Origin of the sequence: Marinobacter sp. R17 (assembly GCF_003789045.1) — a bacterium.
Taxonomy (GTDB): domain Bacteria; phylum Pseudomonadota; class Gammaproteobacteria; order Pseudomonadales; family Oleiphilaceae; genus Marinobacter_A; species Marinobacter_A mangrovi.
The window spans coordinates 57672-113993 of the sequence record NZ_RHGZ01000011.1 but is presented as its reverse complement, the minus strand read 5'-3'; the positions used below and the strand labels follow the sequence as shown (position 1 = coordinate 113993).

Annotated in this window: 55 protein-coding genes and 1 riboswitch (2 of these 56 running past the window's edge); of the genes, 24 read left to right on the top strand and 31 right to left on the bottom strand. The window is 63.2% G+C overall.

Features of this window, described 5'->3' with window-relative positions:
- The 4 genes from EB809_RS10135 to EB809_RS10120 all read left to right on the top strand — a co-directional run.
- Positions 1–399, top strand: the end of a protein-coding gene (locus EB809_RS10135; RefSeq protein ID WP_123634695.1) for a mechanosensitive ion channel family protein. It extends 441 nt beyond the left edge of the window; 399 of the gene's 840 nt are visible here — the last part of the coding sequence; the start codon falls outside the window, past its left edge; it ends in the stop codon at positions 397–399.
- A gap of 188 nt (positions 400–587) precedes the next feature.
- Entirely contained in the window at positions 588–1094 is a 507-nt protein-coding gene (locus EB809_RS10130; RefSeq protein ID WP_123634694.1) for an aminoacyl-tRNA deacylase, read from the top strand.
- 75 nt (positions 1095–1169) lie between these two features.
- Complete coding sequence (locus tag EB809_RS10125) at positions 1170–2456, top strand: FAD-dependent monooxygenase (RefSeq protein ID WP_123634693.1); 1287 nt, start codon at positions 1170–1172, stop codon at positions 2454–2456.
- A 28-nt stretch (positions 2457–2484) separates the two neighbouring features.
- A complete protein-coding gene (locus EB809_RS10120; RefSeq protein WP_123634692.1) occupies positions 2485–2850 on the top strand; it encodes a histidine triad nucleotide-binding protein in 366 nt (121 codons plus the stop codon).
- Between the two features lie 43 nt (positions 2851–2893).
- Here the strand turns inward: EB809_RS10120 and EB809_RS10115 are convergent, their stop codons facing one another.
- Together EB809_RS10115 and EB809_RS10110 are read right to left on the bottom strand one after the other, a co-directional pair.
- On the bottom strand, positions 2894–3313 hold the full coding sequence (locus EB809_RS10115) for a GFA family protein (RefSeq protein ID WP_223807907.1): 420 nt from the start codon (positions 3311–3313) through the stop codon (positions 2894–2896).
- A gap of 39 nt (positions 3314–3352) precedes the next feature.
- A complete protein-coding gene (locus tag EB809_RS10110; protein WP_123634691.1) occupies positions 3353–4288 on the bottom strand; it encodes a 5'-nucleotidase in 936 nt (311 codons plus the stop codon).
- A gap of 361 nt (positions 4289–4649) precedes the next feature.
- On the opposite strand from EB809_RS10110, the gene EB809_RS10105 reads away from it, so the two are divergent.
- On the top strand, positions 4650–5930 hold the full coding sequence (locus EB809_RS10105; RefSeq protein ID WP_123634690.1) for a maltoporin: 1281 nt from the start codon (positions 4650–4652) through the stop codon (positions 5928–5930).
- 137 nt (positions 5931–6067) lie between these two features.
- Here EB809_RS10105 and EB809_RS10100 read toward each other — a convergent pair whose 3' ends face one another.
- The 11 genes from EB809_RS10100 to ada form a co-directional block, all read right to left on the bottom strand.
- Positions 6068–6322, bottom strand: a complete 255-nt coding sequence (locus tag EB809_RS10100; protein WP_123634689.1) for a DUF2164 domain-containing protein — start codon at positions 6320–6322, stop codon at positions 6068–6070.
- Between the two features lie 18 nt (positions 6323–6340).
- Positions 6341–6967 carry a LysE family translocator gene (locus tag EB809_RS10095; RefSeq protein WP_123634688.1) on the bottom strand — a complete coding sequence of 209 codons (627 nt, stop codon included), beginning with the start codon at positions 6965–6967 and terminating at the stop codon, positions 6341–6343.
- A 102-nt stretch (positions 6968–7069) separates the two neighbouring features.
- A complete protein-coding gene (locus EB809_RS10090; RefSeq protein WP_123634687.1) occupies positions 7070–7294 on the bottom strand; it encodes a hypothetical protein in 225 nt (74 codons plus the stop codon).
- Between the two features lie 116 nt (positions 7295–7410).
- A complete protein-coding gene (locus EB809_RS10085; RefSeq protein ID WP_123634686.1) occupies positions 7411–8088 on the bottom strand; it encodes an SAM-dependent methyltransferase in 678 nt (225 codons plus the stop codon).
- Positions 8089–8176: 88 nt separating this feature from the next.
- On the bottom strand, positions 8177–8851 hold the full coding sequence (locus tag EB809_RS10080) for a hypothetical protein (RefSeq protein WP_123634685.1): 675 nt from the start codon (positions 8849–8851) through the stop codon (positions 8177–8179).
- Positions 8852–8860: 9 nt separating this feature from the next.
- On the bottom strand, positions 8861–9859 hold the full coding sequence (locus tag EB809_RS10075; RefSeq protein WP_123634684.1) for a 5'/3'-nucleotidase SurE: 999 nt from the start codon (positions 9857–9859) through the stop codon (positions 8861–8863).
- 76 nt (positions 9860–9935) lie between these two features.
- Positions 9936–11150, bottom strand: coding sequence for a hypothetical protein (locus tag EB809_RS10070; protein WP_123634683.1), 1215 nt, complete (start codon positions 11148–11150; stop codon positions 9936–9938).
- Positions 11147–11995 (bottom strand): hypothetical protein, encoded by an 849-nt coding sequence (locus EB809_RS10065; protein WP_123634682.1) that lies wholly within the window; start codon positions 11993–11995, stop codon positions 11147–11149. The genes EB809_RS10070 and EB809_RS10065 overlap by 4 nt, the downstream gene beginning before the upstream one ends.
- 84 nt (positions 11996–12079) lie before the next feature.
- A complete protein-coding gene (locus EB809_RS10060; protein WP_123634681.1) occupies positions 12080–12433 on the bottom strand; it encodes a DUF1428 domain-containing protein in 354 nt (117 codons plus the stop codon).
- A gap of 109 nt (positions 12434–12542) precedes the next feature.
- On the bottom strand, positions 12543–13451 hold the full coding sequence (locus EB809_RS10055) for a DNA-3-methyladenine glycosylase family protein (RefSeq protein ID WP_123634680.1): 909 nt from the start codon (positions 13449–13451) through the stop codon (positions 12543–12545).
- Positions 13448–14533, bottom strand: coding sequence for a bifunctional DNA-binding transcriptional regulator/O6-methylguanine-DNA methyltransferase Ada (ada, locus tag EB809_RS10050; RefSeq protein ID WP_123634679.1), 1086 nt, complete (start codon positions 14531–14533; stop codon positions 13448–13450). Before ada ends, EB809_RS10055 begins: the two co-directional genes overlap by 4 nt.
- A 330-nt stretch (positions 14534–14863) precedes the next feature.
- Between ada and EB809_RS10045 the strand changes: the two genes are divergently transcribed.
- Together EB809_RS10045 and EB809_RS10040 are read left to right on the top strand one after the other, a co-directional pair.
- A complete protein-coding gene (locus tag EB809_RS10045; protein ID WP_123634678.1) occupies positions 14864–15265 on the top strand; it encodes a PA2779 family protein in 402 nt (133 codons plus the stop codon).
- A 4-nt stretch (positions 15266–15269) separates the two neighbouring features.
- Entirely contained in the window at positions 15270–16253 is a 984-nt protein-coding gene (locus tag EB809_RS10040) for a PA2778 family cysteine peptidase (protein ID WP_223807906.1), read from the top strand.
- Between the two features lie 20 nt (positions 16254–16273).
- Here the strand turns inward: EB809_RS10040 and EB809_RS10035 are convergent, their stop codons facing one another.
- The 6 genes from EB809_RS10035 to EB809_RS10010 all read right to left on the bottom strand — a co-directional run bounded on the left by EB809_RS10035 (position 16274) and on the right by EB809_RS10010 (position 22830).
- The gene (locus EB809_RS10035) at positions 16274–17125 is read right to left on the bottom strand and encodes a DUF2059 domain-containing protein (RefSeq protein ID WP_123634677.1); all 852 of its coding nucleotides are present in this window, start codon (positions 17123–17125) and stop codon (positions 16274–16276) included.
- Positions 17126–17275: 150 nt separating this feature from the next.
- On the bottom strand, positions 17276–17995 hold the full coding sequence (gene phoU, locus EB809_RS10030) for a phosphate signaling complex protein PhoU (protein ID WP_123634712.1): 720 nt from the start codon (positions 17993–17995) through the stop codon (positions 17276–17278).
- Between the two features lie 26 nt (positions 17996–18021).
- The gene (gene pstB / locus EB809_RS10025) at positions 18022–18903 is read right to left on the bottom strand and encodes a phosphate ABC transporter ATP-binding protein PstB (protein WP_123634676.1); all 882 of its coding nucleotides are present in this window, start codon (positions 18901–18903) and stop codon (positions 18022–18024) included.
- 14 nt (positions 18904–18917) lie between these two features.
- Positions 18918–20189 (bottom strand): phosphate ABC transporter permease PstA, encoded by a 1272-nt coding sequence (gene pstA / locus EB809_RS10020; protein WP_123634675.1) that lies wholly within the window; start codon positions 20187–20189, stop codon positions 18918–18920.
- A complete protein-coding gene (gene pstC / locus EB809_RS10015; RefSeq protein WP_123634674.1) occupies positions 20182–21570 on the bottom strand; it encodes a phosphate ABC transporter permease subunit PstC in 1389 nt (462 codons plus the stop codon). The genes pstA and pstC overlap by 8 nt, the downstream gene beginning before the upstream one ends.
- A 207-nt stretch (positions 21571–21777) precedes the next feature.
- A complete protein-coding gene (locus tag EB809_RS10010) occupies positions 21778–22830 on the bottom strand; it encodes a substrate-binding domain-containing protein (protein WP_190294867.1) in 1053 nt (350 codons plus the stop codon).
- Positions 22831–23238: 408 nt separating this feature from the next.
- Here EB809_RS10010 and EB809_RS10005 point away from each other — a divergent pair, with 408 nt between their 5' ends.
- The 8 genes from EB809_RS10005 to EB809_RS09975 all read left to right on the top strand — a co-directional run bounded on the left by EB809_RS10005 (position 23239) and on the right by EB809_RS09975 (position 30924).
- Positions 23239–23793: a TRAP transporter small permease subunit gene (locus EB809_RS10005; RefSeq protein ID WP_123634673.1), complete on the top strand. Its 555-nt coding sequence runs from the start codon at positions 23239–23241 to the stop codon at positions 23791–23793.
- Between the two features lie 29 nt (positions 23794–23822).
- Complete coding sequence (locus EB809_RS10000; RefSeq protein WP_123634710.1) at positions 23823–25175, top strand: TRAP transporter large permease subunit; 1353 nt, start codon at positions 23823–23825, stop codon at positions 25173–25175.
- 67 nt (positions 25176–25242) lie between these two features.
- On the top strand, positions 25243–25644 hold the full coding sequence (locus tag EB809_RS09995; protein WP_123634672.1) for an acyl-CoA thioesterase: 402 nt from the start codon (positions 25243–25245) through the stop codon (positions 25642–25644).
- Positions 25645–25755: 111 nt separating this feature from the next.
- Complete coding sequence (locus tag EB809_RS09990) at positions 25756–26784, top strand: AraC family transcriptional regulator (protein WP_190294866.1); 1029 nt, start codon at positions 25756–25758, stop codon at positions 26782–26784.
- Positions 26785–26986: 202 nt separating this feature from the next.
- Positions 26987–27163, top strand: coding sequence for a hypothetical protein (locus EB809_RS20940; RefSeq protein ID WP_190294865.1), 177 nt, complete (start codon positions 26987–26989; stop codon positions 27161–27163).
- Between the two features lie 27 nt (positions 27164–27190).
- The gene (locus EB809_RS09985) at positions 27191–28588 is read left to right on the top strand and encodes an aldehyde dehydrogenase (protein WP_123634670.1); all 1398 of its coding nucleotides are present in this window, start codon (positions 27191–27193) and stop codon (positions 28586–28588) included.
- Positions 28589–28613: 25 nt separating this feature from the next.
- Positions 28614–29453 carry a p-hydroxycinnamoyl CoA hydratase/lyase gene (locus EB809_RS09980; RefSeq protein ID WP_123634669.1) on the top strand — a complete coding sequence of 280 codons (840 nt, stop codon included), beginning with the start codon at positions 28614–28616 and terminating at the stop codon, positions 29451–29453.
- A 13-nt stretch (positions 29454–29466) separates the two neighbouring features.
- A complete protein-coding gene (locus tag EB809_RS09975; protein WP_123634668.1) occupies positions 29467–30924 on the top strand; it encodes an AMP-binding protein in 1458 nt (485 codons plus the stop codon).
- Between the two features lie 100 nt (positions 30925–31024).
- Here EB809_RS09975 and EB809_RS09970 read toward each other — a convergent pair whose 3' ends face one another.
- The 3 genes from EB809_RS09970 to EB809_RS09960 form a co-directional block, all read right to left on the bottom strand.
- The gene (locus tag EB809_RS09970) at positions 31025–32161 is read right to left on the bottom strand and encodes a TRAP transporter substrate-binding protein (protein ID WP_123634667.1); all 1137 of its coding nucleotides are present in this window, start codon (positions 32159–32161) and stop codon (positions 31025–31027) included.
- Positions 32162–32368: 207 nt separating this feature from the next.
- On the bottom strand, positions 32369–34534 hold the full coding sequence (uvrD, locus tag EB809_RS09965) for a DNA helicase II (protein ID WP_123634666.1): 2166 nt from the start codon (positions 34532–34534) through the stop codon (positions 32369–32371).
- A gap of 148 nt (positions 34535–34682) precedes the next feature.
- Positions 34683–36137 (bottom strand): NAD-dependent succinate-semialdehyde dehydrogenase, encoded by a 1455-nt coding sequence (locus EB809_RS09960; protein WP_123634665.1) that lies wholly within the window; start codon positions 36135–36137, stop codon positions 34683–34685.
- A 359-nt stretch (positions 36138–36496) separates the two neighbouring features.
- Here EB809_RS09960 and EB809_RS09955 point away from each other — a divergent pair, with 359 nt between their 5' ends.
- Positions 36497–37522 (top strand): histone deacetylase family protein, encoded by a 1026-nt coding sequence (locus EB809_RS09955; RefSeq protein WP_123634664.1) that lies wholly within the window; start codon positions 36497–36499, stop codon positions 37520–37522.
- Positions 37523–37843: 321 nt separating this feature from the next.
- Positions 37844–38065 (top strand): PA3496 family putative envelope integrity protein, encoded by a 222-nt coding sequence (locus tag EB809_RS09950; protein ID WP_123634663.1) that lies wholly within the window; start codon positions 37844–37846, stop codon positions 38063–38065.
- A gap of 39 nt (positions 38066–38104) precedes the next feature.
- Here EB809_RS09950 and thiI read toward each other — a convergent pair whose 3' ends face one another.
- Positions 38105–39553, bottom strand: coding sequence for a tRNA uracil 4-sulfurtransferase ThiI (thiI, locus tag EB809_RS09945; protein WP_123634662.1), 1449 nt, complete (start codon positions 39551–39553; stop codon positions 38105–38107).
- A gap of 188 nt (positions 39554–39741) precedes the next feature.
- Between thiI and ppnN the strand changes: the two genes are divergently transcribed.
- On the top strand, positions 39742–41112 hold the full coding sequence (gene ppnN, locus EB809_RS09940) for a nucleotide 5'-monophosphate nucleosidase PpnN (RefSeq protein WP_123634661.1): 1371 nt from the start codon (positions 39742–39744) through the stop codon (positions 41110–41112).
- 55 nt (positions 41113–41167) lie between these two features.
- Here ppnN and EB809_RS09935 read toward each other — a convergent pair whose 3' ends face one another.
- Positions 41168–41452, bottom strand: a complete 285-nt coding sequence (locus tag EB809_RS09935) for a c-type cytochrome (RefSeq protein ID WP_407944062.1) — start codon at positions 41450–41452, stop codon at positions 41168–41170.
- Positions 41453–41755: 303 nt separating this feature from the next.
- Between EB809_RS09935 and EB809_RS09930 the strand changes: the two genes are divergently transcribed.
- Complete coding sequence (locus tag EB809_RS09930) at positions 41756–42865, top strand: enoyl-CoA hydratase/isomerase family protein (RefSeq protein ID WP_123634659.1); 1110 nt, start codon at positions 41756–41758, stop codon at positions 42863–42865.
- A 6-nt stretch (positions 42866–42871) separates the two neighbouring features.
- On the opposite strand, the gene EB809_RS09925 is transcribed toward EB809_RS09930, so the two are convergent.
- The 3 genes from EB809_RS09925 to EB809_RS09915 form a co-directional block, all read right to left on the bottom strand.
- On the bottom strand, positions 42872–43549 hold the full coding sequence (locus EB809_RS09925) for an ankyrin repeat domain-containing protein (protein ID WP_123634658.1): 678 nt from the start codon (positions 43547–43549) through the stop codon (positions 42872–42874).
- Positions 43550–43644: 95 nt separating this feature from the next.
- Positions 43645–45786, bottom strand: coding sequence for a tRNA(Met) cytidine acetyltransferase TmcA (locus tag EB809_RS09920; protein WP_223807905.1), 2142 nt, complete (start codon positions 45784–45786; stop codon positions 43645–43647).
- Positions 45787–45802: 16 nt separating this feature from the next.
- Positions 45803–46186 carry a DUF2237 family protein gene (locus EB809_RS09915; protein WP_123634657.1) on the bottom strand — a complete coding sequence of 128 codons (384 nt, stop codon included), beginning with the start codon at positions 46184–46186 and terminating at the stop codon, positions 45803–45805.
- A gap of 64 nt (positions 46187–46250) precedes the next feature.
- Between EB809_RS09915 and EB809_RS09910 the strand changes: the two genes are divergently transcribed.
- The 3 genes from EB809_RS09910 to EB809_RS09900 all read left to right on the top strand — a co-directional run bounded on the left by EB809_RS09910 (position 46251) and on the right by EB809_RS09900 (position 50507).
- Positions 46251–48545, top strand: coding sequence for an ATP-dependent helicase (locus EB809_RS09910; protein ID WP_411711065.1), 2295 nt, complete (start codon positions 46251–46253; stop codon positions 48543–48545).
- Between the two features lie 217 nt (positions 48546–48762).
- Complete coding sequence (locus tag EB809_RS09905; protein WP_123634655.1) at positions 48763–49938, top strand: OmpA family protein; 1176 nt, start codon at positions 48763–48765, stop codon at positions 49936–49938.
- Positions 49939–50021: 83 nt separating this feature from the next.
- On the top strand, positions 50022–50507 hold the full coding sequence (locus EB809_RS09900) for a DUF4124 domain-containing protein (protein WP_123634654.1): 486 nt from the start codon (positions 50022–50024) through the stop codon (positions 50505–50507).
- On the opposite strand, the gene EB809_RS09895 is transcribed toward EB809_RS09900, so the two are convergent.
- Genes EB809_RS09895 through EB809_RS09880 form a run of 4 tightly spaced genes read right to left on the bottom strand, consistent with a single transcriptional unit; the run spans position 50492 to position 54530 of the window.
- Entirely contained in the window at positions 50492–51733 is a 1242-nt protein-coding gene (locus EB809_RS09895; RefSeq protein ID WP_123634653.1) for a methyltransferase, read from the bottom strand. The two genes, EB809_RS09900 and EB809_RS09895, sit on opposite strands and share 16 nt — an antisense overlap.
- Before the next feature lie 6 nt (positions 51734–51739).
- Complete coding sequence (locus EB809_RS09890; protein ID WP_123634652.1) at positions 51740–52027, bottom strand: SelT/SelW/SelH family protein; 288 nt, start codon at positions 52025–52027, stop codon at positions 51740–51742.
- Between the two features lie 36 nt (positions 52028–52063).
- On the bottom strand, positions 52064–53974 hold the full coding sequence (locus EB809_RS09885) for a putative bifunctional diguanylate cyclase/phosphodiesterase (protein ID WP_123634651.1): 1911 nt from the start codon (positions 53972–53974) through the stop codon (positions 52064–52066).
- Positions 53967–54530: a heme NO-binding domain-containing protein gene (locus tag EB809_RS09880; RefSeq protein WP_123634650.1), complete on the bottom strand. Its 564-nt coding sequence runs from the start codon at positions 54528–54530 to the stop codon at positions 53967–53969. The genes EB809_RS09885 and EB809_RS09880 overlap by 8 nt, the downstream gene beginning before the upstream one ends.
- A 165-nt stretch (positions 54531–54695) precedes the next feature.
- Positions 54696–54889: riboswitch (cobalamin riboswitch) on the top strand.
- 162 nt (positions 54890–55051) lie between these two features.
- Here EB809_RS09880 and EB809_RS09875 point away from each other — a divergent pair.
- Positions 55052–56113 carry an ABC transporter substrate-binding protein gene (locus EB809_RS09875; protein ID WP_123634649.1) on the top strand — a complete coding sequence of 354 codons (1062 nt, stop codon included), beginning with the start codon at positions 55052–55054 and terminating at the stop codon, positions 56111–56113.
- Positions 56110–56322, top strand: partial view of a FecCD family ABC transporter permease gene (locus EB809_RS09870; RefSeq protein WP_123634648.1) — the 5' end (the start) only. It continues 837 nt past the right edge of the window; the window shows 213 of its 1050 coding nt (coding positions 1–213); the start codon lies at positions 56110–56112; its stop codon lies off the right edge, out of view. Before EB809_RS09875 ends, EB809_RS09870 begins: the two co-directional genes overlap by 4 nt.

The following is a 56322-nucleotide window of genomic DNA, read 5'->3' as shown; positions in this document are numbered from 1 at the left end:
TACACCATCATCAACACCTTCGACAATCGCCGCATCGTCATTCCCAATGGCCAGCTGTCCAACGCCAGCCTGACCAACGTCAACGCCTACGAGAAGCGGCGGGCCGACATGGTCTTTGGCATTGGCTACGGCGACGACATCGACAAGGCCAAGGCCATCCTCAAACGCCTGGTCGAGGAAGACGAGCGCTCCCACGCCGATCCCGCCCCAAACATCTTTGTGGGCTCTTTGGGTGAAAGCTCTGTCGATATCAATGTTCGCGTCTGGACCGACACTCCGAACGTCTGGCCGTTGATCTGGGACATGCAGGAAAAGGTCAAGAAAGCCTTCGACGCCGAAGGGGTCACCATCCCTTTCCCGCAGCGCGACGTTCATTTGTATGACACCAAGGGGGAATAACCCCTGCCCCGGAGCCCGGCGCCCGCCGGGCTCCATCCATCCCGCCAGATCAGCCGTCCGTCACATTCCCCACACCCGCGCCTCGCGTTCTCCGACCGCTGAACTATGCTTGCCAGTGAAACAGGTGGCCTTTGTCCGCATGGCGGCGCAGGGGTTCGTGCTGTCATTGCTGGTTGGAGGTTGTCTCGATGCCGGTTCAGCAATTGAAAGAATTTCTCGACGCCAAGGCAGTGCCCTACGACTGCCTCTCCCACCCTCCGGCTTTCACCGCCCAGGAGTTGGCGCATCATGCGCACGTGTGCGGTGATGAGGTCGTCAAGACGGTCATCGTCGAACTCGACGGCAAGATGGCCATGCTCGTCATGCCGGCCACCTGGCGCGTCCGCTGGGATCGGCTCTCCTACGTACTCGATACGGACTTCGTCCAACTCGCCGACGAGGACGAGTTCAAGGACCGGTTCGCCCACTGCGAGGTGGGCGCCATGCCGCCGTTCGGCAATCTCTACGGCATGTCGGTCTACTGCAGCGAGGCGCTGACCAGCCAGGCTCATCTGGTGTTCGCCGCCGGCAGTCATACCGAGTCGATTCGCATGGCGACCAGCGACTTCCTGCGACTGTCCAATCCCATGGTGATCAACCAGGGATTCCGGCGTCCGGATTCGCCACGGCCGGCCTGGCTGCGCAAAGTGTCCTAGCACAGGCGGTCCGTCGGGGTTTGCGGTGGTTTCGAACGGGCTCTAATATGAGGCCATTCGAATCAGGAAGCGGACATGACGCAAACTTTCGACGTGATTATCGTCGGCGCCGGCATGGTCGGCGCCGCACTCGCCAATGGACTGGGCCGGGCCGGGCTCACGGTTGCCCTGCTCGACCGCCAGGAACCCGCCGCCTTTGATCCGGCCCGCGAGCCGGACCTGCGGGTTTCAGCCATCAGTGCCGGCAGCGAAGCCTATCTGGAGCGGCTCGGCGTCTGGTCTCGCATCCGCAGCATGCGGGCGGTGCCCTACCGGCGTCTGTCGGTGTGGGATGCGGCGTCTCATCCCCTGAGTCGCCTGCTGCCCAGTGGTATCGCGCGGACCACGTTTGAAGCGGCTCCCTTGGGCCGTGACCACCTCGGCCACATCGTCGAGAACCGCATCACCCAACGGGCGCTGTGGGATCAGGCCGGCGAGTGCGCGCGCATCGAGCGGATGACTACGGACAACATCGTCTCAGCCGTATCGGACGACGCGCAGGTGACAGTCACCCTGGACGATGGCCGCACCCTGCACGCCGAATTACTGGTGGGCGCCGACGGTGCCCAGTCCCGCGTCCGCCAACTGGCCGGCATTGGCACCACCCGCGACCAGTACGCCCAGCAGGCGCTGGTGGCCAGCGTGCGTTACACCGGCCCCCAACAGGACATCACCTGGCAGGCATTCCACCCCAGTGGCCCACGCGCCTTCCTGCCCCTGCACAGCGATGGAGAGCACAGCTGGGCCTCCCTCGTCTGGTACGACGATCCGGCCCGGCTGGCGGCCCTCAAGCAGCTTCCGGACAGGGATTTCCTGGCCGCCGTTACCGGTGCGTTCCCGGCCGACCTGCCGCCGCTGACAGCCGTCGCCGGACGCGCCAGCTTCCCCCTGGCCCGTCAGCACGCCAAACGCTATTCCGCGGATCGGATCGCGCTGGTGGGGGATGCCGCCCACACCATTAATCCGTTGGCCGGCCAGGGCGTCAATCTCGGCTTCCAGGACGCGGAAGTGCTGCAGCACGAACTGGTGGAAGCCCGTCGTGCCGGCCTCCCGATCGCCACACCGGCCCTGCTTGCGCGCTATGAACGCCGACGGCGTCCGGCCAACCGGCGCATGATGCTGGCGATGGACCTGTTCTACCATGCCTTCAGCAATCGTCTTCCGCCGGTTCATCTGGCGCGCAACCTGGGGCTGGCACTGGCCAATCACCTGCCCTTCGCCAAACACCAGGTCGCCCGCTACGCCATGGGAATCGACGACACCCTGCCGCCGTTCCTGCAGCAACTGGTTGACCAGGCGCCGCGGCCCGCCTTTCTGAAATAGCACGGACAACACCGACAAAGGAGCCATCATGGCGGAAACCATCTTCGACAAGATCATCAATCGCGAGATTCCGGCCGACATCGTCTATGAAGACGACCAGAGCCTGGCGTTCAAGGACATCAACCCGCAGGCTCCGGTGCACCTGCTGATCATTCCCAAGGTCCGGATCGCCACCATCAACGACCTCAAGGACGATCAGGAAACGCTGATCGGCCATCTGTTCACGGTTGCGCGCGACCTGGCCAGGGAGATGGGGTTTGACGAAAGCGGTTACCGGGTGGTGATGAACTGCGGTGAGCAGGCCGGCCAGACCGTGTTCCATATCCACCTTCACCTGCTGGCCGGCAAACCGCTGGGCTGGCCGCCCTACACGGATCGCATGAAGCAGGCCTGACGTCTGCGCAGGCGCAGCGGGCCGGCTCCCGACCCGCTGCACACTATTTGATCCCGTACCGTTCCAGAACTTCGGCCTCGGTCAGCATCGGCGTCTGGTTGGCAAAGTCGTAATAGCCCGGCTTGCTGTCGATGAAGATCTGGTTGCCCATCGCGAAGTCCGTTCCCGTCTCGAAAAAGCCGGCCGTCATGGCGTATTGGCCCGAGCCTTTGAACTTGTAGAACAGGTGCGTGCCGCAGCGGTTGCAGAAGCCCCGCTCCGCCCAGTCCGAGGAGGTGTAGACGGTCACGCTGTCAAGCCCGGTGATCTGGACGTCCTGACCGCAGTGCACGGCCAGCAGCGGCCCGCCACCCCAACGGCGGCACATGCCGCAATGACAGACCTCGACCCGGTCACGTCGTGGCGCTGTTATGCTGACGGCGCCGCACAGGCACTGCCCCTTCATGATCTGTGTGTGCTCCATGCTCACTCTCCCGATGATTCGCCTGCTGGTATGGAATCACTATAGCGCGGGCGCCGCGTTGGCGATGCCGAAAGGAATGTGCACCATCGGAATCGCGCCGCCGGCGGATGACAGGTGACTTTTCTGGTCGTCGAAGAACATATGCGGGCGCAATACTGCGAGAATGCGCTCCTTGGTCATACCACCCAGGAAGAAGGTTTCGTTGGCGTTCACGCCCCAATGCTCCAGCGTGGTGACCACCCGTTCGTGCGCCGGGGCATTGCGGGCGGTGACAATCGCCATCCGCAGGATCCGGCGGTAGTCGGCGCTTTGGTCCACCGCCTCGTCCTCCAGCGCCTGCAGCAACGACAGCTTGCGGAACAGGTCCGCCAAGGGCCCCGGGTTCAGCGGCACGTCGGCCTGATCCTGCTCGTGCCGGTGAAAATCCGCCAGTTCGCCCTCTTTGTAAATCCGCTCCGAGGCGTCGTCGGCAATGACGCCGTCGAAGTCGAACGCGATACGCAGCTCCCCGTCGCTGTCATCGTCCACTACCGCCGAAGGCAGCACCAGGCCTGCCGGATAGCCTGCCTCGACCGCATGCCGGATATCCCCCTGGTTGGCGGACAGAAACAGGGAAGCGTTGAATGCCGGAATGTAGGGGTACGGCGACTTGCCCTCCAGAAAGGCGGCCCGGGTAATATCCAGGCCGTGGTGGCGGATCGAACGAAACACCCGTTTACCGGTGATCGCCGAATTGCGGGACAGCAGGATGACCTCCACCGGCCGCTCTTCGGCAAAATGGCGGTTGATGCTCAGGAAACGTCGCACAAAGGGAAACGCCACGCCCTTGCCCAGCGGAACGTCCAGGTGTCGCTCCTGGTAGTGGCGATAGGCGTTGGGCCCCTCCTCGCGAAAGACGGCGTCGGATTCGCTCAAATCAAAGAGCGCGCTGGACGCCACCGCAATCACCAGTTTCTGTTCGATTGGAAACGGCATGCCTACCTCGGCTCATTCTGTCTCTTCGGCAGGATAGCCGAACGGTGACCTTCAGACCCAACGATGGATCCTGTTGAAGCGCCTCGTAATTTTTGAACATGTATCAAGTCAGTAACAAAAAAGATCGGCGTTTTTTAGAAATAAGACCTCTTTAAGCGACTCCCTGACTTTATTTTTAAGGTCTTTGTATGTAATTTTACTAACACTTTTGCAAATACGCCTCAGGGCTACACCCCTAAAAAATTGCAAAAGGATGAGGAGCCGCAAGCGGGAGTGGCTCGCAGAACCCACGTCCTCCGGGAAGAAGGACAACCCGCGTTGCGCTCCATGTCTGACTAACAACAACACCAGGACAAAGATCATGAGCGATAACAACAAGTTTCCTCTGCTCCGTCGCCATCAACTGGCTGCCGCCGTCGCGGCCGTGATGGTTTCAACCTCTGCCGCAGCTGTCGATTTCCACGGCTACTTCCGTTCCGGTATCGGTGACACCGTTGGCGGTGGTGACCAGGCCTGTTTCAAGGCTGCCGGCGCCGGCGCCAAATACCGTCTCGGTAACGAGTGCGAAACCTACGCTGAAATCCAGATGGGTGATGAAGTCTACAAGGAAGGCGACACCAGCTTTTACGTGGACTCCATGATTGCCTACGTCACCAACCAGGAAAACGACGGTGAATTCAGCTCCGATGGCAACGCCAATGTGGGCGTAAGGCAGTTCAACGTTCAGGGTAAAAACGTCATTAAATCCCTGCCGGGCTCCACACTCTGGATCGGTAAGCGCTATTACCAGCGTCATGACGTGCACATCAACGACTTCTACTACTGGGATGTTTCCGGTCCGGGTGTGGGCCTGGAAGACATCGACGTAGGGACCGGTAAGCTGCATCTGGCCTGGACCCGGTCAACCAACAACACCGTCGACACGGACATTACCGACGATGAGGACGTGACCAACGACATCATCGACATTCGCTGGACCGATCTGCCGGTTAACCCGGGCGGAACCCTGGAAGTCGGTTTTGACTATGGCAACGCTAACCTGACCGACGAACAAAAGGATGCCGACATTACGGCCGACAAGAGCGGCTACCTGGTCACCGCCGAGCACAAGCAGTCCGATTTCCTGGGCGGCTACAACAAGTTCACCCTGCAATACGCCACCGACTCCATGATCAACGGTACCGGTAAGAGCAACAGCCTCAACGACGGCAAGATGTTCCGGGTCATCGATCAGGGTGTGATTCCCGTCGGTACCGAAAACCTGCAGATGTTCTATGTGGGCATCTACCAGAACAACGACTTTGAAGACGACTCAGGCGGCCAGTGGATGTCAGCCGGTTTCCGGCCGACCTATTACTGGAATGACCTGATGAGCACGGCGGTCGAACTGGGTCTCGACAAAGTGAAGCCGGATGCCGACGGCGAAGACGACTACGACCTGCAGAAAGTGACCCTGTCCCAGCAGTGGGAACCGGGCCGCACCTTCTTCGCACGTCCCCAGCTGCGCCTGTTCGCGACTTACGCGCATTGGAGCGACAACTACAATGCCGCTGTCATTGCCAACGGCCCCGACCAGGATGCCATCGATATCGACGATACGGATGGCGTAACCTTCGGCGCCCAGGCTGAAGTGTGGTGGTAAACCTCCGCTAACTCTCCTTGTTGCGTCTTTTGGCGTGGGCAGCTTCGGCTGACCCACGCCTTTTTGATTCAATCGGTCTACGCGGCTTCCACGGCGGCGACACCCCTTTCACGCCACACGCGGTACAACCCCTGCATCTATTTGCGGAAATCCGTGGGCTGCTCCAGCTCAAGCACCGCATCCCCCAGTTCGTCCACCTTTTTCTGGAACAGGGCCTGGGCGTCATAGAGCCCTCGATTGTAGAAGTAGGCACCCACTTCCTCGGCGAAGAAATCGATCAGGAACTCCGCATCGAACTGGCCAATGTCCTGGTCCAGTTCTTCCCTGAAATAGAGCTTTACCTTCTGCACCACCTGTTGCTTTTCTTCCGTGGTAAATCGGATCTTTTCCATGATCGACTCCGCGAGACATTACACCGGACGCCGGGCCAGCAGGGCCCAGATGCCCGCTGCTGACAATAACGATCCGCCCATGCAGTTAAACCAGCGGCGCGAGCGGGACGAGGTCATCAGGCGTCGGGCGGACGAGGCAAACAGAGCGTAGAACGCGGCATTGAGGGCACCCAGACCCACAAACGTCGCTGCCAGCAGCCAAAGCTGGCCGTGACCCTCCGGCCCGGGTGTGACGAACTGCGGCAGAAACGCCAGGAAAAAGACGATGCCCTTCGGGTTCAGTGCCGTGACCACATAAGTGTTGGCAAACAGTCGCCAGCGGGATTGGGCAGCCACAGTATTCGGCAGGGCCAGCGGCGACACGCCCGACCGGAACAGCCGAAAGCCGAGATACAACAAATACAGGCCGCCGGCCAACTTGATGACGGTAAACCAGAAGGCGGAAGTGGCCAGCAAGGCGCCGAGTCCGATAATGGACGCCGCAACCGCCGTCGTATCGCCCAGGGCGACGGCAGCCACCAGCGGCATCGTCGCCGAGCGGCCATGGCTCACCGCGTAGCTGATCACGGCGAGGATGGTCGGCCCCGGGATCACCAGCAGAATGGTGGACGCGACCACAAAGGCAAACCAGGTTTCCAGCGACACGGGCACCTCCAGGGGATCCGCTGCACGTCAGGGGAATACCGGAAACTTACCACCCTCAATCGCCCGGGCGTACCCCTTTCAGCGACTTTGAGCCTGAACCGATCAGGAAGCCGTGCCGGGAACGTAGGCCTGGATCAGGATGGAAATCCCCACCAGCAGCGGCAGAACGGTGTAGGCCAGGAAGTGCAGGATGTAGCCGTTCCGCTTGCCCAGCTTCTGCTGCAGGATCTGCAGCTTGAGGAATTTCTCCGGCGCAAAATGACGGCCCACCAGCGAGACCAGTCCCACCGCAATTGCAAACAGACCGAATAAGAGGCCTATGTCCACCGCTGATACTCCCGTTGAAACCTGTCTGGATATGGAGCGGAGAGCTTACTAGAAGATGGCCGAGGAAGGCAGACCTGACGATCCCGTATCCGGAGAGCACCACGATTATGGCATTGTCAGGTGCGCTTCAGTACCAGCATGTCCGTGGCACCTTTCTGGAAGCGATAGGGCACCGGTTCACGCGTGACCTCCAGCCCCGCCTCCATCAGCGCCTCCGTTGCCGGTTGCAGATGCCGCGAAAGGTTGCCGTCCAGGTCAACCAGCGGGAACACCCGCACCTCGTTAGCGACCCGACACAGCTCCTGTAGCCCGGCAATATGACCGGCGGTGTCCACATGGTCACTGTAGAGAAACAGGTAATGCGAGCAAAGCGCCAATTCAAAGCGGCGATCAGCAAAGGGCAACGCTGGCAATGAGGCCGCGACGTATCGGCTGAGGGCGCCTGGGCCGGCGTAATCGGTCAGAAAATCGGCCATGGCCGCTTGCCGGGTGCGCCCCAGCGCTGCGACATCCGGTATCGTGCTCCAGAGATAGCGATCCGCCTCCTGGGTCATCTTGGCCAGGATGTCGGGGTACACGGCATCGATACGACGTCGGATGTCATCCGCCGTAAACTGGTAAACCGGGTCGCAGGAAACCACCTGACCACCCTGCTTCGACAGGGTCGCATTGAAGCTGGCCGGGCCATCGCCACAACCCAGGATGCGCCGTCCCAGATCCGCCGGTGACAAGGCAAACATAGCCCGGTACTCGTCAAACGAACGCCCCCAGGGCACCACCTGATCCAACTGCATAATGACGTATCCCTGTCTTCTCACTGAGTGATGTCGGGCATTGTACGGGGAACGGCGCCCGCCGGAACAGGCGCCGTCTTGCGAGCGGTTAGCGAATCCAGTACCCGGACAGCTCGCTTCCCGGCAGGTACGTGACCAGAACGTCGCGGCTGGTGTACAGGCTGTCGGTGCTCAGATAGCCATTGACGAGCTTGCCTCCGCATTCGGCGCTGGTCAGCCGCACCGCCACCAGCGTGCCGTCCAGCGCGAGGCTCAGGTTGCCCGCCGTATCGCAGCCGTTTGCCGACACCGTGAAATCACCGTCGGACGCTGCCGTCAGGGTGTAGAGTTCACCATCGAGGCGCACCTGATAGCGGCCCGCCAGGTCAGCCACCGAATAGTCCAGGGACTCGGCCGTACTGGCCGCCAACGTGACCGACTGGCCATCCAGGGTGCATTGAAGTGCCTCGTCGGCGGCCTGGCAGTTGCCGCCGCCAGCGAACTCGAAGGTCCCGGTTTTGGCAGCATAGCGTCCACTGTATTCGCTGCGCCGGTCCTGTTCGTCCAGTACGACCAGCGTCAGGTCATCAGCACCAATGACCGTCGCGGTAGCCAGGCGCGGTGCCCCATTATCCTGGTACACGCCGGCGTACTGGCCGACCAGTTTGTCGACGGTCGCAGCGGCATCGTCACTGTCATCGTTGTCAGAACCGCCGCAGGCAGCGAGCAGCAGGGTGGTCGCCAGCACCAGCAGCGACCGACTCAATTGTGAAATCCCGTGCATGTTGTCCCCTTACCGAGCCAGCGCGTTGAGTTTCTGGGCGGTCAGCGCCACCTTGGCGCGGCTGGCCTGGACATGGGCGTCGATGGTGCTGATGGTGATGTAGCCTTCCTGCACCCACTTGCCCTCGGCGTTGGCACTGTCGTCGTCCACCAGGCCACCGCTGAAGGAAATCCCCGCTGCACCGGCGTAGGCCGCTTCGGCCTGGGCACGCGCTTCGGCTTGAGACAACGAACTGTCCGACGCCATGATGCTGGCGGTGACGTAGCTCATCATCAGTTCGTTCTGGGACATGTCCTCGACGAACGTGGCGTCGTAGCCGCCGGCGTTCCAGGCGACGTCGGTAAAGCGGTAACCGAGATTGTTGTCCACATCGTCCGGCGTGTTGACGTTCAGACCGGTGAACGGCGGCAGCAGGGCCTCGTCCGCGGAACGGTTTGCCTCCAGTTGATCGACGATATCGACGACGATCTGCGCCACGGTCGTGGCTTTGGTGGCGTCGCCATCCGCAGCGCTCACGGCGATCGCCGGAATGCCGCGGGCAATGCTGATCATGGCCGCGCCCAGCGTGCCGGAGTTGTTGTTCATGTAACCCAGGTTGTTGCCTTCGTTGGGTCCGGAGATCACCAGGTCCGGCGCCGCGCCCCAGACTTTCGGTGCCACCACATCCAGACCGTGCAGGACCGCCATCACTGGCGTGCCCTCGGTAAAGTCCTCAAAGGCCATCGTCTCGTCGGTGTCGCCGACGCAGTATTTCTGCTGGCCAGCCTTGCTGTCGTCAATCGACACCGGTTTGAGGAAGTTCAGCGCGCCACCCTTGCCGCTTTGTCCGGTGCAGGGGGCAGACATAATCACATTATGACCGGCAGCCTGAAGGGCGCTGAATAGGGTCTGGATATTATCCGTATCCCATCCGTCGTCATTGGTCAGCAGGATGTTGAGGGCGGATGCCTGGGCGCTGAACAGCAGAGAGCCGGCCAGGGCCAGCGGCGTGAGTAATGAACGTTGCATCGATTGCTCCTGTTATGGGTTGAGAGACAGGAGCAGACTGGGTTTGGCCGATGTCAGAACCGTGAAAAAGAGATCCCTAAACGGAATGGGATCTCTCTGTCGGAGCCGATGGCGTATGGGCCAGCAGGTCCGGCGGCAGATCAATGTGATCCGCGGGCAGGGCCAGCCGATAGCGCAGGCGGGCGCTGGTTCGTTCCCGCTCGCTGACGACCAGGTAGGGTTCGGCCAGGACATCACCCAACACGCGAATCAGCTCTTCCTTGATGCGGTTGCGGTTCTGGTCCAGCGTTTTGGAACGCAGGCCGTGCTCGCGCAGATCGTTCACCGCCTTGGCATGGCCACCGTATTCGGCCATAAATTCAGCCAGCGCCTGCCCTTCCCGTTTATCCGGCCGGTTGGAGGGCGGATTGGCAAACCACCCATCGCCCTCCTGGCGCTTGCGGGCATACCAGGCGTAATGCAGCAGCGGCGTCGGCGCCAACGTCAGTGGAATGCCCCGGACGCGAGCGCGGCCCTCCTCCAGATCGAACGCCAGACGCTCGTCGCCGAGCGCGATATCCCGTGCCCGCGCGACATCGAAGTCGAAAAGATGCAGCCCGCGGATGAACCAGGCCCGTTGTCTGGCGTCCAGGGGTGGTTGAACCAGGGCAAGGTCCCGCAGTTCGGCAAAGGGCCGGTCAAAGTGCTGGCAGAGCTCGGCAAGCAGCTGGCCCTGTTCGCGACTGACACCCTCCGCCAGGGGCGCCGTCAGACGCCGGGCCTGGCGATGCGATTCGCCCCCTTCAACAAGCCGGTCGTACCAGTGCCGTTGCCGGTCGCCCAGGGGGCGTGGCAGCAACAGGATCAGCGCCAATGCCAGACCGGCGAGAGCCAGCCCCTGCCCTGCCAAGGACCACACGGCCACCTCACACGTCGGAGTCAGCCCCACATGGAACACCTGCCCCTCGTGGGGCCAACGGATATCCACCGGCGACGTCACCGCACCGGCCTCCCCCAGCGGCCCCAGGGCATCAACCGTAGCCGAGCACTCCCGGAGAACCGGCCAGGGCAGCCAGCCCTCAATACGAAGTCCATCCAGATCCGCCGCCAGTTGATGGCGCATCACCGTCATCAGTCCGGGCCGGTCATCGCCGTTGACCAGGGCCTCGTCCATCGCCGCGGGTAATGAGTTCGACAAGCGCTCAAACAGGCTGTGCTCCAGCCCCTGCCGGGCACTGACGACCAGAAGGCCTGCCAGCACCAGGGCCAGTACCAGCCAACCCAGTGCGCTCAGGAAGATACGCCGATTCATGGCGGACACTCCCCGTGAGCCGGCTCAAAGGTCGGATCGATATGGGCATAGAGCCCTTTGAAAACATCCATTTGCGCCAGCAGGGCACAGCGGAATTCAACATCGGCGGCCAGCGACCGGCTCAGGAACCAGCGCCCGGTCGGCAGGTTTTCGGCAATGGCCAGACGCCGCTCCGGCGGCACCTCCTGTTCCCCCACCCATTTAATGCCGCTCATCAGATCGATCCGCCCTTCGGCAAAGGCCTGGTAGAGCGCTCGCCGATCGGCAAAGAAATGCAGCTGCCGGTCGCTCAACGTGATGCCGGCGGCCTGGAGCTGACCCATCGGCTGCTGGAAGGAAGACTGGCTCTGACTGTCCTGAATCAGGCCCACCCGTTTGCCGGCGAAATAGCCCGCCGTCAGGCGAGGTGTGTCACCATTGCTCAGCCAGTAGACGGAGTAGTCCGGCGTTTTCTGCACGCTGTCGTAAAACCGGTCGTAGTTCGACAACAGGCCTTTCAGGACCCGCTGCCGGTTCCAGAGCAGGTGAAAGTGCTGCCTGGCCAGCTGCCGGGTGGTCAGCTGCTCCCGGGGCTGCCAGGAAATGTCCACCGCCTCGAAGCGGGCGGCGATGCGATCCGAGGCGCACAGGTGGTCGGCGAACGTCTGTGCCAGGTAGTTGGTGGTGCTCAACACACGGAACACGCCTTCCCCACCGGATCGATCACCGGTCGAGCAGCGATAGTGATCGAAGGGTCCGACCGCCACCGGCGCGCCATGCACGCGCCCCAGCACGATGGCGGTCAGAACAGACAGCAGGAGAACCAGAGCCACCAGGACCCGGTAAGCTGTAACAGACAGAGGCATAACACTCGGTATTCCGGACGGTTACCACGGAGGTTAGGCCGCTAACATGTCAGTTCCATGACAATCCCACCGCCATTGGCCCCCTCACGCATCGACCACCTGCTCAAACCCGCCAAAGATCATCCGCTTGCCATCAAAGGGCATCTTGCTCATGTCCATGTTCATGCGCGGGTCTTCCATGGCTTGCTTCAAGCCGGTATCCCGAACCGCCTTCGACGGCCACAGGATCCAGGAAAACACCACCACCTCGTCCGCCTTGCACTGGACGGCCATGGGGAAGGAGGTCAGCTTCCCTTCCGGCACATCGTCGCCCCAGCATTCCACCAGCTGCAGCGCACCGTGGTCGCGAAAAATCGCCGCGGCCTCCCGGGCCATTTTGAGGTACGCCTCTTTGTTCGTTTTGGGAACCGGCACCACAAATCCGTCAACGTAAGCCATGTCGCCTCTCCTTTGATTGTTGGGTGACAGGTATTGGTCGAACGGGTAGCCGGTATCTCGACTCTCGGTGCAAAAAAATCGACGGCAACAGGGGTGCCGGCTTCGGGAGCTAATATCCGGCGGTGGACTGCATGCCCCACAGGTGGGCGGCCACCAACGCGCGCCAGGGCGAAAAGGGTTCGAGCCAGGCTTTGGTCTCGGCTTCGGTGGGTTTTTCCGGGGTTTCCAACAGTGCCTGCAGGTTGCGGCGCACCGCAACGTCACCGTGAAGGGAGCCGTCCATCCAGCCGAAGCCTCGCATCAGGGCATAGCTGACCGTCCAGGGGCCGATGCCCTTGACCCGGTTCAGTTGCGCGCCGATAGCTTCGGCCGACGTCTCAGGCAGGGGATCTTCCAGCGGCAGATCTCCGGCCACCACCTGCTCGCCGACGGCCTTGAGCGTCGCCGCCTTGGTCCGGGACAACCCGGCCGCCTGCAATTCGGCGGCCTCGGTTTGCGCGACCCGACGGGCATCCGGCACACACCACAGGCCGCTGGAATGCGCCGCTCCGGCGGCCTGGATAAACCGCCGCCGGACGGAGACGGCCGCACTGACGCTGATCTGCTGGCCGGTGACCGCCCAGGTCAGGGCTTCAAACGGCGTGGCGGTTTGCGGCACCCGTAACCCGCGATTGCGGGCCACTACCGGACCCAACTGCGGATGGTCGAGCATCGCCGCCTCGAAGGCCTCCACAGGCTGGGTCAGGCCCAGCATGCGGCGCGTCATCTGTTCCAGCCGCGCCGGGCTGCTCTCGGGTCGGTGACCGTCCACCGCCAGCTCGACCGCGACCTGGTCCGTCTCGAAATCCAGCGTCAGGCACGCCGGCACGCCGTCCCAGAAGAGCCCCTTGCGGACTCGCTGCCCGGTGACCTGCTCGGCCAGCTGCTCGCTGTCACGGCGGTGAAAGGCCAGGACATCGTGGGCGCGAAAGCCGGCTGGCAGCGGGATCGTCGTCCGAAGGGGCGAAGGGTCACTCAACGGCGATCTCCCTCAGCGGCTCTGGCTTCGTGTTCCAGCAGACGGCGTTTGCGCTCCACGCCCCAGCGGTAGCCGGACAGTCCGCCGTCGTTGCGCACGACCCGGTGGCAGGGAATGGCGCAGGCCAGCCGATTGGCGGCACAGGCGCCGGCCACGGCCCGCACCGATGTCGGGGAACCGATGCGCTCGGCCACCTCGGTATAGCTCAGGGTCTGGCCGGGCGGGATCTGGCGCAGGACGTCCCAGACCCGACGCTGGAAAGCGGTGCCGCGAATATCCAGCGGCAGATCCAGGCCCAGCTCCGGCGCCTCGACAAAACCAACCACTTGACTCACTACGGATTCAAAATCCGGATCACCCGGTGCCAGGTCGGCCGCCGGGAAACGATCTTGCAGGTCGCGCACCAACACCTCGGGGTCATCCCCCAACAGGATGGCGCAGATTCCCGTCTGACTCTGGGCCACGAGCACGGCGCCCAGAGAGCAGGCGCCCACGGCAAAGCGGATACGGCTGTCGGGGCCGCCGGCCCGATAACGGCTGGGCGTCATTCCCAGGACCTCACTGGATTCGTTGTAGAAACGACCGCTGGAACCATAGCCGGCCGCATAGACAGCGTCGGTCACCGGCCCGCCCTGCGCCAGCGCCGAGCGCACCCGGTCCGCCCGTCGTTCAGCCGCGTAATCCTTTGGCGAGATACCGGTCACCGACTTGAAGGTGCGCTGGAGGTGAGCGGGGCTCCAGCCGACAGCCTGCCCCAGGCTCTCCAGGTCGGGCGGGGATTCCGCGGCGTCGATCAGCCGGCAAATCGCCGCCACCTTTTCCGACCGCTCACTGGCCGGAGACCCCGCCTCCGGCCGGCAGCGTCGGCACGGCCGGAATCCGGCCCGCTCGGCCTCCGCCGGCGTGGCGTGAAAGGCAATGTTCTCGGGTTTGGCCAGCCGCGACGGACAGTTGGGGCGGCAGTAGACGCCGGTGGTTCGCACGGAATAGACAAAGGCACCGTCGGCCGCCGGGTCGCGAGCCCGCAACAGGGACCAGCGCGGGTCGTTGGTAATCGCTTCGGTTGTGGCGTTGGTGGGCATCTCACCCCTCCTCTGATTCGGTCATCCTACGCCAACACTATCGCCACGGCCTACCCCGGACACTCCGTTTCTTGCGCCCGAATCCCTTCGATTCAAGAGCGACCCTGATTACGATCCAGTGAGGTGGGGAACCCACTGGGACCGGGCTCCATCCGGTCGTCCATGGCAACAAACTACGTCGCTTTAAGCGTCACATTAAACCCTGTTAACCCGGATTTCTCGGCACAGACATCATCTGGCCCTAAACTCTATGACGGTTGAATCATAAATTGCAGGCGTCGTTGCCGCTTTGGCCGGCGTCCAGACAGCGTATGACAGGAGTTAAAGCTGATGCACACAATAAGGCAGTACAACCGCCCCATCGCCACCCTGATGTCCATCGTGATGCTGCTCTTCACCCTGGCTGCCGCCCCGGCCTCCGCCAGCGTCGTCGGTACCGGCGAGTTGCTGACCCAACAGCGGGCCGACATCGATCGTGAAGACCTCACCCGCATGCTGGCCCGTGACGACGTCAAACAGGCGCTGTCCGACATGGGCGTGAGTGAGCAGGAAGTCCGGGACCGGATCCAGAGCCTGACGCCGTCCGAACTGGCCTCCTTCAAGCAGCAGTTGGCGGATGCCCCCACCGGTGAGGGCGTCGTCGGCATCATCGTGCTGTTCCTGGTGATCTTCATCATCACCGACATGCTCTGCGCCACCGATATCTTCCCGTTCATCAACTGCATCCGCTAACGCCATGCCGTCAGTGAATGCGTTCAGGGTGGCTCCGGCCGGGGCCGCCCTGCTCTTCCTGATGATCGGCCTGCTCAGCGGTTGCGCCACCACCGCGCATTGGCCGGACACCGCTCAGCTCGACCAGACGCCCTCCCATCAGTTGGACACGGTGCCGTTCTATCCCCAGGTAAAATACCAGTGCGGCCCTGCAGCCCTGGCGATGATGCTCAACACCCAGGGGGCGGACGTCACGCCGGAGGATCTGGTGGGACAGGTTTACCTGCCGGAGCGCCACGGTTCCCTGCAGGTGGAAATGGTCGCTGCCGCCCGCCAGCACGGTATGCTGGTGTATCCGCTGAAACCGACGCTGGACGACGTCCTGGCCGAAATCGACGCCGGTCACCCGGTGCTGGTCCTGCAAAACCTGCGCTTTGGCTGGTGGCCCCAGTGGCACTTTGCGGTGGTGATCGGCTACGACACCCAAGCGGATGAGATGATCCTCCACAGCGGTACGGAAAAGGCCTACCACGAACCGCTGACGGCCTTTATGGCGACGTGGGACCGGGCGGATAACTGGGCCCGGGTGATGTTACCACCCCGCGAGTTGCCCGCCACGGCCGAACCGCTGGACTATCTGGTCAGCGCCAACGACCTGGAGACCACGGGTCAGCTGGACGCCGCCCGCGACGCCTACCAGACCGCCCTGGCAACCTGGTCGGATCAGCCCGCGGCCTTGCTCGGTCTGGGTAACATCGCCTATCGGCAGCAGCACTGGGACGAGGCCACGAAGCAGTATCAGCGCCTGACCGCCGATTTTCCGCGCATCAGTGCCGGCTGGAACAATCTCGGCGAGGCCCTCGCAAAACAGGGCTGTGGTGAAGCCGCCGCCCGCGCCCATGCCTGCGCCCGCAGCCTGAAGCCGGAGCGCTATGACGACACGACGAGCGCGACTGTCGAAGGGAACGGACCGGCCGACTGCCCCGTGGTGGATTGCCCCATCCCGTGAGCGGTCGACCGGCTCCGGCGTTATGAGCCGGCGGCGTTGGGGTTGAGCAGCCGCACTAACTGGTTGCCGACCGACTCCACCGGTTTCAGGATGGCCTGCTGAATGCTGTTGGTGACGACCCGGTTATAGGCGGCCCCGGCATCGGTTTCCAGAAAATCCAGGTACTGATCGATCTCATCGATGCTGAAGTGCTCGTAGGTGTACAGATAGGCGGCGTAAACCTGCTGCTCCACGGCACCGCGCAGCATGAAGCGTTGATCCTCGATCTGCTGCTTCATCTGCTCCAGGGTCGGGCCCTGCTTGCCGCTGAAGGCGGACATGGCCGACGCCAGCCCCAGTTGCACGGCCACGGCCGTATCCACCGTGCTTTCGGTCGCCCGGGAGACGCGGTCGAAGCGGGAGAAGGTGTCGGCCCTTTCGGTACCCTCGTATTTTTTCACCAGGGATGGGCCCTGCGTCTCGATGGTCTTCCAGGCCGCCGGGCGGGACGCGGCAACTTCCGCCTGCGCGATCCGCTGGCCCAGAGGGGTCTGGTACCAGTCCCGAACCGCTTCCAGCTGGCCGTCGTCGAGTTTGCTGGCCAGATCATCCACCACCTGTTGACGGATGGCCGCACTGCTGAAGGCCCGACTGACGATGCCACCCACCATGTCGGCGACCATCGGATCCACCTGGCCGGTCTGCTTCAGCCCCTCGCGAATACCCTCGCTCATCATCGCCGGGTACTGGTCGATGATCTCGCCCAGCGGTGATTCGCTGACCACGGATTCGGACAGGGGGCTGGCGTCCGCCAGACTGCTGGCCAGCACCAGCGCCATCAGGGTCAAACGCCGCAACGGGGCCAATACATTGGGGGAAGGAATCGCTCGCATTACAGATGTGCTCCTGTTTTCGGTCCGCCCGTTATGCCATGGCGTCCCGGATGCAGCAAGGGATCTGCAGTACGATTGGATGACGGTTTGGTGAGAAAGTGGACAGGCGGCCCGACCGGACAACCGGTCCGACCGCCTCGGGCGTCACACTCAGTTGCTGACAACCTTCTCGGCTTCTTCCATCGGGGTGTGGCGCACGTCCTCACCCTTGGCCATGAAGATCACATGTTCGGCAATGTTGCAGGAATGGTCACCCACCCGCTCGAGCGCGCGCAGCACCCACATGACGGACATGCAGCGGGTGATGTTGCGGGGATCTTCCATCATGAAGGTGACCAGCGTGCGCGTGGCGGCCTGGTACTCTTCGTCCACCCGCTTGTCTTCTTTCATGATGCGCAGGGCCAGCTCGGAATCCAGTCGGGCAAAGGCATCCAGACTGTCGCGCAGCATCTGGCTCACGTGATTGCCGATGTGACGGGTCTCCACGTAGCCGCGCGGCGCCTTGCCTTCCTCGGACAGGCTCAGTGCAAACTTGGCGATCTTCTTGGCTTCGTCGCCGATCCGCTCCAGATCCGCCACCATCTTGATGACCGACAGCACCAGGCGCAGATCCCGCGCCGCTGGCTGGCGCCGGGCGATGATGCGGGTTGCTTCCTCGTCGATTTCCAGCTCCAACTGGTCGACCTGCTTGTCCCGGGCCCGGATCTCGTCGGCGCGATGGCCGTCACCTTCGATCAGTGCGTCGATGGCATCCACCACCTGCTGCTCGACCATCCCGCCCATGCGCAGGAAATCTTCCTTCAGACCGGCCAGATCTTCATTGAACTGGTGGGATATGTGATCGCCGTATACGTCTTCGTCATTCTTCATCATCAATCTCCGCTCGCAGACCTGGATCAGCCAAACCGGCCGGTTATGTAGGATTCAGTCAGCTCATGCTGGGGTGCCGTAAACACCTTGTTGGTTTCATTCACCTCCACCAGGTGGCCCAGGTGGAAATAAGCCGTCCGATCGGACACGCGGGCCGCCTGCTGCATCGAGTGCGTCACGATGATGATCGTATAGCTCTGGGACAGTTCGGCAATCAGCTCTTCAATGCGCGCGGTGGCGATCGGATCCAGTGCTGAACAGGGCTCATCCATCAGCACCACTTCCGGACTCACGGCGATGGCTCGGGCGATACACAGCCGCTGTTGCTGGCCGCCGGAAAGACCGGTTCCGGGAGAATCCAGACGGTCCTTGACCTCATTCCAGAGGCCGGCGCCGCGCAGGCTGCGCTCGACGATGTCATCCAGGTCCGATTTGCGATTGGCCAGCCCGTGGATGCGCGGGCCGTAGGCCACGTTGTCATAGATGGACTTGGGAAACGGGTTGGGCTTCTGGAACACCATACCCACGCGGGCACGCAGCTCCACCACATCCCGTTTGGCGTCGTAAATGTCCTCGCCGTCCAGCTGCAACTGGCCTTTCACACGGCAGATATCGATGCTGTCGTTCATCCGGTTCAGGCAGCGCAGGAAGGTGGATTTGCCGCAACCGGACGGTCCGATAAAGGCAATCACCTCGTTCTTGGCGATATCCAGGCTGATGCCCTTGATGGCGCGGGCATCGCCGTAAAAGACTTCCACGTCACGCAGGGTGAACTTCGGATCGTCGGCAAAAGGCTTGCCAACGGTTCGCCCCTCCAGTTCAGCGTCGTTGAAGGTGGCCCCGCCACGGGTCTCGGGCTCGTCTTTGACCGGGACGTCCTGGTCAATCGCCGAATTCATCGTATTCATACTCAAATCTCCTGTTACCACCGACGCTCAAGGCGACGGCGCAGCCAGATGGCCAGGGCATTCATACCGATCAGGAAGGTCAGCAAGACCATGATCGCGGCGGATGCCCGTTCAATAAAGGCAAGTTCCGGGCTGCCCGCCCAGAGGAAAATCTGCACCGGAAGCACCGTGGCGGCATCCACGAAGCCGGACGGGACATCCACGATAAAGGCCACCATGCCAATCAGCAGCAGGGGCGCGGTTTCACCCAGCGCCTGGGCCATGCCGATGATGGAACCGGTCAGCATGCCCGGCAGCGCCAGCGGCAGCACATGGTGCAGCACCACCTGCATCTTGGACGCGCCGATGCCTTCGGCCGCTTCGCGGATCGATGGCGGCACGCTCTTGATCGCGGCCCGGCTGGAAATGATGATGGTCGGCAACGTCATCAGCGTCAGCACGAGGCCACCCACCAACGGCACCGAGCGCGGCAGACCGAACAGGTTGATGAACACCGCCAGACCCAACAAGCCGAAGATGATCGACGGTACCGCGGCCAGGTTGTTGATGTTCACCTCGATGAAATCGGTGAATTTGTTCTGTGGCGCGAATTCCTCGAGGTAGATCGCCGCGGCCACACCGATCGGGAACGACAGCAGCAGCGTCACCACCATGGTCAGCACGGAACCCACGATCGCCCCCAGCACGCCGGCATGGCCCGGATCCCGGCTGTCGCCGTTCTGGAAGAACACGTCGTTGAAGCTGTTCTGGATGATGCCCCGTTCCTGCAGCTGATCCACCCAGCCCTGCTGTTTCTCGGACAGCTGGATGGAATAGTTGGGATCGTCGGCGTGCTTCACGTAGACGCTGACATCGTCGCTGACCAGGAACGTCATGGTCTGGGTTTTACCCAGCAGCGACGGGTCCGCTTCCAGGGTATCGCGCACCTTGTTGGCGGCGTAACTGCTCAGCAGGTGCCCCAGATCCCGATCGTCACTGTCGCCGGCTTCCGGCACGACATCGTGCAGGGCGGCCAGCAGCGGCGCCTTGAAGTCGGCCATGCTGAAGGCGTCCTTGTCGGTGGCGTCCTCCAGGTACATGGTTTTCGGGTCGAACCGGACCTCAAGGGTCATGGTGGTCTTGATGAACCCGGTATACCCCTTGCCGATGATGTCCGCGAACAGCGTCACCAGGGCGGCCAGGGCAATGGCAATCGCCAGGATGCCGTAGAGGCGGAAGCGGCGCTCCTTGCGATAGCGCCGTTTGAGGGACTGGCGGACCAGCGCCGCCTGCTCGTGATTACTCATACTGTTCCCGGTACTTGCGTACAACATGAAGAGCGATGACGTTCAGCGCCAGGGTCACGATGAACAGCATCATGCCTAGGGCGAAAGCGGACAGCGTCTTGGCGCTGTCGAATTCCTGGTCACCGGTCAGCAGGGTCACGATCTGCACGGTGACCGTGGTGACGGCTTCCAGCGGGTTGATGGTGAGGTTGGCCGCCAGGCCCGCTGCCATCACCACGATCATGGTTTCACCAATGGCGCGGGACACGGCCAGCAGGATGCCGCCCATGATCCCCGGCAGGGCGGCCGGGAAAATCACCTTGGTCATGGTTTCCGCCTGGGTGGCGCCCAGGGCCAGGGATCCGTCGCGCATGGTCTGAGGCACCGCATTGATGACGTCGTCGGACAGCGATGACACGAACGGAATGATCATGATGCCCATCACCAGACCGGCGGCCAGCGCGCTTTCGGTCGAGGCATCGAGCCCCAGCCAGCCGGCCGCATCGGCGATGAACGGCGCCACCGTCAGCGCTGCAAAGAAGCCGTACACCACCGTCGGCACACCGGCCAGCAGTTCCAGCAGCGGCTTGACGATGCTGCGCATGCGCTTGGAGGCGTACTCCGACAGGTAGATGGCCGACATCAGCCCCACCGGCACCGCCACCACCATGGCGATCCCGGAAATCAGCAGGGTGCCGACAAACAGTGGAATCATGCCGAAGGAACCGGACGAGCCGACCTGATCCGCCCGGATCGCGGTCTGCGGACTCCAGCTGGTGCCGAAGAAGAATTCCAGGAACGAGACTTTGTGGAAAAAATGAATGGTCTCGAAAATCACCGAGAAGATGATGCCTACGGTGGTCAGGATGGCCAGCCCGGCACACATGAAGAAAATCTTGCGCAGGGTCGACTCGACTTTCGCCCGCGCATTGATGTGCGGCGCGATCCGCAACCAGGCGACGAACGCCCCCAGTACCGCCACACAAATGACCAGGATGGTCATCATCAGCTTGCTTTCAGCCCGCAGAGCGGTCAGGCGATCCGCCGCACCGGCAATGGGCTCGGGCACAAATTCCGGCGACAGGGCACCGGACGCCACGTTGCTGATCTGGGACAGGATCAGGCTGGCCCGGCCCGGCGAATCCGGTTGGATGTCCGCCGGCAGCGAGCCGATCACCAACGTCTGGATCACCTTGTCCTCGAAGCCCAGCCACAGGGCGAAGATGATCAGGGCCGGCAGGCCGCACCAGAGCGACGCACGTGCCGCATAGTAGAACGGCAGCGATTTGAGGTGTCGGATGCCGCCCAGCGGGGTCGCGAGTGCCCGGGACCGGGCGTAGCCCAGCGCAAAGGCGATCCCGATCAACACCACCACCAGCGGAAACAGATTACCCGGTTGCATGTTGTCTCTCTTTCGGTGAATTCAAAGAAGCCTCTGCAATGACCCGCCTGAATCAGACCGTTGCAGGGACTCCCTCGTGTGGGACACCAGTCTAGCCTGCAGCTTCGACTGAGTCACAAAGTCATCTTTTGATGCGGCCTTCAATATGCGAAAAGTGCGGAGCCGATATCGGCCCCGCACTTCCTGTGACTGCCTGACTGAGCTGGCTTATTTCAGCTCATCTCCGGTCATCGGCGTCATCGCCTTGGCGTTCTTGGCCTGCTGAACGCGGGCATCGCGCGGCAGTGCAATCAGGCCAACGTCTGCCAGGTAGCCGTTCGGGCCCCAGGTGCTTTCGCTGGTGAACTCGCCCACATACTCGGGGATCCCCGGGATCACGCCCACGTGCGCCTTCTTCACGTAGAACCACAGTGAACGGGCCAGCGGGTAGGCGTCGCTGGAGATGGCGTCCTGGGTCGGCTGCTCACCGTTGATGGTGGCGGCCTGCAGGGTACCGGAGTTCTCTTCCAGGAAGCTGTAGCCGAAAATGCCGTAGGCGCTGGTGTCGCTGGCCAGCTTCTGAACGATCAGGTTGTCGTTCTCGCCGGCTTCGATGAAGGCGCCGTCTTCACGGATGCCCTGGCAGACTTCGTCTTTCTTGTCGCCAGCCAGTTCTTCGATGTTGGCCACTTCTTCACAGCCACCTTCCATGGCCAGCTCGACGAACGCGTCGCGGGTACCGGACGTCGGCGGCGGACCCATCACACGGATCGGCTTGTTAGGCAGGCTGGAATCCACGTCGCTCCAGTTCTTGTACGGGTTGGCGACCAGCTTGTCACCACCGTCGGGATCCGGAACCTGCTTGGCGAGGGCCAGGTACAGTTCTTTCAGGTTCACATCCAGGTTTTCGGCCTTGTTGGAGCTGGCGATGACGATGCCGTCACTGCCGATTTTCACTTCGACGATGTCCTTCACGCCATTGCTCTGGCAGCGTTCGAACTCGCTCGGCTTCATGCGACGGGATGCGTTGGTGATGTCAGGGTGCTCGGTGCCGACGCCGGCACAGAACAGCTTCAGACCGCCGCCGGAACCGGTGGATTCCAGCTTCGGAGTGGGGAATTTGGTGTTACGGCCGAAACGCTCAGCCACAACCGTCGCGAACGGGTAAACCGTGGACGAACCGACGATGTTGATGGTGTCACGAGCCAGGGTCGGCGTGGATACGGCAGCCAGGGCGCCGGCTACCGCAACACTGGCGACAGCTGTCTTAATAGTTTTCACGTTGAGCCTCCATACATGCGATTTTTCGCGGGCTCTGCTGGTCGTTGTGAATGTGTGCGTCAACCAGGCCCGCTTTACAAACCGGCAGTCGTGAGCCGATGAGTGAGAAGACTAAGGACTCTTTGTGACACTTATATTACAGCAAGCACCACCGTCTAGATTTTTTTGGTGCGCGCTGTCAACACGGCGCTTTGATGCAGAACACGGCGATTGATATAAGCCATCAGCGAGCCCCACGTGTCATGAAACGGAAACCGTCACCCTTTACGGCCCGCCCATCCGACCCTCTTAGCCATTGGTCGGTCGGGACGATCATTTTTGTTGCAGATGCGTCCGATGCCACTAACATGAGAGCTGGGGAGCCGGTTATCGCGGCGCCCACTCAAACAACAAATCACTATAAAAACCATGACTCAAAACAGCCTTCTCCTTCGCCTCACTGGCTACCTGGACGGATTCACGGAACGCACTGGACGCACCCTGGCCTGGCTCAACATCGGTATGGTGGTCCTGACCTTTGCCGTCGTTGTGCTGCGCTACCTGTTCAACCACTCGTCGATCTTCATGCAGGAAAGCGTCATGTACCTGCACTCGATCGTGTTCCTGTTGGCCAGCGCCTATACCCTGAAATACAACGAACACGTGCGGGTGGATATTCTCTACACGCGTCTGTCCGGTAAAGGCAAAGCCCTGGTGGATCTGCTCGGCACGCTCTTCCTGCTGATGCCGGTGATGATCTTCATCTTCTTTGTCAGCCTGGGCTATGTGGAGAGTTCCTGGGCGATCAAGGAGCGCTCCCCGGAGACCAGCGGCATTCCCCTGGTTTATCTGCTCAAGACCCTGATCCCGCTCATGTGCGTGTTTATGGTGATCCAGGGCATCGCTGAAGTGATGCGCAATATTGCCGTTCTGGCCGGCGCGATTCCCAAGGAAACCGGTCCGGCCGCGGAGGATACCCTGTGAGTCCCGTTGTCGAGTTCCTCCCGCTGATCATGTTCGGAGTGGTCTGCATCGTTTTGATGGCAGGCTTCCCCGTGGCGTTCTCGCTGGCCGGTACCGCCCTGGCCTTTGCCTTTGGCGGCATGCTGTTCGGCGTGTTCGATACCAGCTTCCTGGGCGCCACGCCCAACCGCCTGTACGGGCTGATGACCAACGAAACCCTGATTGCGGTGCCGTTGTTCATCTTTATGGGCTGCATGCTGCAGCAGTCGAAAATCGCCGAAAATCTGCTGGAAAGCATGGCCGACCTGTTCAAGGGCGTGCGCGGCGGCCTCGGCGTATCGGTGGCCATCGTCGGTATGCTGCTGGCGGCCAGTACCGGCATTGTCGGCGCCACCGTGGTCACCATGGGCCTGATTTCCCTGCCCACGATGATCAAGCGGGGTTACAGCCCGTCCCTGGCCACCGGCACCATTTGCGCCACCGGCACCCTGGGCCAGATCATTCCACCCTCGATTGCGCTGGTCCTGCTGGGAGACGTCATGTCCAGCGCCTACCAGCGGGCCCAGCGGATGCAGGGCATTTTCAGCCCGGACACCGTCTCGGTGGGCGACCTGTTCGTCGGCGCCCTGATCCCCGGGTTGCTGCTGGTGGTGCTGTACATCCTTTACATCGTCGCCGTCGCCTTCATCAAACCGTCCGCCGCCCCGTCCGACAACCGGACCGAGGAAGAAAAGAGCGAGCGGGATCTCAACCTGTGGCGCGACCTGACGCCGCCCATGATCCTGATCGTGGCGGTACTGGGCTCGATCCTCGCAGGCATTGCCACGCCCACCGAAGCCGCCGGTGTGGGTGCCCTGGGAGCGACCATACTGGCCGGCGTCCGCCGGCAACTGGGCATGACCGTTCTGCGCGACGTCTGTCAGCAGACCACCCGGGTCACCTGCATGGTGTTCCTGATCCTGGTGGGTGCCGCCATCTTCTCCCTGGTGTTTCGCGGCTATGGGGGCGATGAACTGATCCACGGCATCTTCAACGACATGCCCGGCGGTGTGGTCGGCGCGATGATCGTGGTCATGGTCGTGATCTTCCTGCTGGGCTTTATCCTGGACTTCATCGAGATCACGTTCGTGGTGGTGCCGATCGTGGCGCCGGTGCTGCTGAAGATGGGGCTGGACCCGGTCTGGTTGGGCATCATGATTGCCCTGAACCTGCAAACGTCGTTCCTGACGCCCCCCTTCGGCTTCTCGCTGTTCTACCTGCGTGGCGTGGCGCCGCCGGAAATTAAAACCTCCCAGATCTATCGTGGCGTGATCCCTTTCATTATCATTCAGCTGATCATGCTCATTTTGCTGGCCATCTGGCCGGTACTGGCCACTGGTCTGCCCGATGCGCTGTACGGATAAGCCATCGGGCCACGGCTCCGCACGCACATTTCATAATCAATAAGAGTTTGACTGGCGAAACACATCCATGAATCTGACGGACGACGACAAACCCAATCCCCGGGGCCAGCTTGCCCTGCAGGTCGTGCCCCTGCCCTCGGACACCAATGCCAACGGCGACGTCTTTGCCGGCTGGCTGGTAAAACAGATGGACATGGCCGCCGCCACAACGGCCGGCCGCCTTTCCCGCGGGCGTAATGCCACGGTGGCGATCGAACGCATGGAGTTCCTGTCTCCCCTGCGGGTGGGCTCGCAGGTGGCCTGCTACACCGACCTGGTGGACATCGGCCGCAGCTCCATGAAGATCAACGTGGAAGTCTGGACCCTGGACCGGGACAAGGACCGCATGCGCAAGGTCACTGAATCCCTGTTCGTATTCGTGGCCATCGACGAACACGGCCGCATCCGGGAAGTGCCGCAGCAGAACTGAGGGCTCTCCCCGGGGCCCGAACGCCGGCTAAACCGGATCGACCGGGCCCCATGCCGGGCGCCGGCTGGCCGTGGTTTGCCGATGCCGTATTGGGAGCGCTTAACCCCCGCCATGCACGAGAAGGAAGACTTCGGGACCGGAGCCAATCACTACGTCAGCTCCCTGTTCCATGCCACAAGACAGCAGGGGGTGGACCCCATACCCCTGCTGGCCGAGGAGGATCTCCCGCTGTCCGTGATCGACCAGCCGGAGCAGCGGATTCCCACGGAAAAGCTGGCCAACTTCCAGAAGTACGTCTGGGACCGGATGCAGGACGAGGCCATGGGACTGGCGGGCTGTTCGCTGCCGGCCGGCACCTATTACATGATGGGCCAGCTCACAGTGCACCAGCCAACGCTGGGCCAGGCACTGGCCCTGGGCTGCCGATTCTACAACCTCGTCACCCGGCGGGAACTGATCTCCCTGACGGACGACGGGCGCCATACGCTGCTGTCGATCAACCTGCCCCGCCCAGAGCTCGACTATAAGCACCTGTTCGCCGAAATCGCGTTGCTCTCCTGGCACCGCTATGCCTCCTGGCTGATTGCCGACAGCCTGCCCCTGGTCGAAACCCGCTTTAATTACCCGGCCCCGGCCCATGTCGGCGAATACAGCTACCTGTATCCCGGCGTTCATCAATTCGACTGTGACGACCTGAGCCTGGTGTTCTCCAACAGCTACCTCAACCGGCCGGTCAAACAGAATGAAGGCTCCCTCAAATCCTTCATGAACAACTGCCCGCGGGAACTGTTCCGGCGTTACAAGACGGACTACAGCGTCACCACGGAACTCAAGCGGATCCTGACCAAGGAGCTGGCCGACGGGGGGCTGACGATCGATCAGGCCGCCGCGGCACTGCATATGACCACCCGCACGCTGACGCGCCGTCTTTCCGAAGAGGGTGCGTCCTTTCAGCAGATCAAGAATGTGGTGCGCCGGGACCTCGCGATCCGGTGGCTGGTCGGCCCGGACGACATGGCCATCCACGATGTCGCAGAACGAGTCGGTTTTTCCGACCCCGCCGTTTTCACCCGGGCGTTTCGCAGCTGGACCGGCGATTCGCCACGCCGCTACCGGGACAAGTTCCGGCAGGGACGCTGAGACGCCCGCTTCCTCTCCGGCCCGGATGCCGGTAATACCTGTCCATTATTCTTTGCACCTTTAAACAGATGGCGGGAAATGCAAATTTTTTCGTCTACTTCTGCCATTCTGTCCCACCTCCCGGCGCACTATCTTGAAGACATCGGCCGGCTCGCCACGACCCCGCGGGCCCCCGTCCAACAACGACAAGAAGCACATGACTATGGACAAGCTCCCTTTGCGGACGCTCGAGCAGACGCGCAGCGAATCGGGTCGCGTCACTTTCAGTTCCCTGACGCCGGCCAGCGCCCTCTTCCTGCCGCGGCGCCCCCGTCAGGATGCGGTGGCGCGCCGGATCACCGGGCAGCGGGCCGGCACCGTCGCCCAAGCCGTCCTTTAACCGGAAACCTTGTCAAGCGAGGCACCTATGAACTTTCAACGCATCAACCCGATCACCGGTGACGTCGCCAGTGAAGCACCCGCCATGAAAGCCGCCGACATGGCTCCCTTGGCCGAGCAGGCCCAGGCCGGCTTCGAGGCCTGGTCGAAACAGGGCCCCAACACCCGCCGCGCGGTGCTGTCCCGGGCCGCCAGTGCCCTGGAAGCCCGCCAGGACGCCTTCGTCAAGGCAATGATGGAAGAAACCGGAGCCACCGAAGGTTGGGCCCTGTTCAACCTGACCCTGGCCGCGTCCATGCTGCGCGAGGCGGCCTCGCTGACCACGCGGATCAACGGTGAGGTCATCCCGTCCGACAAGCCCGGCTGCCTGGCCATGACCCATCGGGACCCGGTCGGCGTCATCCTCGGCATCGCGCCCTGGAACGCCCCGATCATTCTGGGCGTTCGCGCCATCGCCACCGCCCTGGCCTGCGGTAACGGCGTCATCCTGAAGGCGTCCGAAATCTGCCCCCGCACCCACAGCCTGATCGCGGAGGCCCTGAATGATGCCGATTTCCCGCCCGGCACGGTCAGCCTGGTGACCAACGCCCCGGAAGACGCCGGTGAGGTGGTGGGCGCCCTGATCGACCACCCGCTGATCAAACGCATCAACTTCACCGGTTCCACCGAGGTCGGGCGCATTATCGCCAAGCGGGCGGCGGAACATCTCAAACCCTGCCTGCTGGAACTGGGTGGCAAGGCGCCGTTCGTCGTGCTGGAAGACGCCGACCTGGATGAAGCCGTCAACGCCGCGGCTTTCGGCGCCTTCATGAATCAGGGGCAGATCTGTATGTCCACCGAACGGCTGGTGGTGGTCGACGCCGTCGCCGATGCCTTCGCCGCCAAATTCACGGAGAAGGTGCGAGGCCTGAAGACCGGCGATCCCCGTGAAGGCAAGGCCCCGCTCGGCGCCGTCATCGGCCAAAGCACCATGGAGCGGGTCAACGCCCTGATCCGGGATGCCGTGGGCAAGGGCGCCACCGTACTGACCGGCGGCACCGAAGACTCCCTGTTGATGCCTGCCACCGTGCTGGACGGCGTCACCGCCGCCATGGACATCTACCGGGATGAAAGCTTCGGCCCCGTGGTTGCCATGATCCGGGCCCGGGATGAAGACCATGCCATCGAGATCGCCAACGACAGCCAGTACGGCCTGAGCGCCTCCCTGTTCACCCGGGATCTGTCCCGCGGGCTGAAACTGGCGAAGCGGATCCGTTCCGGCATCTGCCACGTCAACGGCCCGACCGTCCATGACGAGGCCCAGATGCCTTTCGGCGGCCTGGGTGACTCCGGCTACGGCCGCTTCGGCGGCCAGGCGGGCATTGACCAGTTTACCGAACTGCGCTGGATCACCGTTGACACCGAATCCGGCCATTTCCCTTTTTAACCCTGACGTACATTGAGGACCTGAAATGACCATTGAAAGAAGCGAAGCCGAAACGGTTGCCTACACGGTTGAAAACCGAATCGCCTGGGTCCGGTTCAACCGGCCGGAAAAACGCAACTGCATGAGCCCCAAGCTGAACCGCCAGATGATGCGGGTACTCGACGAACTGGAGTTCCGGGACGATGTGGGAGTACTGGTGCTGACCGGCGAAGGCTCCGCCTGGTCCGCCGGCATGGATCTGAAGGAATATTTCCGTGAAACCGAAGCCCAGGGGCTGGGTGCAACGCGCCAGGCCCAGCGCGAATCCTACGGCTGGTGGCGCCGCCTGCGCTGGTACCAGAAACCGACGGTCGCCATGGTCAACGGCTGGTGTTTCGGCGGCGGCTACGGCCCGCTCTTCTCCTGCGATCTCGCCTTCGCCAGTGACGACGCGATCTTCGGTCTGAGCGAAATCAACTGGGGCATCCTGCCCGGCGGCGGGGCCAGCAAGGTCGTGGCCGATCTGATGCCCCTGCGGCAGGCCCTGTACCACGCCATGATGGGCGAAAACATCGACGGCAAGACCGCCGCCGAATGGGGCCTGGTCAACGAATCACTGCCGGCCGACCAGCTGAAGGAGCGTGTGGTTGCCGTCTGTCAGGTTCTGCTGGAGAAGAACCCGGTGGCCCTCAAGGCCACCAAGGATGCGATTCGCCGGGTCAAGGAAATGACTTACGACAACGCCGAGGACTATCTGGTCCGCGCCCAGGAAGCGGCCAACAGCTTTGACAACGACGGCCGCAAGGAAGGCATCCGTCAGTTCATCGACGAAAAAAGCTACAAACCGGGCCTGGGCGCCTACGATAAATCCAAGCAAGCGCAGTAAGGGAGCCATCACCATGGACTTTCTCGGGTTTCAGGCCAGCATCCGGCCAGACGTTCTGGCGGTGGAAGACCTGACGTTCGATCGACGCTGGACCTACGCAGCCTTTGATCGATTCGTCAGCCAGGTGGCGAGCGAGTTGCATCATCGCGGCGTGGCGGTCGGCGACCGGGTGGCCACACTGTCGAAGAACCGGGCCGAGCTGATTGCGCTGCACCTGGCGTGCGCCCGCTGCGGTGCCCTCTTTGTGCCACTCAACTGGCGCCTGTCCCGGCCCGAGATTGATGCCCTGCTGGCGGATTGTGAACCGGCCCTGTTGTTCGGCGATCGTCTCGCCGACGACATGGGGCTGGCTCACGAGCCCATCGACAACCTGCTGGAGTCGGCGGAAAACCAACCGCCCATGGCTCTCCGTCCACTGGATCGATCGCTGCCGTCCCTGATTCTCTACACCTCGGGAACCACCGGGACGCCCAAAGGCGTCCTGCATACCGAGGCGAGCATCATGGAAACGGCCATCAACGCGTCGTTGGTGTGCCAGGTGGACTCGGCGTCCGTGTTTCTCTGCGACACGCCGATGTTCCACGTCATCGGCCTGATCACCTGCGTTCGGCCGGCACTGTATAACGGCGGCCGTTTGGCCGTTTCCGACGGCTTCGAGCCGGAACGCACGCTGGCCCGCCTGGGTGATCCCACATTGGGCATCACCCACTATTTCTGTGTGCCTCAGATGGCCAATGCCCTGCGCCAGTTGCCGGACTTCGACCCGACCCGTCTGAGCAAGCTGAAAGGCCTGCTGACCGGCGGCTCCCCCCATCCGGCCCCCCAGATCCGGGCCTGGCTGAACGACGGCATCCCGATCGTTGACGGCTATGGCATGAGCGAAGCCGGCACCGTATTCGGCATGCCCTTCAACCTTGACCTGATCGACCGCAAAGCCGGCTACGTCGGCGTGCCCTGCCACCGCATCGAGGCCCGTCTGGCCAATGCCAATGACGAACCTCTGGAGAACAGCGGCCCAGGCGAGGTTCAGCTCCGGGGCGACAATCTGGCGGTGGGTTTCTGGCGACGGGAACGGGCTTTCCGGGACTGCTTCACCGCCGATGGGTGGTTCCGCACCGGCGACATTGCCATTCGCGATCCCGACGGCTTCTATCGCATCGTCGATCGCAAGAAAGACATGTTCATCAGCGGGGGCGAGAACGTGTTCCCGGCGGAAGTCGAAGCGGCAGTGCTTGCTCAACCGGACGTGCTGGAATGCGCGCTTGTCGGCGTCCCGGACGAGCGTTGGGGAGAAGTGGGCTGCCTGTTCGTGGTGCCCCGGAATCCGGACGCACCGCCGACGACGGCGGCCATTCTCGCGGGCCTCGATGGTCAGTTGGCCCGGTACAAACTGCCCAAACAGGTGGTGATTCTGGACGAACTGCCCAAAAGCGCGACCGGTAAGGTTCTCAAGCGAGCACTCAGGCAATAGCCCTTCTGTCCTCATTGGCCCAAACGGGCGGATCGGACACATTAAACCCCGGCATGTCGCCATGCCGGGGCTTTTTGGTCAGACCGATTCGGAAGCCGAATCAACCTTCGTTCTTGTCACCCTCACGAATGTTCAGGTAAGTCCGCTCGGAAATATCGGTATACGGCACGACCTTATCGCGGAAGGCTTTGTAGGACTCGTAGGCCTTGCGGGCCATGTCGTCCTTCTCGGCCAACTCCTTGACGGTTTCCGCCGACATCTCGCGCAGGCGATTGAGCACATCGTCCGGGAAGCGGCGCAGCTTCACGCCCTTCTCTTCCACCAGCTCCTTGAGGGCCTGGTTATTCTGCGCGGTGTACTCCGCCAGCATGTCCGCGTTCATCTCACGGGCCGCCACATCGATGATGACCTGGAGGTTTTTCGGCAGCTTGTTATAGGCGTCGGCGTTGACGATCAGCTCCAGTGCGGTACCCGGCTCGTGCCAGCCCGGATAGTAGTAGTACTCGGCAATCTGGTGCAGGCCGAAGGCCAGGTCGTTGTAGGGACCGACCCACTCGGTCGCGTCGATGGTGCCGGTCTGCAGCGCGGTGAAGATCTCGCCGCCCGGCAGGTTGACCGGGGTACCGCCGGCTTTTTCCAGCACGTCGCCGCCGATGCCCGGAATCCGCATTTTCAGGCCCTTGAGGTCGTCGACGCTGTTGATTTCCTTGTTGAACCAGCCACCCATCTGGACGCCGGTGTTGCCGCCCGGCCAGGGGATCACGCCAAACGGTTTGTAGGCTTCGCGGTAGAGTTCCAGACCGCCGCCATGGAACATCCAGCCGTTGTACTCCTGGGCGGTCAGACCGAAGGGAACGGTCGAGAAGAACTGGGCGGCGGGAATCTTGCCTTTCCAGTAGTAGCCGGCCCCGTGGCCCATCTCAGCGGTGCCCTGGGAAACGGCGCTGAACACTTCCAGGGCCGGCACCAGGTCGCCGGCGCCATAGACGGTGATGTCGATCTGGCCGTCGGTCATCTCGCGAACGCGGTCGGCAAAGTGTTCAGGCGCGGTGCCCAGACCCGGGAAGTTCTTCGGCCAGGTGGTGACCATCTTCCACTTGTAGGTCTGCTTCTCCGCAGCGGGGGCCGCCGCCTGGTCAGTCGACGCCGAAGAACCGCTCTCTTCCTGGGAACAACCCGCCAGACCGAACCCCAATGCGCCAGCCACAACGGCCGCTAAAAGGTTGCGACGTTTCATGTTTTCTCCTTTCTTGCTTTTATCATTGTTTTTTAAGGCGCCGGAGTCACGGGGACACTCAAACGTCACGCGCTCCTGCGCTCTTTCCTGCACCGGAAAACCCGGCTAAAACGCGACATCCTCCAAGGGTGTACCATAAATCGGCCGCTGACTCTTATTCAAAAGTATGAGAGTCGCAATCATTTGACAGAACAAGTGCTCACTGCCTCAGAGTCGCTCCAAAGGAGCATAGGCCAGGACGAGCCATTTTGCGCCATCGTCGAAGTTCACCTGGACCCGGGTGTGGTGGCCACTGCCCTCGCAGTTCATCACCACGCCTTCGCCGAATTTCGGATGACGCACCCGCTGGCCCAGTTGCAGGCCGGCATCCGCCATGGGGGAGCTGTCGAACAGGCCCTCATTGGGGCGCTGGGTCAGCGCCGGGCGGGTGACGGTGTTGCGCAGGCGCACTTCCTGGATGCAGTCACCGGGCACCTCCCGCACAAAGCGGGACAGGGCGTGGAATTTTTCCTGGCCGTAGAGCCGGCGGGATTCGGCGTAGGTCATCACCAGCCGTTTCATGGCCCGGGTAATGCCCACGTAGGCCAGGCGCCGCTCTTCCTCCATGCGCCCCGGCTCTTCCAGAGACATGCTGTGGGGGAACAGGCCTTCCTCGACACCGGCCAGGAACACCAGCGGGAATTCCAGCCCCTTGGCCGAGTGCAGGGTCATCAGCTGGACGCTGTCCTGGTGCTCGTCCGCCTGGGACTCACCGGCGTCAAGCGCCGCCTGGGCGATGAACTCCGAGAGCGGGTCGATGCCGTCCTCCACCTCGAAATCCGCCATGGCGCTGACCAGTTCCTCCAGGTTTTCCACCCGGGCCTGGGCCTTTTCGCCTTTCTCATTGGCGTGATGGTCCCGCAGGCCGCTGCCCTCGATGGCGCGCTGGGTCAGCTGTTTGAGGTCCAGGTCGTCCTGGTCCGCCGCCAGGGACTCGATCAATCCAATAAACTGCTGCAAACCGGTCTTGGCCCGGCCTTTCATGGCGCCGGCTTCCAGCAGCCGTTCGGCCGCCTGCCACAGGGAAATGCTCTGGCCCGTGGCCAGTTCCCGCAGTTCGCCCAGGCTCTTGGCGCCGATGCCCCGCGGCGGCGTGTTCACCACCCGTTCAAACGCCGCATCGTCGTGGCGGTAATGCACCAGACGCAGGTAGCCCAGGGCGTTGCGGATCTCCTGGCGATCATAGAAACGCAGGCCGCCGTAGACGCGATACGGAATGCCCTGGCGCAGCAGGGCTTCTTCCAGCACCCGGGACTGGGCGTTGGAGCGGTACAGGATCGCCGCTTCGCTGCGCAGGTTGCCGTCATCCACCCAGGCGCTGATGGTGTCGGCGATGTAGTTGGCTTCGTCCTGCTCGTTGAAGGCGGCGTAGAGGTTGATGAGTTCACCGTCGGGGCCGTCGGTCCAGAGCTCCTTGCCCAGACGGCCCTGGTTGTTCGCGATGACCGCGTTGGCCGCCTTGAGGATGGTCTGGGTGGAACGGTAGTTCTGCTCCAGCCGGACCAGTCGGGCGTCCGGGAAGTCCTGCTGGAACTTCTGGATGTTCTCGATCTTGGCGCCCCGCCAGCCGTAGATGGACTGGTCGTCATCGCCGACGATGGTCATTGGTACCCGCTGGCCGGCCAGCACCTGCAGCCAGGCGTACTGGATGGTGTTGGTATCCTGGAACTCGTCCACCAGGATGTGCTGGAAACGGCGCTGGTAGTGGCCCAGCAGCTCCGGCTTTTTGAGCCAGAGTTCGTGGGAGCGCAGCAGCAGCTCGCCGAAATCCACCAACCCGCTGAGCTGGCACTGCTTCTCGTACTGGCGGTAGATCTTGAGCATCACCGAGACGAAGTGGTCGCCCGGGTTGTCCTGGATGTAGTCGGCCCGCAGCCCCTCGTCCTTCTGGCCGTTGATAAACCATTGCACCTGTTTCGGCGGCCAGCGTGTTTCGTCGATCTGCAGATCGCGCATGACCCGCTTGATCAGGCGCAGCTGGTCGTCGCTGTCCAGCACCTGGAAATTCTCCGGCAACCCGGCGTCCTGCCAGTGGGCCCGCAGCAGCCGATGGGCAATGCTGTGGAAGGTGCCGAACCAGAGGCCGTAGCCGGACAGGTTCATCATTTCCGAGATCCGGTTACGCATCTCCCGCGCGGCCTTGTTGGTGAAGGTCACCGCCAGCAGGCCGGTGGCCGGCACCTGGTCCACCTGCATCAGCCAGGCCATCCGGTGCACCAGCACGCGGGTCTTGCCGGACCCGGCGCCGGCCAGCACCAGCAGGTGGGCGTTCTGGGCGGTCACGGCCTCGCGTTGGGCATCGTTGAGGGGATCTATGATCGGGGAGACGTCCATCGGGAACCATACAGTCGGGAAATGAAGAGCGACGATTATAACAAGCTGACGCTGTGGATCACGCCATGTCGGTCTGGCGGGCGGAATCGTTCAAATCGGGCAGGAACAGCGCCCGCTCCCGGCCGGGAACGGGCGCAATGAGAGGCAATCAGGCGCCGCGGGGTACGGTCTGGGGTTCAACGAATTCGAACAGCCCTTCGATGCCGCCCTCACGGCCGATGCCGGAGGCCTTCATGCCACCGAACGGCGCTTCCGGCGTTGGACCGGTGCCGGTGTTCCAGCCCACATGGCCAAAGCGCAGGCCACCGATCACCCGGCTGGCGCGGGCGTCGTCGTTGGTGAAGACGTAGGCCGCCAGGCCAAACTCGGTGTCGTTACCCGCCTCGATCACTTCGTCCTCGTCCCGGAACAGCGCCATGGGCACGAACGGCCCGAAGGTCTCCTCGCGGGAGCATTCCATATCCCGGGTGATGCCGGTGACCACCGTGGGGGGATAGAACAGGTCCTTGCCGGACAGCGTGTCCGGATTGGGACCGGCCACCAGTTTGCCGCCCTGTGCCAGCGCATCGGACACGTGGCGGCGCACCTTGTCGAACCCGGCCTTGTTGATCAGCGGGCCGATGTCCACGCCATCTTTCATGCCGTCACCGACCGTCATGCGGTTAACCCGCTCCGCCAGTTTCTCACCGAAACTGTCGGCGACCGTCTCATGCACGAAGATGCGGTTGGCGCAGACGCAGGTCTGGCCGCCGCCGCGGAACTTGTTGGCGATGAGGTTATCCGCCGCCGCGTCCAGGTCGGCGTCATCGAACACGATGAACGGCGCGTTACCGCCCAGTTCCAGGGCCAGCTTCTTGACCCAGCCGGTGCTGTCGGCCATCAGGGTACGGCCCACTTCGGTGGACCCGGTGAAACTGATCATCGGCACGTCCGGCGACTCGCAGAACAGCTTGCCGATCATGCTGGACTTGCCCATCACCAGATTGACCATACCCTTGGGAATGTCCACATGCTGGTCGATCAGGCTGAACATGGCGATCATGGTCAGCGGCGTTTCGCTGGCCGGTTTGATGATCGACGGGCAGCCACCGGCCAGGGACGCGGACAGCTTCTTGGCGATCATGCCGATGGGGAAGTTCCACGGGGTGATCAGCGCGGCCACGCCCACCGGCCGGTAATGAACCGTCCAGGTGCAGTTCTTGGGCTTTTCATCGATGGTGTGGGAATCGAGCGTGTCGATGTTCTTGGCGCAGTAGTCGAAGAAGCCGGCGGCGTATTCCACCTCGCCCTGGGCTTCCTTCAGCGGTTTGCCATGCTCCAGGCACAGGATCCGCCCCACTTCCTCTTTATTGCCCAGCAGGGCATCGCGAATCCCCACCAGCCATTTACGGCGGGTTTCCAGATCGTAGGGTTCGGTCAGGCGCAGCGCCTGTTTCGCCTCACTGATGGACCGTTTCACGTCGTCTTCGGACATCGACGCGACCTGGGCAATGACCTCGCCCGTTGCCGGGTTGTAGACATCAATCGAGTTGCCCGTCGAAGTATTGACCCACTGCCCTCCGATATAACCATCAAAATGCGTCAATAACGGTGACTGAATCATGTCGGCTCCTTGTGATGAGAGGGTCCTGCCAACGATGGCGCTATAAACGTGTGCAACACCCTCATTGAGGCTCATGCAAGGCTGCCAGGTATCGGCAGCTTGCCTGAAAGTACACCCATCATTGGGGGAAGGTGACGCGAGACACTTGCTCACAAGCTGCGACAACCTAGCCCATGTGTCGTTCCATAGTGGCTGATGCATCTGCATTGGACAAGTCATCCCCGGTTGGTCATTGCCGGGAGCAAGTGCGCGGATGGCACCCGTAGCACACGCGGGTTGAGCCCGGCTCGAATCGACGCTTATACTCGGATGGCGTGTACAGATTTCGTCCGGTCGCAACCGAACCAGGGAGCCGAGCTATGAAAGCGTTCTTTCATCCTGCACAGGATCTGCACAATCCCAAGACGTACTTCACCCGCGGCCAGATGCGCCAGCCCCAGGAGGTTCCCGCCCGCACCGGCCAGATGATCGAAGGCCTGCATTCGCTGGAATTCGACGTGCTCGAACCCTGCGACCAGGGGGCCGGGCCCATCTCGAAGGTGCACGATCTCAACTACCTGCGCTTCCTGGAATCCTGCCACCGCGAATGGATGGCGATTCCGGACGACTGGGGTGACGAGGTCATGTCCAATGTGTTCGTACGCTCCCCCAACGCCCTGCGCGGTGTGCTGGCCAAGGCCGCCCGCTACCTGGCCGACGGCAGCTGTCCGGTGGGCGAGCACACCTGGAAGGCGGCCTATTGGTCCGCCCAGACCGCCCTCGGTGCCGCCGACGCCATCCTCGCCGGCGACCGCAGCGCCTACGCCGTCTGCCGCCCGCCGGGCCATCACGCCCGTAAAGACGCGGCCGGCGGCTTCTGTTACCTGAACAACGCCGCCATCGCTGCGGAAGCGCTGAAGAAGCGCTACGACAAGATCGCCATCCTCGATACCGACATGCACCACGGCCAGGGGATCCAGGAGATCTTCTACGACCGGGATGACGTGCTCTACGTGTCGATCCACGGCGACCCCACCAACTTCTACCCGGTGGTGTCCGGGTTCGAAGACGAGAAAGGGGAAGGCAAAGGCTATGGCTACAACATCAACATGCCCATGCCCCACGGTTCCTCGGAGGACTTCTTCTTCGAGAAACTGGAAGAAGCCATGACGGCGATCCGGCTGTTCCAGCCCGACGCCCTGATTCTCACGCTGGGTTTCGACATCTACATGAACGACCCGCAGGCCAAGGTCTCGGTCACGTCCGAAGGCTTTGCCCGCATCGGCAAGCGCATCGCCGCCGCCAACGTGCCCACGCTGGTGGTGCAGGAAGGCGGCTACGACATCGATTCGCTGGCCGAGAACATTCGCCAGTTCTTCGGGGGGCTGGAAGGACGCTCCCAATAAGGCGGAAGGCGTCCACTCTGGAAACCGAAAACCGACCAGCAAAGGCACGCGACTTGCTGGTCGGTTCACAAGAAAAACAACGTTGTGCAACGGCAGGCTTTCACGCCGTTGTCACACGGAAGCCGTAGGCTTTGTTGCATCCGGCGACGCACGGCAACAGTGCATGCCGGACGCAATCGGGTCAGGAAGTCGCTGAAGCCATTCGAATGGAGGGTGTCGGGCGATGCCCGCACATTCCTTTCGGTTTGGCCGTTGATCGGCACCGTACCGGCGCCGGTGATCGGGCAGCGCTTCCTCATTTTCCAGAGGAGGATGTGACGCGTGCGAACGACAGCCAATACCACCACCCACGAGCCGAACCAGCCGGTTGAATCGGTTCAGGCTGAAATCCTTTCCATTTTCGATCATCTCCAGCGTGATGAAATGCGCGACCGGGAGCAGGCCGCGGCCAAGCGCCGTCTGGCGGCACGCCGGGCCATCGAGCAGCATTACGAGCGCAAGGCGCTGGAAGCCTCGATTCGCGACGGCTGGCTGGACGATTGAAACGGGAAACCGGGCGCCTGATGGGCGCCCGTTAAAGACTCAGGCGGGGACGTACACCATCACGTTGTCGACACCGGATGCTTTCAGGTGCCCGGCGTGCATGCGGCTCATGGTGCCCTTGTCGCAGTAGAGCAGATAACGGCAGTCGGCGGTCAGTTCGTCGACGCGCTGGTTCAGCTCGTAGAACGGAATGTGCAGCACCTCGTTGTTGGTCAGGTGCAGAGGCGCCCTTTCCTCCTCATTCGGGTGGCGCACGTCGATGATCACGTCATCCACCCCCGGCGTCTGCACCAGCTCGACCTCTTCCGGCGTGCTGATGGAATCCAGGATACGCTGGATCGGCGTTTCCACCCGCGACTCGATCGCCCGCTCCAGGACCGACGGATCCATTTTCGCCTCTTCCGCCTCGACCCGATGCAGCTTGGCCCGGGTGACCGGTCGGCTGGAGATCACACCGCAGTATTCCGGCATGTTGCGGGAGAAACTCTCCGTGCCGATCTGTTCGGCGGTGCGGATGATGTCCACCTTGTCCATGGTGATCAGCGGTCGCAGCACCACTTCCTCGCTGGCGCGATCCACCACGTTCAGGTTGGCCAGGGTCTGGCTCGACACCTGGGCCACCGCGTCGCCGGTCACAATCGCCTTGGCCATACCGGTCTGGGTGATCGCGGCGGCCGCCTTGAGCATCATGCGCTTGAGCACCACGCCCATATGGCGGTGATCCACCGAGCGCATGATCTCGCCCACCACGTCTTCGAACGGCACCGAAATAAACTTCACCGAGTGGGAGGAACCGTAGCGGGACCACAGGTAATGCGCCACCTGCTTCACCCCCACTTCGTGCGCCGCCCCACCCAGATTGAAAAACAGGAAGTGCGTGCGCAGCCCCCGGCGCATGGTCAGGTACGTGGAGACGGAGGAATCGTAGCCCCCGGAAATCAGCGATACAGCGGTTTCGACACTACCCAGCGGGTAACCGCCCAGCCCTTCGAAGCGCCGCTCAACGATGTGGTAACGGTCGTGGATGACTTCGATCCGCACCTGCTCGTCGGGATCCTTGAGCCTGACACCGCTGGCTCCGGATTGCGCCAGCAGGACGCTGCCCACCAGGCGTTCCAGATCGGCGGAGGAAAAGTCATGCTCACCGGTGCGCCGACCGCGCACGGCAAAGGTCTTGCCCGCCAGCGCCCCGCCCCAGACGGCCAGGGCGCGCTCGGCCACGTCGTCCAGCGTGGTCAGCGGGTAATCCCGGACTTCCAGGAAATTGCTGATGCCGGGAATACAGGCGAGCCGGTCCACCAGAGGCTGGCTGTCGAGCTCGTCCGGAACGATGACATCCACCCGGTCCCAACTGCCTTCGACGCGAATACGGTCGTCAACACGACGCAGGATTTTGCTGACATTCTGGCGCAACTGACGGATCTGCTGGCGACGGACGGGCTTGCTCTTGATGGCTACTTCGGCGCTGGGTCGTATCAGGAAATTCATAATCTGGATGCTGGCTGACTGATCAAAAAACGCACATTCTACCGACGTGCCGCGACATTTAAAAATACGCAAGGTCCGAACGGCGGGGGCGCAAGTGTGTCACAGTGTTCACTGGCGTGCATCTCGCTTCTCCCGAACCGCTCCAAAACCGTTACACTCATAGGAAACCATCAACAAAGAGCATTTCCATGACGCAGGAAACCATCAATGCCCTGGTCTCTCCCGAGGGCAGCCTGGAGATTCTCTCCAGTCATGAAGTCAACCGGCTCAAGGATAAGAGCGAAGGCGGCCTGTACCGCCTCTTCCGCCAGTGCGCCCTGGCCGTCATGAACATCGGCGTGGACATCGACGACTGCAAGGACCTGATGGAACGCTACGCGGATTTTGACATTCGCCTGGTGCCCCAGCCGCGGGGCCTCAAGCTGGAACTGATCAACGCGCCCATCGACGCCTTCGTCGACGGCGAGATGCTGCGTGGTATCCGCGAGCACCTGTTCTCGGTCCTGCGCGACATCATCTACGCCCATTCGGTGCTGGGCAGCTACCCGGGTCTGTCCAACGACGACCCGGACACCATCACCAACCGGGTGTTCCACATCCTGCGCAACGCCCGGGTCATGCAGGCCGGGCGCCATCCGGACATCGTGGTCTGCTGGGGCGGGCACTCGATCAGCCGTGAAGAGTATGTCTACAGCAAGGAAGTCGGTCACGAGCTGGGCCTGCGCGGCCTGAGCATCTGTACCGGTTGCGGCCCCGGCGCCATGAAGGGACCGATGAAGGGCGCCACCATCGGCCACGCCAAGCAGCGGGTCAAGAACGGCCGCTACATCGGCATCACCGAACCGGGCATTATCGGCGCCGAGCCGCCCAACCCGATCGTCAACGAACTGGTGATCCTGCCGGACATCGAGAAGCGTCTGGAAGCGTTCGTGCGGGCCGGGCACGGCATCATCATCTTCCCCGGCGGCGTGGGCACGGCGGAGGAAATCCTCTACCTGCTGGGCGTGCTGCTGCATCCGGAAAACCGGGATCTACCCTTCCCGGTGGTGTTCACCGGACGGCCGGAGAACGCGGAATATTTCGAGATGATCGACCGCTTCATCCGCAACGCCCTGGGCGAGGAAGCCGCGGCGCGCTACCAGATCATCATCGACGATCCGGTGCGGGTGGCCCAGACCATGAAACAGGGGATGGAGGAAGTTCAGGCGTTCCGCCGGTCCGCCCAGGACGCCTACTATTTCAACTGGATGCTGAAGATCGATCCGATATTCCAGGCGCCGTTCGAACCCACCCACGAAAGCATGCGCGAGCTGGAGCTACACCGGAACCAGCCGGCCCATCTGATCGCCGCCAACCTGCGCAAGGCCTTCAGCGGCATTGTCGCCGGCAACGTGAAGGAACAGGGCGTCCGTCAGGTGCAGGAGCGCGGCCCCTTCGAGATCTCCGGGGACCAGGAACTGCTCGAGCCCCTGGAAGAGCTGCTCACCGCCTTCGTCCAGCAGAACCGGATGAAGCTGCCGGGGGCCGCCTACAAGCCGAGTTACCGCATCGTGAACTAGGTGATCGCGGGAGGGAGCCCGGTGATTCCGGCCACTCCCTCCACAAGGTGCCGTATTATTTGCCGCCGGCCGGCAGGCTGGAGAAGTAGGCGGCGAGGTTGGCAATGTCCTCATCGCTCAGGGCCGCGGCCTGCCCCTGCATGATCGCCGCCTGACCGCCCTGGCGATTGCCGCCCTTGTAGGCTTTCAGCGCCATGACCAGGTACTGCTCATTCTGGCCGGCCAGGTTCGGATAGGTCGGAATCTGAGCATGGCCGTTCTGGCCGTGGCAGGCAGCGCAAACGGCAGCCTTGGCCTTGCCGGCTTCAGGGTTGCCTTCCGCCTGGGCGGCCAGGGGCATGGCAACGGCCAGCGCCAGTGCGATGGGAGTCAGTACCTTCATGATATGTCCTCGTTCCTGTTCTCTCTCAATTTTGGAAAAGCCCTTATACGACTCATGCTTATACCATAGGGAAAACCAACGGAAAATTCGCCCGTTGGCCCTGATTCTTTAGAACCGGATGCCCATCCAACTTTGGTCGCAGCGATCGTCGACGGATGCAGGTGACATCGCGAGGGCGATCCGGTCATCATGACTGGAACCTCTGATTCATGTTTTTGCCGCCCCGGGCGGCCCACCATATTCGGGAGCCGAGAAACACCCATGTCCATCCACACTGAAACCCGGGCCTGTACCGAAGGCCAGATCGGGCTGATCACTCTGGATTCCCCGCACAACCTCAACGCCCTGTCCCTGGAGATGATCAACGTGCTGCAGGACACGCTGGACCGATGGGCGGCCGATCCGGCGATCTGTCTGGTCCTGTTTTGGGGCGCCGGTGAGCGGGCTTTCTGCGCCGGCGCCGATATCCGCCAGTTGCATGGCATGATCGGTGGTGAGGACGGCATCCGCCAGGCCACCCGGTATTTCGAGGCCGAGTATCGCCTGGACCACACCCTGTACGTCTATCCCAAACCCCTCGTCTGCTGGGCCCACGGCTACACCATGGGCGGCGGTCTGGGTTTACTGTCAGGCTGCCGTTACCGCTTGCTGGCACCGTCGGCACAACTGGCGATGCCGGAGGTCAGCATCGGACTGTTCCCGGATGTGGGCGCCGGCTATTTCCTCAACCGGCTGCCGGAGGGCATCGGGCTGTTCCTGGGGCTGACCGGCGCGCGACTGAACCAGGCCGACAGCCTGCGCATCGGACTGGCCGACCTGGCAGTGGCCGACGAATCACCGGACGCCCTGTTGCAGCATCTGCTGGAGACCCGCTGGACCGGCGACGTCGCCGCCGACGACAATCGCCTGTACCGGCTGCTGGCGCAGTTCACCCGGGATCAGACCATCGACCTGCCGGACAGCGAGCTGGCCAACCACGAGCAGCGCATTGCCCGCCTGTGCCGCGGCGAATCGCTGCCGGACATCATCCACCAGCTGACCGGCGAAACCGTCGAGGACGATCCCTGGTGGCAGACCGCCATCAACAACCTCACCGAAGGCTGCCCGACCACCGCCTGGCTCATCTGGGAACAGCTGCGGCGGGCCCGCCAGTTCAGTCTCAAGGACATTTTCCGCATGGAGCTGATCATGGCGGTGCGCTGTTGCGAAGGGGATGAACTGCAGGAAGGGATCCGGGCCCGGCTGATCGACCGGGACAACCAGCCTCACTGGCAGTACCCGACCGTGGATGCAGTGCCGTACGCCGATGTCGAGCGTTACTTCACTGCGCCCTGGGCGCCGGCCGACGACCCACTGGCGGACCTGGACTGAACCGGCCTATTGGCGCGCGCCGGCCTGCACCAGCAGCATCTCGATGTCGCCCAGGTTGCGCTGACGGGCGATGGACAGGGCGGAGCTCCCGTCCTCGCCACGATAACTGACATCCGCCCCGGCGGCGATCAGCACTTCAGTCATCAACAGGTCGCCGTTGCGCACCACGTGCATCAACACGGATTCGCCGTCGTGGGCAATATTGACGTTGCCCCCGGCATCCAGCAGCGTGCGCATCACCGACAGGTTGCCGGCCTCCGCAGCCGCCGCCACCGCTGTGGTGCCGTCGGAACCGCTGGCATTGACGCCGGCGCCGGCGGACAGCATCAGCTTCACCAGGCGCTGGCTGCCCTCTGCCGAGGCCGCAATCAGCGGCGTCTGCCCGCGGGCGTCCGCCAGATTGGGATCCGCCCCCTGCTGCAACAGGTACCAGGCGATGCGGTCGTGACCCGCAGTCGCCGCCGCTGTCAGCGGCGTACCGTCCGCGGTGACCTGGTTCAGGGACGCGCCGGCGGCCACCTGGTCCTGCACCGCCGGCAGGTCGCCCTGCATCACCGCGCTCACCAGGGGCGAAGACTGATTCGCCCGATGCACCGTTTCCAGATTGACGGGTTGCGGCTGACCGGAGCAGGCGGACAGGACAATCAGGGCAAGGGCGAGGCAGGCAAGCACGCGTTTGGGCATGGCGGTATTCCGGTCGTTTTCAGGTTGGCCCATTCTGCCCAAGCGGATCAGGCCAATGACATCGAGTGGGTCACAGAAGCAGGCCGTCGCCCGGCTTAATGTGGCGGGATGTCGACCGGTTCAAGCAATTTCCCGGCAAGTTGCCGCAAGCGCTGCTCGGCATCCCGGCGGCCGCGGCACAATCCGGCCGATTGCAGCTTGGACCAGGACCATCCCTGCAGAACCGCCCGGCACCAGAGAGTCGCCTCAGTGTCCGCCGCCAGCGTTTCACTGACACACGGTTGCAGGGATAGCCGCATCAGCGGCAGCCGGGACAATTCGAACAGCCGGTAACCGCCGGCAAAGGCGGCCAACTCGGTCCGGTCCATAGGCATCAACGGCACCGAGGCGACCCAGTCGCGGCACAGGGCCAGCGCCAGCTCCGGCTCCAGCATCCGGAAGCTGTCGCCCAGCAACAGCGGCCAGTGTTCGGCGAACCGGGTCTGCAGGCGCAACAGCAGGTCCATACCCGCGGCCGACAGGGCCAACCCCATCTGCAGGGTGTGCTCGCCACTGCTCGCAGAGCGGTGCAAGCCCAGCCGCAGCGGATAGAGACCGGCGCGACGCCAGAACGCCAACAGGGGCGCGGTGGCTCCGAAGCTGGTGCCAAACAGGTCAAATCCCGCTTCCCGGCTGTCGTCCCGGGCAGCGGCCAGCAATCGCTGCCCAATTCCCGCCCGCCGGAGTTCGGGCACCACGGCAATTCGCACCACACGCCGGGTGTGAACGGTGGCCGCCTCCGCAAGGCCGCCGTGGCAGGCCAGCGACTGAGCCAGCAGGTGACCACGGATGCGTCGCTCGCCCCGCATCACCTGCTCCGCCAGCGCCGGGTCCAGACCACCTTCCGCGCTGGCCCACAATACCCCGACGACCGCATCGTCCAAATCGCTGCGGGCCAGCCAGCTGCGGGCGTGCGGATCGTCCAGCCACTGGCGCAGATCCGCCGGTGTGGTGCAGTAATGGGCGTCGGTCAGCAGGCCGAAGGCCTGGGCCAGGGCATTGGCATCCGCCTCGGCCGGGTGCCAGGTCTCGATGCGAATGTCCGCCTGCGGCGACAACCCGGTGGCGCTTTCGGCATCCAACAGGAACAGGCGATTGACCAGATCCTCGAACGGATCGCCCTCGCGCCAGCGAATCGGCTGCGACAGGCGCTGCGTTCGCCACTGGGGCGTGAGCCGGTCCAGCACCTCCCGGAAGCGCACGTCAAAGCCCCGGCCGGTGCCCTCATAGCCGTGGACCGTGGTGGCGAACACCACCCGCGGCCAGCCGGTCAGGATATCGGCGAGCAGCGGTGCCGGCAGACCGGCGGCTTCGTCCACCAGGACCACGCCGGCCTCGGGACGCTCCTGCAGCAACACGTCCACCGGCAGGAACTCCAGACAGTGGTCGTCCAGCCAAAGTCGGTGGCCGTCCCGTCTGGCGCCGACCCAATGGGCCTCCGCCGCGGCAAACAGGGTCTCCACCGCCTCGAACCGGGGTGCGGTCACCAGGATGCGCGTCCACTTATCCTGCAGCAATTGCGCTGCGGCCCGCCCCAGGGCGGTGGACTTGCCCCGCCCCCGATCGGCCCGGATCACCAGCGGACGCCGACGGCGACCTGTCCCGGTCTGGAGGATGGCGTCGATCGCGGCCGACTGATCCGGCGTATCGGTGGGCTGGAACGACGCGCCAGCGGCGTCCATGTCGAGTTGCCCGATGACCTCGCCCGAAGCGCACAGCCGCACCACGGCCGGGTGGGCTTCCAGGACGCCCGCCAAGCGGGCAAGGAAGGGATGCCGGTCAATGTCGGCCAACCCGGTGCGGGCATAATCCGGGTCATCGAAGCGCCCCCACTCGGCCAGTGGCGGCATCAGCCAGACCAGCAGGGCGCCGGCAGCGAGCGTGCCCATCAGGGCCGCCAGGTCGTCCGGCGGATTACCGGCGCAGCCATCCCAGATCACCAGATCCAGCTCACGACCCAGCCATTCGTGCGCCTTGGTTGGTCGAATGGCCGGAGGATATATCCCAGTTGGCGAGGGCGAGGAGCCCACCCAAAGGCACCGCGCCGGATCCGCCGACTGGCAGAGCGCCAAGGCGTACTCGACCGCCCCCGTGGCGTGAGCCTCCACCAACAGCAGGCGGCGTTCACCGGCACGGCGCAGGGCAGCTTGCCACTTGCCTATCCGGTCGGCAGCCGGCCAGCCAACAGGCACGGTCACAGCAGCAGGCACCGGATTAGCTCAGGTCCACCGCATGCTGTTTGAGGGCATCCAGGTCGCAGTGTTCGAGCGCGGCCTGGTGCGTCGCGAGCAACCGGACCCGGGGCGCCTTGCCGGCCTCGTACGCTTCGGTCCAACGACCGGCGCACAGGCACCAGGCGTCGCCGTCGCGAAGACCGGGAAAACCGAACTCCGGGCGCGGCGTGGACAGGTCGTTGCCCTTAAGGCGCGAGAATTCGAGGAAATCGTCGGTGACCACCGCGCAGACGGCATGCACGCCCAGGTCATCCGGCCCGACATTGCAGCAACCGTCCCGGTAGAAGCCGGTCTGGGGATCGTAACCGCAATCGGCCAGCGGCTGGCCCAACACGTTGAGGGCGTCTTTTTGGGTCTGTGCCATGGTGTCTCTCCTGCGGCCCCGGAATCCGGGGCCTCTGTGCGATTCATGAGGCAAACCATTATGGATGAGTGACCGGGACCATGCCAGAATAGCGCCCATGCCAACAGCCCTCCCCCCGCACCTGACCGACGAACAGCACGCCATCATCACCGCCGGCTATGAGCACGCCCTCATTACCGCCGTGGCGGGCAGCGGCAAGACCACCACCCTGGCCTGGCGCATCCGCTACCTGCTGGAACAGGGCCATGATCCCACCCGCATGCTGGTGCTGATGTTCAACCGCAGCGCCCGGGACGATTTCCAGAAGAAACTGCAATCGGTCGCCGGCGACACCGGGCTGGGACTGCCGGAGATCCGCACCTACCACGCCATGGGCTACCGCCTGTACAAACGCTTCGTGCGGGAGGGCTACCTGCCGGATTTCGTCGCCGACATCCTCAGCGACCAGGAGATCAACTTCCAGGTCTGGATGCTGACCCGCCAGCTGGCGCCGGAAGCCCTGCAGGACGAAATCAAGCGCGCCAAGAAGGACTACGTGGAAACCGCCACCCACTTCATCGATCTGGTGAAGACCACCCTGTCGCCGGTGGAAATCGTGTTCGAGCAGATGGGCTACGGCACCAAACACCGCTACCTGATCGACCTGTTCCACGGCTTCGAACAGTGGCGCAAGCGCAACGCCCGCATCAGCTACGCCGACATGCTCTATGAGCCGGTCATGGCGATCCACCAGAACCCGCCGCTGCAGCGCCTCGTCGCCAACAAGATGGATCTGGTGATGGTGGACGAATACCAGGACACCAACGAGATCCAGCACCTGCTGCTGCGCTACATCGCCGGCGAGCGGGCGCGGGTGACCGTGGTGGGCGACCCGGACCAGACCATCTACGAATTCCGCGGCGCCCAGCCGGACTTCATCCTGAGCCGCTTCAGCGAGGAGTTTGAAAGCCCACTGGAACAGACCCTCAGCTACACCTTCCGCTACGGGCACCGTGTCGCGCTGCTGGCCAATCACCTGATCAGCCACAACACCGGGCGTAAGGACGTGCTCTGCCACGCCCACCCGTCCACGCCGGCCACCGATATCCAGCTGCACCGGGCCAACGAGGACAGCGACGTCATCCTTAAGCTGGTGGAAGCCCATCGGGACGGCGGCCAGCCGCTGGAATCGGTAGCCGTGCTGTTCCGGGTGTGGAGCCAGAGCGTGCCGATCGAGCTGCGCCTGCTGGCCCGGCAGATTCCCTATCGCATCGACAGCAACAAGGGCGCGCTGTTTACCCGAGAGGTGGAAGCCATCACCCACCTGATGCGGGTCTGCGCCGGCCAGTTGCCGATACTGGCCGAACCGGATCGCCTGGAAGCGGCCCGTAGCCTGCTGCGTTTTCCCCACGTGGGTCTCAAGGAAGCGGAACTGCAGAACCTCGCGCAGCTGCTGGCCCGGTTTGACCGGGACTGGGGCGCCCGCCTGCTGGATCTGGATTTCGACGCGCTGGGGCCGATGCCGGCGCGCAAACTGAAGAAACTGGGGCGCTGCCTGCTGGACCTGGATGGTTTCAACGGCCCGGCTGGGGACCTGATCGACCGCTACGCCGACGACACTGAGTTGTTCGAAGGCATTCGCAGCCTGGCCATGACCCACGAGTCCGCCGACGAACGCATCGACACCGTGCGCGGCTTCCAGGCCTACATCCGGGGTCTCGACGTGGGCGCCGGCGAGGCCCTGGCGCACCTGGATACCCTGCGCCAGCAGGCCCGCCAGCCCGGCCGCGGCGGCATCCAGTTGTCCACCATGCACCGCACCAAGGGACTGGAGTGGCCGGTGGTGATCATCCCCGGCCTGCAGGAGAAATACCTGCCCTACACCGCCCGCCAGACCGAGGACATCCGCAGTCTGGTGGAGAGCGAACGGCGCCTGCTCTACGTCGCCCTGACCCGCACCCGCCATGCCCTGCACCTGATCTCCCGGCGCGAGAGCGACACTCCGCACCTGGACGGCGACCAGGGACCGAGCCGCTTCCTCCACGAACTCTGCTTTCCCGCCTCCGCCGACCTGGGCAGCCAATTGGACACCCGGCCGGAACCGGGCACCACCCTGCGCCTGGAAAAACCGCCCACCACCGTCATCCAGCGCTATGCCGACCGTGCCCAGGTCGAACTGGACGCCCCGGAAACCGGCCAGGACAGCGAGGGCGTCGGCCCTGTCTGGACCGAATCCCGCCTGATCCACGCGGTGATGGGCCCTGGTCGGGTCACCGACGAGTCCGGCAGCGCTTTCGACGTGGCCTTCGACAGCGGCGAAACCCTCACCTTCAGCAAGAAGAGCGCCCACCTCTATTTTCGCCGGCCGACCGCCTCCTGAGGCGGTTCGGCCCTCGCAACCAGACGCCTCCAAACGGGCCACAAACATGTCCATTCAGCAATGTTGGCGTCAAAACCCTACCCTTTATGAATCCCGTCACTAAAATTACGCGTAAAGGCAAGGACATGAAGCCTGCTGCGGCGATCCAAGCCACAACAAAATAAAGCAGCAAAAAATGACGAAGTAATAAACGATAGGAAACGAACAGGAGGTTCACATGACCCGCAACCGACTTCTGGCTACTGCGGCTCTGCTTTCAGCCATCACAACGCCCGCACTGGCGGACGAACAGAAAGTCTACGTTAATCCCTTCATTGGTTTTCAATACTTTGACGACGATCGCAACCTGAGCGAAACCGACACCTATGGGGTCGGACTGGAATATCGTTTCCTGCCTCGCTGGGCTGTTGAAGGCGTCTGGAACCGGGGCGATGCCGACCGCAAACACGCGCCGGGCAGCAGTGATTTCCAGGACTACCGCCTGGACGGTCTATACTACTTCGCCGATCCGGACGAGAAGCTGAATCCGTACGTGGCCACGGGCGCCGGCCATACCGACTTTGACAGTCTGGGCGGCGGCATCGACGGCGAAACCCGGCTCAACGTCGGCGGCGGCCTGCGCTATAACCTCACGGACGTGGTGTCCCTGCGCGGTGATCTGCGCGAGTACTACAGTCTGGACGAAGATGCCTTCGACACCCTGGCCAGTGTCGGCATGAGTTTTGGTTTTGGCTTCGGCAGCAAGGAAGCGCCGGCACCGCAAGACAGCGATAACGACGGCGTGACCGACGACGCCGACCAGTGTCCGGGCACACCGCCGGGCGCGGCCGTCGACGCCAACGGCTGTGAGCCGGATGCCGACAACGACGGTGTGGTCGACAGCCAGGACCAGTGCCCCAACACGCCAGCCGGCGCCGACGTCGACAGCCGCGGCTGTGAGTTGGACAGCGACAACGACGGCGTGGTCAACAGCATGGACCAGTGCCCGAACACGACAGCGGGGGCTGAAGTGGACGAGAAAGGCTGTGAAGGGGTGATGGAAGAGGTCCAGACCTTCACGCTGAACATCCAGTTCCCCACCAACAGCTCGGTAATCGGCGATCGTTATGACGACGATCTGCGCCGGGTGGCCGACTTCCTAGAAGCGCATCCGAACACGGTCGTGGAAGTGGGCGGTCATACCGACAACACCGGCAAGGCCAGCTACAATGAGTTCCTGTCCCAGCGTCGCGCGGAATCCGTGGCCAACCGGCTGACCGGCACACTGGGCGTGGATCCGGACCGGGTCAGCGCGCGAGGTTACGGTGAGTCCGACCCGGTGGCGAGTAACGACACTGCGGCCGGTCGTGCCGAAAACCGCCGGGTGGAAGCCAAGATCCAGATCGAGCGGTAATCGGTGAAGTCCCGCCCCGGGGATGGCCAGCGCCGTCCCCGGGGCGATTGCAGACGGGCGGGCAGCGCCCGGAGGATGTTGTCATGCGCTTAACCGCCCTGTTCCTTCTCGGCTGCCTGCTTGCCCCGTCGGCGTTTGCCGAGGTCTACAAATGCGCCGATGCCAACGGCGTGCGTTATTCCGATACCCCCTGCGGCGACAACCCCGAAACCCTCACCTTACCGGACAACCGGATTGGCGGGCGCTTCAACAGCAACCTGCCTCCACCCCCAGAGCCCACTGAATCGACGGAGAGCGCGGCACCGGCCGAGTCCGGCGCCAGCGAGCCGGAAAGCCCCTGCCGCTATATCCCCTCCACCGACCTGCGCCGCTACATCCTGCGGGAACAGGTGGTCCGGGGCATGACCAAGGACAACGTCCGGGACGCCTTCGGCACCACACCGGAAGTCTACCCGGTGCCCCAGGAAACCTGGGTCTACAAGACAGACTATTACGGCATGCTCTACGAGCTGACTTACGTGTATTTCCGGGACGGTTGTGTGGACAGGGTCGTTTATCGCAAACCTTGACCGGACGCCGTCGACCGCTCCAGCCGGGCATCCAGCAGCAGGTTACGGGGCGTGAGGTGGCGCTCGCAGAAAGTGCCCAGAGTCACCGTGTAGCCCTGTTCTTCCAGATACAGCGCGTAATCCAGTACCAGCCAGAGCTCCAGTGGCCGCCGGAACAGGTGGCGTAGCAGCTCATGGCGCCGCACCTGCCCCTGCCGACGTTGGCCGACCGTAAGCCAGTGATCGAAATCCGTGTCCGCTGGCAGCGCCAGGCCTTTGCGTTCGGCCGCCCATCGGCAGAAGGCCGCAAAGCCGTCGTCATTCAAATGGGTCGGATGGGAGGGCACCGGCAGGTAACTGTCTTCACCGCGCACGTGCCTTTGCAGGGCGTCGAAGCCCAGTCGCCAGATCTGGGTGTGGCGGGTCTGGCGCCGTACGCGGGCCGGCGCCGTCACGGTTTCCCGGACCGCCAGGCGCAGGGCTTCCCGGGACAAACCGGTCAATCGCCGCTCATCCGCCACCCGCCGGGACAGGGGCTGATGCCGGGTCTGCCGGGTCAGGTGAAAGCAGCAGGGCGACAGGCTCAGCCGCGGCCATCGATGGCGCGCGCCCTCGGCGATCAGGCGCCGATGCAGATCGCCGCAGGCGTGCAGGGCGACGCCGTGGTAGACCGGCGACCAGGGCAAATCCGGGTCCAGCACATTCCGCGTCACCAGCGTCACCGGATCCCCGTAGCGCTCGGCCAGAGCATTGCCGTCGGCCACCAGCGCAGCATCCCACTCATAGCCGGCCAGCGGTGCCCTGGCGGTCGGCGCCAGGGTCCGCGCCAGGTGGCCCTTGCCGCAGCACCAGTCGAGTATCGGGTGTTCCAGCGGTTGCACGGCGGCCGCAAAGGCGCCGGCCTGCAGCCGCTTGCGGCCGGGCATGTCCACCGCCCGGGTTTCCGGCAGGGCCAGCGACTCGCCCGACAAGTCCGGCAGCTCCAGCAAGGCCTGGCGCCGGGTGATCGCCGGCAGCCAGGTCGAGAGCCGCGCGACCAGACATTCGGGATCGGCTTCGTAGGCGTCGACGTCGGGGTCAGGCCGTTCCTCGAGAAACGCCGCCATATCCGGATACCGGCGGCACCAGTCGGGCGCCGGTGAACTGAAGGGGGCCGGTTGCCAGAGATCGGCGTGATCGGTCAGCCAGCGGTCGAGCGCCGACCAGCGCTCGGCCCAGTCGTGGCTTTGTTGGGCGGGAGCCTTCATCGTGGTTCAGCGGTCATCGGTTTTGCGATCGGCATGGCCCAGTGGGCGCTCTGGCGCCACGACGTCGCGGACCGCCTGCTTGAGCTCGGTGATGTCGGGAAAGCGGCCGGCCGCCTTGCGCGACCAGACCGTCTGGTCGTCCGCCCGGACTTCGAACACGCCGCCCGTGCCCGGCTTCAGGACCAGCTCGCCAATCTCATCTTCGAAGGTGGTCAGCAGTTCCTGCGCCATCCAGGCGGCGCGCAGCAGCCAGCGACATTGGGTGCAGTAGTGGATTTCGACGCGACTGGGCATAACGGTGATTCCGGGTCATCAGTACGGGGTGAGCCGCTATTGTCGCCCGTCGGACACCGGCTTGACCACCGGCTGCAACAGACCGTCGGCCGGCAAGCTGGCAATCAGGTCATCCACCGGCAAGGGGCGGCTGAACAGGAAGCCCTGACCGACCATGGCGCCCATCCCCATCAGGCAGCTCAATTCCAGATCGTTCTCGATGCCTTCCACCACCACCGTCAGTCTCAGCCGTTCACACAGGGAAATGATCATTTCCAGGATGGCTCGCTTTTCAGGATCCCGGTCCAGTCCGGAAACCAGTGAGCGATCGATCTTGAGGTAGTCCAGGGGCAGATTGCGGAGATACGCCAGGGAGGAATAGCCCGAGCCGAAATCGTCCAGTGCCACACCGATGCCGCCGTCGCGCAGTTCGTTCATCAGTTTGACCGCCACCCGGGAATCCGCCATCACCGCCGTTTCGGTCATCTCCACCTTGAAGCGAGCCGGCGACATGCCCGCCTCCGACAGCCGCCGCAGCAGGCTTTCGGCGAGATGGGGATCGTGCAGCTGGACCGGCGACAGGTTGACGCCCAGATTGAAGTCATTGCCGTAGACCTCGACCAGCCTCGGGTCGTTGAACAGGGGAATCACCTGGTCCAGCAACCGCTCGCTCAATTCCCGGATCAGTCCGGTTTCTTCCGCCACCGGAATGAACTGGTCCGGGGGAATGATGCCGCGCTCCGGATGGCGGATCCGGGCCAGGACTTCAAAGCCACTCAGCCGCCCGGCCTGCAGATTGACCAGGGGCTGCAGGAAAGGCTCCACCCAGCCCAGACGCAAGGCATTACGCAGCAACTGTTCGGTTTCCAGGCGATCGAGATTCTCCCGGCTCATGCTGTCGTGATAGCGCAGGCAGGACCCGCTTCCCTGCTGGCGGGCCTTGCGCATCAGGGTACGGGTCGCCTGCAGCACCGCATCGGCCGATTCCAGGCGGGTTTCGCGCACCGGCATCAGGCCGACCACACCGCTGAGCCAGACGCTGCGTTTCTCCACATGGAATACCCGGTCGAAGGCCCGCTGGACATCGCCGGCACGGTCCAGGCCTGCGTTCGGGTCGGGGCTGTTGATCAGGATGGCGGTGGTACTGTCGGACAGACTGGCGATCAGTTCGCCATTGCGCACACACTCCTCCATACGCCGACGCAACTCCCCCGCCAGGATCCCGCTTTCCCGGCCGTTCAGGGTCTCGCGCACCAGGGCGTAATTGGGCAGGGCCAGCACCACCAGGTCCAGGTGGCCGGACTGCTGAGCGCGCATGCGTTCATCAAGGATGGTTTCCAGATACTGGCTGTTGGGAAAGCCGGTGACGGGATTAATGAATTTCTGCAGGGTCACGTCCGCCTGGGTGCCGGAGATCATGCGGGCAACGCCGGTTTGCGGATCGTGGTCACAGATCCCGCGGGCCACCATCCAGCGGTAGCCACCGCGGCCATTGGATAACCGGAACTCGGCCCGGAAGCGGGCCGTCAGGCCGTTGATGTGATCGTGCAGGGCCTGCCGGAAATCGGATCGGTCGGCGGGATGGATCATGTCGATCCAGACGTCCGGTTCACACCGCGCACCCAGACTGGGGCGGCCGCACTGCACCAGCCAGCGCTGGGACACCTGGATGCTGTCGGTCTCCAGGTCCCATTCCCAGACGCCGTCGTTGGCGCCTTCAATCACCAGATCCAGTCGCCGGGTTCGTTCGGCTACCCGCTCCTCCAGTTCGTCCCGGGTTCGCTCCAGCGCCTCCAGGTTGCGCCGGACCGATTCGAGTACGAAATTGGACAGCACGGACAGCTTCTGCACATCCAGGTCGTCCGACCCGGAGTTCACATGAAAGTCGAATCGCCCGTCGATCGCCTGGCACAGCTGGTCGGCAATCGCGTTGATTTCCTCACGCAGGCGCTTTTCCGAGTCAGTCAATGGCGGTCTCCGTGCGCAGGCAGAAGGTGCAGACCGGATCCCCCCGTTTCTGACAGGTCCGGACACTCAACTCGCCGGCCTCGCCGTATTCCTGCAACAATCGATCGAAGAGCGCCTCATACAGGCCGCACAGGCGATTGGGTGAGCCGTAGGTGACCACCAGATCCTCGCCCTCACGGCGAATGGCAAACTTGTCGCGCACCCGCTCACGACTGGCTTCGTTGCGCAGGCTGGACGCCAAGGTGTCATGAACGCGGGGCTGGCGTTCCAGAAAATCCCGCGCCGTTGGGGACATCCTGTAGAACATGGGAAACAGCCGACGCGATTCAACAATGAACGCATCGGCGTAGAGGCGATACAGGGCCTCCTCGTCCAGGCCGAAAACGGCCTGGGTCGCCTCGATCAGACGCAGGCACTCATCATCCGGATAATCCGTATCGATCCGGAAATCCGGCACGTCTGCCAATCCGGCCCGGCGTGTGACGTCTGCGAGCGCTTTGGCCCCACCCTCGCGCTCAACCAGTTCCAATAAAATCTTCTGGATCAATCCAATCATACGGCTCGCTGCTCAACGACGGCACCCCAAAGGTGCCTGAATAGCCCGGGCGCCGGGTCACCGGTCCGGAATCACAGTTTAGGCCAGCGCCTCCGGCTTTGCCGAATAATTCAGGCCATACCATCGGTTGACTATACGCTGGCGCTTGCCCCTCCCGATCAACCTGTTTATGCTCGACGCGTCGGTTTCCTCCGGGAATTAATAGGGAATTCGCCGCGGCCACGGCCGCGAACCGAAACTGCCCCCGCAACTGTAGGCGGCGAGCGACGTCCAATCACCAAGCCACTGGGATCCCCCGGGAAGGCAGGACGCGCCACGACCCGTCAGTCAGGAGACCTGCCGACCATCCGATTCACGACGCCGGGCGGGGTGCCCCGGGGAAAGGAAGGACCATTCCCATCATACGGATTCCTTTACAGCTTCCTGAACCCTCTTGCTATCGGCCGTGAAACCTTATTGTTATGTTATAACATAACCATTATAGTCGCTGCGCTTCGATAGCGATCCCAGGAGGTCACGTCATGTTGGTCACATTCCGTCTCACTGCTCCAGGGCGGTTCCCGTTCTGGCGACTCGTCCGCCGGTCCCTGCCGGTCCTGCTTACACTGACCGCGACCAACGCCGCGGCGGACCCGACCGCTTACCCATTGACGCTGGATAACTGCGGTCGGGAGATTCGCTTCGACGCCGCCCCGGAGTACACCGTCACCATCGGCCAGTCCGCCACCGAAACGCTCTACGCCCTGGGACTGGGCAATCGGGTGGCCGGCACGTCGGTCTGGTTCACCCCGGTACTGCCCCAGTTCAGGGCCATCAACGACCGGGTACCGCGCCTCGCCGACAACGACCCGAGCTTCGAGGCGGTGGTCAACAAACACCCGGACCTGGTGACCGTGCAATACGAATGGCACGTGGGCCCGACCGGTTCGGTGGGCACCCGCCAGCAATTCGCCGACCTGGGTATCGCCACTTACATCCTGCCGGCGGACTGCGACACCAAGGACAACGCCACCGGCGGTGATGGCACGCGGGTCGCCGCCTTCTCCACGCAGTCCATCTACAAGGGCATCCGCCAGCTTGCCACGATCTTTGACGTGCAGGACGCCGGGGAGGACCTGATCACCGACCTGAAAGGCCGGGAAACCCGGGCCATCGAACGCGCCCATGGGCTGGACCTGCCAAAAGACCTGTCCGCGGTCTTCTGGTTTTCGTCCACCGACCTGGCCGCGGCTCCCTTCGTCGCCGGTCGTCTGGGCGCGCCGGGCTACATGATGGACAAACTCGGCATCCGCAACGTGGTCGAGTCCGATGAGGAATGGCCAACCGTCGGCTGGGAGACCATTGCCCGGGCCGACCCGGACCTGATCGTGATCGCGCAGATGGACCGTCGCCGCTACCCGGCCGACGACATCCGGAAGAAGCTCGATTTCCTGCACAACGACCCCGTCGCCAGCCAGATGACCGCGGTGCGGGAAGGCCACATCGTACCGATGGACGCCCACGCCATGAGCGCCACCCTGCGCACGATCTTTGGCCTCGACTCCCTGTCGGACGCCCTGGCCGGAATGAGCTTCGACCGATGAGCCGCGTCATATCCCTGCCGGTGCCGGTGGCGCCGCGCCTGCACTGGCTGTGGCTGACCCCGCTGGTGCTGGCGATCGCCCTGGTGGCCGGCACCGCCATCGGCGAGACGCGGATTCCCGTGGACACCATTCTCAAAGTGCTGGCCAACCGCCTGTGGGATGCCGGTTACCCGGTTGACCGCATCGATGCCGGCATCGTCTGGAGCTAC

Bases quoted from the DNA above. Each gene is read 5' to 3' on its own strand.
- pstC (WP_123634674.1), bottom strand. From the start codon at position 21,570: ATGCAACCGGGTAATCTGTTTCCGCTGGTGGTGGTGTTGATCGGGATC.
- EB809_RS09875 (WP_123634649.1), top strand. From the start codon at position 55,052: ATGTTGGTCACATTCCGTCTCACTGCTCCAGGGCGGTTCCCGTTCTGG.
- EB809_RS09880 (WP_123634650.1), bottom strand. From the start codon at position 54,530: ATGATTGGATTGATCCAGAAGATTTTATTGGAACTGGTTGAGCGCGAG.
- EB809_RS09925 (WP_123634658.1), bottom strand. From the start codon at position 43,549: ATGCCCAAACGCGTGCTTGCCTGCCTCGCCCTTGCCCTGATTGTCCTG.
- EB809_RS10045 (WP_123634678.1), top strand. From the start codon at position 14,864: ATGCACACAATAAGGCAGTACAACCGCCCCATCGCCACCCTGATGTCC.
- EB809_RS10070 (WP_123634683.1), bottom strand. From the start codon at position 11,150: ATGAATCGGCGTATCTTCCTGAGCGCACTGGGTTGGCTGGTACTGGCC.
- EB809_RS10085 (WP_123634686.1), bottom strand. From the start codon at position 8,088: ATGCAGTTGGATCAGGTGGTGCCCTGGGGGCGTTCGTTTGACGAGTAC.
- thiI (WP_123634662.1), bottom strand. From the start codon at position 39,553: ATGAATTTCCTGATACGACCCAGCGCCGAAGTAGCCATCAAGAGCAAG.
- EB809_RS09930 (WP_123634659.1), top strand. From the start codon at position 41,756: ATGTCCATCCACACTGAAACCCGGGCCTGTACCGAAGGCCAGATCGGG.
- EB809_RS10005 (WP_123634673.1), top strand. From the start codon at position 23,239: ATGACTCAAAACAGCCTTCTCCTTCGCCTCACTGGCTACCTGGACGGA.
- EB809_RS10110 (WP_123634691.1), bottom strand. From the start codon at position 4,288: ATGCCGTTTCCAATCGAACAGAAACTGGTGATTGCGGTGGCGTCCAGC.
- EB809_RS09975 (WP_123634668.1), top strand. From the start codon at position 29,467: ATGGACTTTCTCGGGTTTCAGGCCAGCATCCGGCCAGACGTTCTGGCG.
- EB809_RS09995 (WP_123634672.1), top strand. From the start codon at position 25,243: ATGAATCTGACGGACGACGACAAACCCAATCCCCGGGGCCAGCTTGCC.
- EB809_RS10130 (WP_123634694.1), top strand. From the start codon at position 588: ATGCCGGTTCAGCAATTGAAAGAATTTCTCGACGCCAAGGCAGTGCCC.
- EB809_RS09890 (WP_123634652.1), bottom strand. From the start codon at position 52,027: ATGCCCAGTCGCGTCGAAATCCACTACTGCACCCAATGTCGCTGGCTG.
- ppnN (WP_123634661.1), top strand. From the start codon at position 39,742: ATGACGCAGGAAACCATCAATGCCCTGGTCTCTCCCGAGGGCAGCCTG.
- EB809_RS10105 (WP_123634690.1), top strand. From the start codon at position 4,650: ATGAGCGATAACAACAAGTTTCCTCTGCTCCGTCGCCATCAACTGGCT.
- EB809_RS09960 (WP_123634665.1), bottom strand. From the start codon at position 36,137: ATGATTCAGTCACCGTTATTGACGCATTTTGATGGTTATATCGGAGGG.
- EB809_RS09915 (WP_123634657.1), bottom strand. From the start codon at position 46,186: ATGGCACAGACCCAAAAAGACGCCCTCAACGTGTTGGGCCAGCCGCTG.
- phoU (WP_123634712.1), bottom strand. From the start codon at position 17,995: ATGAAGAATGACGAAGACGTATACGGCGATCACATATCCCACCAGTTC.
- EB809_RS09985 (WP_123634670.1), top strand. From the start codon at position 27,191: ATGAACTTTCAACGCATCAACCCGATCACCGGTGACGTCGCCAGTGAA.
- EB809_RS09990 (WP_190294866.1), top strand. From the start codon at position 25,756: ATGCACGAGAAGGAAGACTTCGGGACCGGAGCCAATCACTACGTCAGC.
- EB809_RS09900 (WP_123634654.1), top strand. From the start codon at position 50,022: ATGCGCTTAACCGCCCTGTTCCTTCTCGGCTGCCTGCTTGCCCCGTCG.
- pstA (WP_123634675.1), bottom strand. From the start codon at position 20,189: ATGAGTAATCACGAGCAGGCGGCGCTGGTCCGCCAGTCCCTCAAACGG.
- EB809_RS20940 (WP_190294865.1), top strand. From the start codon at position 26,987: ATGGACAAGCTCCCTTTGCGGACGCTCGAGCAGACGCGCAGCGAATCG.
- EB809_RS10120 (WP_123634692.1), top strand. From the start codon at position 2,485: ATGGCGGAAACCATCTTCGACAAGATCATCAATCGCGAGATTCCGGCC.
- EB809_RS10065 (WP_123634682.1), bottom strand. From the start codon at position 11,995: ATGCCTCTGTCTGTTACAGCTTACCGGGTCCTGGTGGCTCTGGTTCTC.
- EB809_RS10125 (WP_123634693.1), top strand. From the start codon at position 1,170: ATGACGCAAACTTTCGACGTGATTATCGTCGGCGCCGGCATGGTCGGC.
- EB809_RS09970 (WP_123634667.1), bottom strand. From the start codon at position 32,161: ATGAAACGTCGCAACCTTTTAGCGGCCGTTGTGGCTGGCGCATTGGGG.
- EB809_RS09980 (WP_123634669.1), top strand. From the start codon at position 28,614: ATGACCATTGAAAGAAGCGAAGCCGAAACGGTTGCCTACACGGTTGAA.
- EB809_RS10040 (WP_223807906.1), top strand. From the start codon at position 15,270: ATGCCGTCAGTGAATGCGTTCAGGGTGGCTCCGGCCGGGGCCGCCCTG.
- EB809_RS10000 (WP_123634710.1), top strand. From the start codon at position 23,823: ATGTTCGGAGTGGTCTGCATCGTTTTGATGGCAGGCTTCCCCGTGGCG.
- EB809_RS10035 (WP_123634677.1), bottom strand. From the start codon at position 17,125: ATGCGAGCGATTCCTTCCCCCAATGTATTGGCCCCGTTGCGGCGTTTG.
- uvrD (WP_123634666.1), bottom strand. From the start codon at position 34,534: ATGGACGTCTCCCCGATCATAGATCCCCTCAACGATGCCCAACGCGAG.
- EB809_RS09905 (WP_123634655.1), top strand. From the start codon at position 48,763: ATGACCCGCAACCGACTTCTGGCTACTGCGGCTCTGCTTTCAGCCATC.
- EB809_RS09895 (WP_123634653.1), bottom strand. From the start codon at position 51,733: ATGAAGGCTCCCGCCCAACAAAGCCACGACTGGGCCGAGCGCTGGTCG.
- EB809_RS10115 (WP_223807907.1), bottom strand. From the start codon at position 3,313: ATGGAGCACACACAGATCATGAAGGGGCAGTGCCTGTGCGGCGCCGTC.
- EB809_RS10075 (WP_123634684.1), bottom strand. From the start codon at position 9,859: ATGCAACGTTCATTACTCACGCCGCTGGCCCTGGCCGGCTCTCTGCTG.
- EB809_RS09910 (WP_411711065.1), top strand. From the start codon at position 46,251: ATGAGTGACCGGGACCATGCCAGAATAGCGCCCATGCCAACAGCCCTC.
- EB809_RS10060 (WP_123634681.1), bottom strand. From the start codon at position 12,433: ATGGCTTACGTTGACGGATTTGTGGTGCCGGTTCCCAAAACGAACAAA.
- EB809_RS10080 (WP_123634685.1), bottom strand. From the start codon at position 8,851: ATGCACGGGATTTCACAATTGAGTCGGTCGCTGCTGGTGCTGGCGACC.
- EB809_RS09955 (WP_123634664.1), top strand. From the start codon at position 36,497: ATGAAAGCGTTCTTTCATCCTGCACAGGATCTGCACAATCCCAAGACG.
- pstB (WP_123634676.1), bottom strand. From the start codon at position 18,903: ATGAATACGATGAATTCGGCGATTGACCAGGACGTCCCGGTCAAAGAC.
- EB809_RS10100 (WP_123634689.1), bottom strand. From the start codon at position 6,322: ATGGAAAAGATCCGATTTACCACGGAAGAAAAGCAACAGGTGGTGCAG.
- ada (WP_123634679.1), bottom strand. From the start codon at position 14,533: ATGCCCACCAACGCCACAACCGAAGCGATTACCAACGACCCGCGCTGG.
- EB809_RS09935 (WP_407944062.1), bottom strand. From the start codon at position 41,452: ATGCCCCTGGCCGCCCAGGCGGAAGGCAACCCTGAAGCCGGCAAGGCC.